Here is a 55,489-nt window from a genome sequence, read left to right on the forward strand (position 1 = left end):
CGCCGGGCTCTCAAACCGGCGGGCACCCGCACCTCCAGCCCCCAACCCATCGAGCAGCCCCGTACCAATCCCATGATCGGCCGGACAGGGCCTAGGCGAGGCCTCGGCCGCGCAGCGGGCGGACGTCACGCACACGTCCGATTGACGGGGGCCTTCTCCGGGAACCCGTCATCCGTGTCCCGCCGCATCGAAGACCTCGCCCCCGCCACCGACCTCCCGCCCGCCGGAGACCTCGTGCCCATCGAGGACCTCGCGCTCATCGGCGACCACCAGACGGCCGCCCTCGTCGGCAGGGACGGCTCCATCGGATGGCTCTGCCTGCCCCGCTTCGACTCGGCCGCCTGCTTCGCCGCGCTGCTCGGCGACGAGGAGAACGGCCACTGGCGCCTGGCGCCCGCAGGCGCGGGCCCCTGCACCCGCCGCGCCTACCGCCCCGACTCCCTGGTCCTCGACTCGGAGTGGGACACCGATGACGGCTCCGTGCGCGTCACGGACTTCATGCCGCAGCGCGACCGGGCCCCAGACGTCATCCGCATCGTCGAGGGCCTCAAGGGGCGCGTCACCCTGCGCAGCACCCTCCGGCTCAGGTTCGACTACGGCTCGGTCGTGCCCTGGATGCGCCAGCAGGACGGCCACCGCGTCGCCGTGGCGGGCCCCGACTCCGTGTGGCTGCGCAGCGAGCCCGCCGTGCACACCTGGGGCCACGACTTCGGCACGCACTCCGAGTTCACCGTCGAGGAGGGCGAGAAGGTCGCGTTCGTCCTCACCTGGCACCCCTCGCACGAACCGCGCCCCGCGCTCGTCGACCCGTACGAATCGCTGCGCCACAGCCTGGCGGACTGGCGCGCCTGGACGGCACGCTGCCACTACGAAGGGCCGCACCGCGACGCGGTCGTCCGCTCCCTGATCACCCTCAAGGCCCTCACGTACGCCCCGACGGGCGGCATCGTCGCCGCCCCCACCACCTCGCTGCCCGAGGAGCCCGGCGGGGTGCGCAACTGGGACTACCGCTACTGCTGGCTGCGCGACTCCACCCTCACCCTCGGCGCGCTGCTCTCGGCCGGGTTCTCGGAGGAGGCCGAGGCGTGGCGCGACTGGCTGCTGCGCGCGGTCGCGGGCAACCCGGCGGACCTGCAGATCGTGTACGGCCTCTCCGGAGAGCGCCGACTGCCCGAGTACGAGGTTCCGTGGCTGTCCGGGCACGCGGACTCCGCCCCGGTGCGCATCGGCAACGAAGCGGTCGAACAGCTGCAGCTCGACGTGTACGGCGAGGTCGTCGACTCACTCGCCCTCGCCGACCGTTCGGGCCTCGCCACGCCGCCGCACGCCTGGCACCTGCAGCTGTCCCTGCTCGAATTCCTGCACCAGAAGTGGCGGGAGCCCGACCAGGGCCTGTGGGAGGTGCGCGGCCCGCGCAGGCACTTCGTGTACTCCAAGGTGATGGTCTGGGTCGCTGCCGACCGCACGGTGCGCGCCCTGGAGCAGAACCCGAAGCTGCCCGGCGACGCCGAGCGGTGGCGGAAGCTGCGGGACGAGGTGCACCGCGAGGTCTGCGAGCGCGGCTACGACCCGGAGCGCAACACGTTCACGCAGTCCTACGGCTCCACCGAACTGGACGCCTCGCTGCTGCTCATACCGCGTGTGGGGTTCCTGCCGCCCGACGACCCGCGCGTCATCGGCACCATCGACGCGGTCCATGCCGAGCTCGGCCACGAGGGACTCCTGCGCCGCTACAGCGCCGACCAGACGGCCATCGACGGCCTGCCGGGCCAGGAGGGCGTCTTCGTCGTCTGTTCGTTCTGGCTGGCGGACGCGCTGCACATGACCGGCCGCACCAAGGAGGCGCGTGAGCTGTTCGAGCGCCTGCTCGCGCTCCGCAACGACGTGGGGCTGCTCGCGGAGGAGTACGACCCCTCCTCCCGCCGTCAGCTCGGCAACTTCCCGCAGGCATTCAGCCACATCGGCCTGGTGAATACCGCCCTCGCGCTCTTCGGGGCGGACGCGGGAGGATAGGGCCATGGATCTTGGACTGAAAGACCGTGTCTACGTAGTCACCGGCGCCACCCGCGGCCTCGGCAACGCCACCGCCCGCGAGCTGGTCGCGGACGGGGCGAAGGTCGTGCTCACGGGCCGTCAGCAGAAGACGGTGGACGAGGCGGCCGCCGAGCTGGGCCCGAACGCGGTGGGCGTCGCCGCGGACAACGCCGACCCGGCCGCCGCGGCCGCGCTCGTCGCCGCGGCCCGCGAGCACTTCGGCCGCTTCGACGGCGTACTGATCAGCGTCGGCGGGCCCGCACCGGGCTTCGTCGCGGACAACACCGACGAGCAGTGGCAGGCGGCGTTCGAGTCGGTCTTCCTCGGCGCGGTGCGGCTCGCCAGGGCCGCGGCCGCGGAGCTCGGCGAGGGAGGCGTCATCGGCTTCGTGCTCTCCGGGTCGGTGTACGAGCCGATCGCGGGCCTGACGATCTCGAACGGCCTGCGGCCGGGGCTCGCCGGGTTCGCCAAGTCCCTCGCGGACGAGCTCGGCCCGCGCGGCATCCGCGTGGTCGGCGTGCTCCCCGGCCGGATCGGCACCGACCGCATGCGCCAGCTGGACGGCCTCTCCCCCGACCCCGAGGCCACCCGCGCCGCGAACGAGGCGGGCATCCCCCTGCGCCGCTACGGCACGCCGCAGGAATTCGGCCGCACCGCGGCGTTCCTGCTGTCGCCCGCGGCGTCGTACCTGACGGGGATCATGGTCCCGGTGGACGGCGGCTCACGCGCCGGGTTCTGAGACATGCTCTGACGGCGAGAGCCTCAGCTCACCCGTTCCGCGCGGTGCTTGGCGGCCCGCAGGCGGACCGTGGCCGGGAGTGAGGCCAGGCCCGCCGAGTCGCGGGCCCGGCCGAGCGTGTCGGCGGAGAGCAGGTGCAGCGCTTCGGACGGCGTGGCGTGCGGGGCCAGGACGAGTTCCACGCGCGCCTGCGGGGTGCTGCGCCGACCGGTCAGCACGACCTGGGCGCGCTCGACGCCGTCCAGCGTCTCGGCCTCCTTGGCCAGTACGTTCTCCATCGCCCGGCCGCGCAGCAGCGCACCCTCGCCGTCCCCGGCCTCCACCAGGACCTCCGCGAGGCGGCGCCTGCGCAGCTGGGCGGAGAGCGACCACAGCGCGAGCAGCACGCACACCGCGAGGGCGGCGATGACCGTGGGCCAGAACCATCCGTCGCCCCGCCACCGCGCCCGGTCGGCCGCGCTGACCAGCACGTCGTGCCGACCGTCGTGGATCCACCAGGAGGGCGGGGACGCGCCGAGCCCGACGGCGAGCACGGAGCCGCCGAGGACGAGCAGGACAAGCCCGACGAGGGCCAGGACCACGCGGTTGACCGTGCGCAGCACGCCGCTCACCCCTTCCTGCCGGGCCGGGCCACCCGGACGGAGAGTCCGGGGGCGCGGGCGAGTCCGAGGTCGCGGATGCCGTCGGCCAGTGTCGCGTCCAGGTCGGCTCGTACGTCGTCGAGTTCACGGAAGTGGGAGACCGCGCGCACGTCCACCTTGGAGCGCTTCATCCGGACCCGCACGGACTGCACGCCGGGCACGTCCATGGCCCGGTCGCGGAGCACCATGGCGGCGGCCCCGCGGTACAGCCCCGCGCGCACGTCGGAGTGGGTGCGGCGCATCGGCAGGATGCCGCGCTGACCAGGGCTCGCGGCGAGCACGATGAGCCAGATCCCGAGGACGGCGGCGACCGCGGCCCCGGCGAGCACGGCCGTGTCGTCGAGGGGGCGGCTGCCGAGCTGCCGGGCCAGTTCGCGTCGCCAGTGCATCGCGGGATGGTCGGCCCGGACGGCGACGACGTCGTAGAGGAGCAGCCCGGCGGCGCCGAGGACCACCAGGGCGATGAGGGCCGCGGGCACCCGGCGGGGCGCCCAGAACCGGGCGGCCTTCTCTTCGTCGTCGGAGAGCGTGGGCAGCGGATCGTAGGCCGCCGCGGAGGCCGACTGGCCGAACTCGCCATCGGACTGCTCGATGACCGGCAGCGGCTGGGTGCCGCCACCCCCTCGGGGTTCACTCATCGTGTCCTCCCCTGTGCCGCGGCGCGCACCTGCGCGGAGTACAGCCGCTCCACCTGAACGGCCACCTCGGGTACGTCCATCCCCGCCAACGCCTCTACCCGCTCGGTGACGTGGCGACGCACCGCGCCGCACTGCCCGCCGATGTCGCAGGGGTAGTCCAGCTCCAGGCTGACCCGGATGCGGGCCGATTCACGGTGGACGGAGACCGTGGCGCGCGGCGGCGAGCCGTCCGCCGGAACCGCGTCCACCGCCTCGCGCGCCGCCCGTGCGGCGATCTTCGCGACGACCCGGTCGGCGATCCGGGTCGCGCCGCGCTCCCGGGGCGCGACCTGTGCCGCCACCGCTCACCGCCGCCGGTCGCCGCGGCTGCGGAAGAAGTCGCCGGGCTCCAGGTCCCCCTCGAGGAACCTCCCGGCGACGAAGCCGATGGCGCCCAGGGCGGCCACCAGCAGGAACGCCCCGAACCCGCCGAAGTATCCGGCGAAGCCGAGTGCCATTCCGGCGACCATGCCGATCACGGCCATACTCATCGTGCGCTCCCTACTGAAGGCGTCCCTGCGGCTCGTCGTCTTCCTCGTCGGGCAGCTTCACATCGCTCACCGCGATGTTGACCTCGACGACCTCGAGCCCGGTCATGCGCTCGACGGCCGTGATCACGTTCTCCCGCACGTCCTGTGTGACGTCCGCGATCGAGACGCCGTACTCGACGACGATCTCCAGGTCGAGGGCGGTCTGCACCTCGCCGACCTCGGCCTTCACACCGCGGGACACGGACTTCGAGCCGCCGGGCACCCGGTCGCGCACGGCGCCGAAAGTGCGTGCGAGGCCGCCGCCCATCGCGTGCACGCCTTCGACGTCACGCGCGGCGAGGCCCGCGATCTTCTCGACGACGCCGTCCGCGATGGTGGTGCGGCCCCGGCTGCCGGGATCACCGCCGCCCCTGCCGGGCGCGGGCCTCGCCGCGTTCTCGTCCGGGGAGTCCTTCTCCAGCGTCTGAGACGCCTTGCGCTGTCCGGTGTCGGTCATGGCCGTGCCGTCCCTTTCGAAAGGGGAACTGCCCCGTGGGGAATCTGATCCGTCGAGTGGGGCTGCTTCTCGGCCCACAGTAAGCGCGGCCCCACGCCCGCGCGCCCCGGATGCGGCAGGCTTGAGCCATGACGGGCGAGGGTTGGACGCAAGCGGTACGCCGACAGCTGGGGCTCGGCCGGGTGCTGCCGCTTGGCGGCGCCGCGGACGGCGCGTGGGTGACGGAATCGGCGGTGGACGGCGCGTTGCGCCGGATGGCTGAGCGGGTGCCCGGTGTGCGTCTCGGCACGGTCCGCCTCGCGCTGGCCGCTCCGGATGCGGCGGCCGTCGCGGCCGTGCCGTCACCGCCGAGCGCGCTGCCGCCCGGGCCGCTGCGGATCACCGCGGAGTTCGCGGCCGTCGGGGGCGAGCCGCTGCCCGCGGCGGCGGACCGGCTGCGCGCCGCGCTGTCGGAGGCGGCGGACGGGCTCGGCCTGGTGACGGACGGGGTGGATCTGAAGGTGACGGCCCTGCTCGACACGGCCGAGGAAGGCGACGTAGCCGTAGCAGGCCACGCGGGCGGCAATAGCGATAGCGCCGGTGACGGTACGCCGGACGGCGACGGCGACGAGGCGCGTGCCGAGCGGGCCGCCCTCTCGGTGCCCGGGGTGGCCCGGCTGACCGGCGTGCTCGGCCGGGCCGTGCACATCGAGGAGCGCCCGGCGACGGGCGCGCTGCCGCGCCGCCACGCGCGCGTGGAGCTCGCGACGGACCACGGGCACCGCGCACTGGACGTGGCGCTCGCGGTCCGCGCGGCGGTCGGTGCGGCCCTGCCCGATCACCCGTCGGTGGCCGTGCTCGTCACCGAGGTGCGGTAGCGGACCTGCGGCAGGGCGTCAGTCGCCCAGGCCCGCGAGGTCGCGCAGCCGACGTCCCTGTGCGGCGCGCTCGGCGACGCGCTGCTCCTCGTAGGAACGGCCCGCGGCGCCCTGCAGCAGCGCCTTGGTCTCGATGACGGCGTCCCGGGGCGCGGCGACGAGCGCGGCGGCCAGGTCCTTGGCGGCAGCGTCGAGTTGGTCGGCGGGCACGACGAGGTTGGCGAGGCCCACCCGCTCGGCCTCGTCCGCGTGGACGAAGCGCCCGGTGGCGCAGATCTCCAGCGCGCGGGCATAGCCGACAAGCCCCACCAGCGGGTGCGTGCCGGTGAGGTCGGGGACCAGGCCCAGGCTGGTCTCGCGCATGGCGAACTGCACGTCGTCCGCCGCGATCCGCAGATCACAGGCGAGCGCGAGCTGGAAGCCGGCGCCGATGGCGTGGCCCTGGACGGCGGCGATGGACACGATGTCGCTGCGCCGCCACCAGGTGAACGCTTCTTGGTACTCGGTGATCGTGGCGTCGAGAAGACCGTCCTCACCGCGTGCCAGATCGATGAAGGACGGTTCGCCGTCGAAGCCCTCGGGCGTGAACGCCTGCCGGTCCAGGCCCGCGGAGAAGGACTTGCCCTCTCCGCGCAGCACCACGACTCGGACGTTGCCCGGCAACAGCTGACCGGCCTCGACCAACGCCCTCCACAGCGCGGGAGATTGGGCGTTGCGCTTGGCCGGATTGGTCAGCGTCACCGTGGCGACGGCCTCGTCGATGGTGAGGCGTACGCCGTCCTTGTCGAGAACCGGTGCGAGCTCGCTGTCGGACGAAGCCATGGGGTGCCTCCGATGGGGTGCGGTCGGACCGGACGCTGGGAGCGCCCGTAAGTGACTGCACAGTAACCACCCGGCCAGTCAGCCGACCGACCGGGTGGTCACCATCGGACCATGGGACAGCGTGCCGCCTGCCGTCAGCCGGCGGCGGCCTTCTTGCCTCGCGTCGCCCCGCCGCGTCCCCGCAGCGTGACGCCGGATTCGCTGAGCATGCGGTGCACAAAGCCGTACGAGCGGCCGGTCTCCTCGGCCAACGCCCGGATGCTCGCACCGCCGTCGTACTTCTTCTTCAGGTCTGCCGCGAGCTTGTCGCGCGCGGCGCCGGTTACCCGGCTGCCCTTCTTCAGAGTCTCGGCCACCCGTGCCTCCTCATGGGAAGTGCGCTCTGGACTTCTCATGATCACCCCTCCCGGGCTTCCTGGCCACCCATTCGACAAGGTCCGTACGGCGCGCTTCGCCTCTTCGGGGGCGTCTACCACGATCGGAATTAACGATTCCGCGCGTCGATCCAGCTGAAGCGGAACGGGCGATGCAGCGAATCTCCAGGTCAGCGCCGTATCGGGCGACGAGGCACCCGTTGTCGCAGCTCGGCGCCAAAATCCGTGTATGACACACCTCGGTACGAGGAGAGCTCACACAGATGAGGGATCACGGATCGGCCGAATGATCCATACGCAGTGGATCAGTCATTCGATCAAGCGAGGTGGACGCCGTGGCACGGCGCTCAGGCGAGCGCGACCAGATCCGCGTAGTCCTGGCCCCACAGGTCCTCGACGCCGTCCGGCAGCAGGATGATGCGCTCCGGCTGGAGCGCCTCGACGGCGCCCTCGTCGTGCGTGACGAGGACGACGGCTCCCTTGTAGGTGCGCAGCGCGCCGAGGATCTCCTCGCGGCTCGCCGGGTCGAGGTTGTTGGTGGGCTCGTCCAGGAGGAGGACGTTGGCCGAGGAGACGACCAGGGTCGCGAGCGCGAGCCGGGTCTTCTCACCGCCGGAGAGCACTCCCGCGGGCTTGTCGACGTCGTCTCCGGAGAAGAGGAACGAGCCGAGCGTCTTGCGCACCTCGACGAGGTCGAGGTCGGGGGCGGCCGAGCGCATGTTCTCCAGGACCGTGCGCTCGGGGTCGAGCGTCTCGTGCTCCTGCGCGTAGTAGCCCAGCTTGAGGCCGTGGCCCTCGATGACCTGGCCGGTGTCGGGCTTCTCGGCGCCGCCCAGGAGCCGCAGCAGCGTGGTCTTGCCCGCGCCGTTGAGGCCGAGGATGACGACGCGCGAGCCCTTGTCGATGGCGAGGTCGACGTCGGTGAAGATCTCCAGCGAGCCGTACGACTTCGACAGGCCCTCGGCCATCAGCGGCGTCTTGCCGCACGGCGAGGGCTCGGGGAAGCGGAGCTTGGCGACCTTGTCGTTCTGGCGCACCGCCTCCAGGCCCGCGAGGAGCTTGTCGGCCCGCTTGGCCATGTTCTGCGCGGCGACGGTCTTGGTGGCCTTGGCGCGCATCTTGTCGGCCTGCGAGTGCAGCGTCGCGGCCTTCTTCTCGGCGTTCTGACGCTCCCGCTTGCGGCGCTTCTCGTCGGACTCGCGCTGCTGCTGGTAGAGCTTCCAGCCCATGTTGTAGACGTCGATCTGCGCGCGGTTGGCGTCCAGGTAGAAGACCTTGTTCACGACCGTCTCGACGAGGTCGACGTCGTGGGAGATCACGATGAAGCCGCCGCGGTACGTCTTCAGGTAGTCCCGGAGCCAGACGATCGAGTCGGCGTCCAGGTGGTTGGTCGGCTCGTCCAGGAGGAGCGTGTCGGCGTCCGAGAAGAGGATGCGGGCCAGCTCGATGCGGCGGCGCTGACCACCGGAGAGCGTGTGCAGGGGCTGGCCGAGCACGCGGTCGGGGAGGTTGAGCGCGGCGGCGATGGTGGCGGCCTCGGCCTCGGCGGCGTACCCGCCCTTGGTGAGGAACTCCGTCTCCTGGCGCTCGTACTGCTTGAGGGCCTTCTCGCGGGTGGCGCCCGAGCCGCTCGCGATGCGCTGCTCGTTATCGCGCATCTTGCGGATCAGTACGTCGAGGCCGCGCGCGGAGAGGATGCGGTTGCGGGCCAGCACCTCGAGGTCGCCGGTGCGCGGGTCCTGCGGGAGGTAGCCGACCTCTCCGGAGCGGGAGATCGTGCCGCCCGCGGGGATGCCTTCACCCGCCAGGCACTTGGTGAGGGTGGTCTTGCCCGCGCCGTTGCGGCCGACGAGGCCGATGCGGTCGCCCTTCGCGATGCGGAAGGTGGCGTTCTCGATGAGGATGCGGGCGCCGGCGCGCAGCTCGATGCCGGAAGCGGTGATCACGGAGTTCTCCAGAAACAGAGTGGACGGCGAGAGGGACGACTGAGGTGCTCAGGACCGGTGTCTATGCCGTCCAACTGAGGAGAGGTGCTGCCATGGCAGCCATTCTAACGGGCCGCCGCAACTACTTTTCCGGGCCGCGGCCGCCGCCGGGGCCCCGCTCCAGGTCCCCGTTGCCCAGCGGAGTGCGGCCCGGAACGATTCTGCCGTAGTCGTCCACCGCGACGACCTGCGCGGTCCAGGCCGCGGCCGGGCCCGCGCAGGGCTGGGCGACCAGGAGCGCCCCGTCGCGGCGGACCGAGCGTGCCGGTGCGAAGGCACAGCCGGTCCTGGCGGGCAGCACCCAGCGCAGGTCGCCGTCCGCGGTGCGGTAGGCGGCGATGCGGTGCGGGGTGACGACGGCCAGCATTGCGGCGTCCGGGGTGAGCGGCTGCAGGACTCCGGCGCCGCCGTGGGCGTCCGGGGTGCGCAGCCAGTCGGCGCTCGCGGGGACGGCTCGGTGCCAGCGCACGGAGCCGCCGTCGCCGCGGGCCGTGTCGGTGACCAGGCCGTCGTTCCAGAGCGTGAAGGCGTGGCCCGGCGCGGGCAGGACAGCGACGGGGCGGTGTCCCGCGCGCGTGTAGGTCCAGCGGCGGCTGCCGCTCTCCTTGTCGTACGCCTCGACGGCCCGGCCCTTCGCGCGCAGCGCGGGGTCGCCGACGGGCAGGGCCCCATCCACGCCGTCCACGCGCGCGTGGACGGTGAGGCGGTCTCCGTAGGGGGCGGGCCGCGCGTGGTGGGCGGCGGCGACGAGCGGCAGGGCGAGCACGGCGAGGGCCACGGGCAGCGCGATGCGCGTGCCCCGACGGGCCGGGGCGCGGCCCGTCGCGTCGAGTGGCAGAGCGGACATGACGCCCCCTTCGGTACCACTGCCCATGGATCAGGCGCAGAGCGTAGCGGCGGGGGTCGGGGCGGCCGCCGTGCGGCGGGGCGACACGGCGCGGGGAGGGCTCCGCGTCCCCCGTTCGGACCTCCCTCCGGCGCCCGGCGGGGGCGGGCATACCAGGATGAAGTGGCCGGTAGTCCGGCGCGGGACGGCGTGGGTCGTCCCGGATGCCCGGCAGAGGGGTGCGCCCATGCAGTTCGACGACGACGCCGACCTGGACACCTCGGAGGTGCAGGATGTGCGCGGCAGTCGGATCCCCGGCGGCCGGGCGACGGTGGGCGGCGGCATCGCCGGTCTGATCGCCCTGTTCCTGGGGCTCTTCTTCGGCGTCGGCCCCGACCAGCTCGGCCTCTCCTCAGGCAACGAGGAGCCCGCGGCCACCTCCTCGTCCCTCGCGCAGGTGCAGCAGACCTGCCACAAGGGGCGGGACGCGAACAGCAAGGAGGACTGCCGCATCGTGGCGGTGGTCAACAGCGTCCAGGACTTCTGGCGCCCCGAGTTCCAGCGCAGACAGGGCACGTACTCCCCCGCGCAGACCATCCTGTTCAGCGGCCGGACGGGCACCGCCTGCGGCACCGCCACCTCGGCGGTGGGTCCCTTCTACTGCCCCGGCGACCGGCGGGTCTATCTGGACCTGGGCTTCTTCGACGACCTGCGGTCCAAGTTCGGCTCCAACGGCGGGCCCTTCGCGCAGGCCTACGTCGTGGCGCACGAGTACGGGCACCACGTGCAGAACCTGATGGGGACCCTGCAGCGCTCCCAGGACGGCCGCACGGGCCGTGACAGCAACGCCGTGAAGGTCGAGCTGCAGGCCGACTGCTATGCCGGGGTGTGGGCCCGGCACGCGACGCGCAGCCCGGACGACCGCACGGGCAGGACGCTGATCAGCAGCCTCGACGACAACGACATCCGCGACGGCCTGGACGCGGCGGCCGCGGTGGGGGACGACCGGATCCAGGAGAAGTTCCAGGGCCGGGTCACCCCGGAGTCCTGGACGCACGGCTCGGCCGAGCAGCGCCAGCAGTGGTTCTACGAGGGCTATCGCACCGGCGACATGGGCCGGTGCAACACCTTCCGCTGAGCTTGTCCTTCAGCCTCTGAGGCTCACTCGCCGCCGGTGTGGACCTGGAAGGCCGCCCGGCGCACGGCCTTGGCGAGCGCCGGGTCGGGGTGGGCCGCGGCGAGGGCGACCAGGACCTGCACGGTGCGGGGGTGCCCGACGCGACGCACCTCGTCGAGGAGGGCGGGCACGGTGGGCTGGACCGCCGACTCCAGGTGCCGGACGAGGAGTTCGGCCTCTCCGTGGTCGGCGACGGCCGCCGCGGTGTCGACCCACAGCCAGGTGGACTCCTCGCGGGTCAGCACGAGATGGACGTCCTCGGGGTCGGCGCCCTCCTGCTCGGCGAGCCACAGCAGCGCGTAGGGCCGTAGCGAGGGCTCCTCGACGACGGTCCTGACCTCCGGCTCGGCCGGGGCGCCGACGACGCGCAGGGCCTCGAAGGCGAGACCGCGCAGCAGGGCGTCCTCGCCCCGGGCGGCGGTGAGCAGGTCGGTGACGGCGCTGCCGACGGGGCGGGCGGCGAGCCAGGCGCGGTATTCGGCGCGGGCCGCGTTGGGGCGCAGGCGGGCGCAGCCGCGCAGCATGTCCTCCGCGGCCTGCTCGAAGTGCCCGGCGGGGCTCTGTGCGGCGACGCAGATCTGTTCCAGCTTGACCCAGACCGCCCAGCTGCCGAGCGGGGTGAGCGTGGCCTGCCCGTCGGCGCAGGTGAGCGCGCCGACGGCGGCGAGGCCGTGCAGGGCCCAGTCGAGGAGGGCGGGGAGCGGGGCGTCCTGCGGGACCTCGGCGGGGGCGGCCGGTTCGGGCTGGGGGCCGTGCGCGATCTCGCAGCGTTCGGTGCGCAGCTCCGTGACGCGCTGGTCAAGCAGGTCGAGGAGTTGCGGCACGGGGACGGGGCCCGCCGAGAGCTGCAACAAAGACAGGACCTGCGGCATGGCCTCGACGGTCTCCGCGACGGCCGCGGGGGCGAGGTCGTCCGGCGCCGGGTGCGCCAGCGACCAGGCGTCGAAGAGGGCGACCCAGCCGCGCAGCACGGCGGTGTCGTCACGGTCCCAGACCCGCAGCCGCCAGCCGGGGCGTGCGCTGTCGCCGTGCACCTCGATGAGGCCGGAGAGGCGGGCGGTGTCCCAGTCGGCACGGACCTGAGCGGGGGTCAGCCCCAGTTCCTCGGCGGCCCGTTCGGCGGTGGCGTCGGACAGGGTGCCCTTGCCGTCGGGCGTCGCGCCGGTGCCGCCGGGGCCCGGGCGGAGGGCCGCGTCGGCCCAGCGGGCGACCCGTGCGGCGGCGGCGAGAACGGCTCGTGCGCCCCGCGCGAGCTCCGCGGGAGCGGGTGTGCCCTCCGGCGGACGGGGCGCGGGACGGCGCGTGCGGCGGTTGCCCATCGCGCCGGGCGCGGCGGACAGGGGCCGTGCTGGGTCGCGCCGGGCCTCTCCTCGCTCTTCGGCCCTCTGGCGGGGCGCGCGGACAAGTCGGAGCCTGGAGTCGCGCGGGGTACGGGACGTCACAGGAGCAGTCTTCCTGTTGACGGTCCGAAAACCCAAACGGAATGGCGGCGCAGGCCTTCGGGGGCACTGCGCCGCGGGTGTGCGGGAGGGGTTTCGAACGGTCAGATCAGGGGGGTGAGGAAGCGCCGCAGCACCTCTTCGTAGCCCGCCGGGTCCGCGTTCCACATGGCGCCGTGGGGTGCGTTCGGAACGGGGTGCAAGGTGACGAGGTCCGGCCGCCGTTCGGCCATTTTGCGGGAGGGGCCCCAGGGCGCGACGGTGTCGTCGGGGCCGTGCACGACGAGGGTCGGCACCTTGAGCGCCTCGGGGCCCGCGGACGCCAGGATCCGGTCGCCGCGCAGACCGGTGCGGCCCTGCGCCGCACGGACCGCAAGCGGAAGGAGTGGTCCCGGGGTGCGGCGGGCCCCGGCGAGGGCCCGCAGGGTGGTCTCCCAGTTCAGCACAGGGGAGTCGAGGACGAGGCCGCTGATGCGGTCGCGGAGCGCCGAGTGCGCGGCGGCGTGCAGGCACATGGCGGCGCCGGTGGACCAGCCGTGCAGGACGACGCGCTCGGCGCCGTTGCGCACGGCGTAGCGGATGGCGGCGTCCAGGTCGCGCCACTCGGTCTCGCCGAGGTGGCCGAGGCCGTCCGGGGAGCGGGGCGCGCCCAGGTCGCCACGGTAGGCGAGGTCGAGGACGGGGACCCGCAGGCGGTGCAGGAAGTCCATGACGACCATGGGGTGCTCGCGGGTGGTGCCGAGGCCGTGCACCGTGATGACCCAGGTGTCCCGGGCGGCGGGCACGAACCAGGCGGGCAGGCCGCCGAGTTCGCCGGGGACGTCGACGTCGGCGTGGTCGAGGCCGAGCGCGGCGTGCGGGTCCCCGATGTGGACCTGGGGCGTGAGCCAGACGCGGGCGCCGGGTTCCAGGGTGCCGTGGGTGACGGCTTCGAGGCGGCGTACGACGGTGTCGGCCTCGTGCGGGGCGGACTCCAGGACGGGTCCGACGATCGCGTGGGTGCCGTTGCCGCTCAGGCCGTACGTGCCGGGGCGCAGGCTGGCCAGGGCGCGGGTCAGGCTGATCTGGCCCGCGGCCGTGGCGTGCACGGTGAGGCGGGGCTCGGTCGGCAGGGGGCGGCCCGCGGGCGCCTTGAGGGCGGCGTCGCTGGCGAAACGGCCCGCCGCGATGGCGGCCGCGGCCGTTCCCAGGGCGGCTGTTACTGCGGTGACGGCCGCTGCCGTCGCTTTGGCTGGGCGCACCGTCCCAGTGTCCGGGGCGGAGGGCTCCGGGGCCAGTGGGCGGTGGCTCCGGGGTGACCGGGGCGGCCCGGGCGCACCGCCCCGCGTCAGTCGGCGGGCTGGCCGTACCCCTTCAGCCGCTCCTCCGCTTCGCGCAGCTGGGAGGGGGACAGGAGGGTCGGGGCGTGGCCCGGGACTGCGGCGGCCGTGAGCCAGAGGCGGGACATCCATTCCAGTTGGGCCGTGCGGTCGTACGCCTGGGAGAGGTGGTCTCCGTAGGTGACCGTTCCGTGGTTCTGGAGGAGGCATCCCGTGCGGTCGCGCAGGGCGTGGAGCATGTGGTCGGCGAGCTCCTCGGTGCCGTAGAGCGCGTAGGGCGCGACGCGGGGCGGGCCGCCGAGGATGCCTGCCATGTAGTGGACCGCGGGGAGCTCGGAGACCAGCATCGAGACGGCCGTGGCGTGCACCGCGTGGGTGTGGACCACCGCGCCCGCATGGGTATTGCGGTAGATCGCGAGGTGCATGGGCAGTTCACTGGTGGGCGAGAGGCCGCCGAAGAGCTGTCGTCCTTCGAGATCGACGCCGACCGCGGCTTCGGGGTCCTCGGGACGCAGGCGGTCGTACGGCACTCCGCTCGGGGTGACCAGGACGGTGCCGCCGACCCGCACCGAGACGTTGCCCGAAGTGCCGACGACCAGGCCGTCGGTGACCGTCCTGCGGGCCGTGTCGACGAGCTCCTCCCAGGCCTTCGCGATGGCGTCCGCGTCTTCTCGGTCCCCGTGCTGCCGCTGCCGCTGCTCAGTCATGCGGTGATCCTGCCAGCCGGGCACCGGACGGCGGAGGGGGTGCGGAACGCAGGGTGATCAGTATCTCTTCAACAGGGTCCGCGGGCTGTTCGAAAAGGCGCGGGCGCGGGGTGGCCGCCGGATGGCGGAGCCCGACACTCCGCCCAGTTTGCGGGCCCCCCGCCGTCGCTCCTTACGATCGCTGTCGAGCACCGGGAACATACGAGGTGACGACCCTCCACTTCGGGTCACCGCACCGCCCGGCCAAGTTCACTTTCCGTTCACCCGGATTGCCTACGTTCAACATGCCACTGACGTCCAACAGAAGCCTGGGTAAATGGAACACATCACGCTTCTCCTCGGGATCGTGATCGTCACCGCTCTCGTGTTCGATTTCACGAACGGTTTCCACGACACTGCCAACGCGATGGCGACGACCATCTCGACCGGCGCTCTGAAGCCCAAGACGGCGGTGGCCATGTCCGCCGTGCTGAACCTCGTCGGTGCCTTCCTCTCGGTGGAAGTCGCCAAGACGATCTCCGGCGGCATCGTCAATGAGGACGGCCTCAAGACAGAGGTCATCTTCGCCGCGCTCGTCGGCGCGATTCTCTGGAATCTCCTGACCTGGCTGGTGGGCCTGCCCTCCAGCTCCTCCCACGCACTCTTCGGCGGCCTCATCGGCGCCGCGGTCATGTCGATGGGCTGGTCGTCGATCAACGGCGGCACCGTCGTCACCAAGATCCTGATCCCGGCCGTCGCGGCCCCGCTCGTGGCGGGCATCGCCGCGACGCTGGCCACGCGCCTGACGTACCGCATCGGCCGCAACACGGACCAGAAGTCCACCGCCAAGGGCTACCGCGCGGGTCAGATCGCCTCCGCCGGTCTCGTCTCGCTGGCCCACGGCACGAACGACGCGCAGAAGACCATGGGCATCATCACGCTCGCCCTCATCACGGGCGGCGTCCTGAACCCCGGTGCCAACCCCCCGATGTGGGTCATCGTGTCGGCCGGTATCGCCATCGCGCTCGGCACCTACCTCGGCGGCTGGCGCATCATCCGCACGATGGGCAAGGGCCTGACCGACCTCGCGCCGCAGCAGGGCTTCGCCGCCCAGACCAGCGCCGCGACGGCGATCCTCGCCTCCTCGCACATCGGCTTCTCGCTCTCCACCACCCAGGTCTGCTCCGGCGCCGTGATGGGCGCGGGCCTCGGCCGCAAGGGCGGCGTCGTCCGCTGGTCGACCGCGACCCGGATGTTCGTCGCGTGGGGCCTGACCCTGCCGGCCGCCGGTCTGGTCGGCGCGGGCGCCGAGTTCCTCACCAAGCAGGGCCCCTGGGGCATCGCGGTCACCGCCGCGCTGCTCGTCGGCGGCTCGGCCGTGATCTGGGTGCTCTCGCGGCGCAACGCCGTCGACCACACCAACGTCACCGACGACGAGATCCGCGCGGCCGACGACACCACGGGCGCCGAGCCCGCGGGCGTCGTGACCACCGCGATCGCCGCCGTCACGCCGCCCCCCACGGGCACCCTGGCCGCCTCGACCGTCGCGGACGAGTCCGTCAAGGCCGGAGTCACGGCCCCGACCACGACCACGACCGGCGCCATGGCGGACCCCGCCCGGCCCGCGACGGTGTAAGGACAGATCAGCATGAGCATCGACTGGGCAGCTCTCGGCTCCGTCTTCGGAGTCAGCCTCGCGGTGACGGTGGCCCTGGTGGGCCTGTTCACGCTCGGCATCGTCGGCCTCTCCCAGCAGGACAAGGCGGCCGCCTCCACGGGCGGCCAGGCGACCATGGCGCGCACCGGCGCGTACGCCTGCTTCGCGCTGTGCGCGGCGGCCGTGGCGTACGGGATCTATCTGATCGTCGCCTGACGGCAGCGTTCCCGGGTGGGGCGCGGAGCGTATGGAACGCTCCGCGCCCCACCCGTGTGTGAGGACCCCCGTGTGGGCCCCAACACACTCTCCCGCCGCAGGTCAACGGCGAGTTGACGGGCGTTCGGGGACCGTGGTGGACTGCCGGGGCCAACTACGGCGGCAGAAGAGGAAGCCGGTGCGAATCCGGCGCGGTCCCGCCACTGTCACCGGGGAGAACCCTCCCCGTGAGCCAGGAACTCTCGCCACCGATCACGTCGAACCAGGGCGCGGACACCCTGAGTGAGGACATATCGCCATGCGCGGCCGCCCGGTGCCGGTTCCCTCCCTGAGTACGAGTCCTCTCCTCAGCACGACGGCGGGCTGAGCCCATGAGTGCCGATCGCGACTTCGCGTACGGCGCCGCCACCGGATTCCTCGGTGACCTGCTGCTCGGCGATCCCCGCCGGGGCCACCCGGTCGCCGCGTTCGGGCGGGCGGCGGGCGCCGTCGAGCGGGTGCTGTGGCGGGACCACCGCGGGTGGGGCGCGCTGCACATCCTGGTCTGCGCCGGGGGCGCGGCGGGTGCCGCCGCGCTCGCCGCTTCTCTCGTACGCCGCTCCCCCGCCACATCCGTCGCGCTGACCGCCGCCGCGACCTGGGCCGTGCTCGGCGGGACCTCGCTCGGGCGCGAGGCGCGGGCCGTCGGCGGGGCGCTGGAGGCCGGTGACATCGAGGTCGCCAGGGAGCGGCTGCCCCATCTGTGCGGGCGGGACCCGCAGGCGCTGGACGCCGACGGAATCGCGCGGGCCGTCGTGGAGTCCGTCGCGGAGAACACCTCCGACGCCGTGGTGGGAGCGCTCGTGTGGGGCGCCGTCGGCGGGGTGCCGGGACTCGTCGCCTTCCGTGCCGTGAACACCCTCGACGCGATGGTCGGGCACAAGTCCGCGCGCTACCGGCGCTACGGATGGGCCTCGGCGCGGCTCGACGACGTCTTCGGCTGGCCCGGGGCGCGGCTCACCGCCGCGCTGGCCGTGCTCGCGGGGGACTCGCCCTCGGGGGCGGTGCGGGCATGGCGTTCCGATGCCGCGAAACACCCGAGCCCCAACGCGGGGCCCGTCGAAGCCGCCTTCGCGGGGGCTTTGGGCGTACGCCTCGGGGGGACCCTCTCGTACGCGGGACGGGTCGAGCACCGGCCCGTGCTCAACGCGGACGGGCACGACGTGCGCGTGGCGGACATCGAGCGGGCGGTGAAGCTCTCCCGGCGCGTGGGCCTGCTGGCCCTCGGCGTCGCGGCCGCCGCCCGGCTGACGTCCGGCAGGTCCAGCAGATCCAGTAAGTCAGGGAGAGCCTCGTGAGCGGTGGACTGCTCGTCGCCGGAACCACCTCCGACGCCGGGAAGAGCGTCGTCACCGCGGGCATCTGCCGGTGGCTGACCCGCAAGGGCGTCTCCGTCGCGCCCTTCAAGGCGCAGAACATGTCCCTCAACTCCTTCGTCACCCGCGAAGGCGCCGAGATCGGGCGGGCGCAGGCCATGCAGGCACAGGCCGCCCGCGTCGAGCCGACCGCGCTGATGAACCCCGTACTGCTCAAGCCGGGCGGCGACCGCTCCAGTCAGGTCGTCCTGATGGGCAAGCCGGTCGGCGAGATGAGCGCGCGCGGCTACCACGGAGGGCGCCAGGCGGCGCTGCTCGACACCGTCGTGGGCTGCCTGGAGGAGCTCCGGTCCACCTACGACGCCGTGATCTGCGAGGGCGCGGGCAGCCCCGCCGAGATCAACCTGCGGCGCACCGACATCGTGAACATGGGCATAGCGCGCGCCGCCCGCTTCCCCGTCCTGGTGGTCGGGGACATCGACCGGGGCGGTGTGTTCGCGTCGTTCTTCGGGACGACGGCGCTGCTCGGTGCCGAGGACCAGGAGCTGGTCGCCGGGTACCTGGTGAACAAGTTCCGGGGCGACGTCTCGCTGCTCGAACCCGGCCTCGACATGCTGCTCGGTCTCACCGGGCGGCGCACGTACGGCGTACTGCCGTTCCAGCACGGGCTCGGCATCGACGAGGAGGACGGCCTGCGGGTTTCCCTGCGGGGCGCCGTCCGGGAGTCCGTGGTGGCCCCGCCGGTCGGTGAGGACGTGCTGCGGGTCGCCGTCTGCGCCGTGCCGCTGATGTCCAACTTCACGGACGTGGACGCGCTGGCCGCGGAGCCCGGCGTCGTCGTGCGGTTCGTGGACCGCGCCGAGGAGCTCGTCGACGCCGACCTGGTCGTGGTGCCGGGCACCCGCGGCACCGTGCGCGCCCTGCGGTGGCTGCGCGAGCGCGGCCTCGCGGACGCCCTCGCGCGTCGCGCCGCCGAGGGACGGCCCGTGCTCGGCATCTGCGGCGGCTTCCAGGTCCTCGGCGAGCACATCGAGGACGACGTCGAGTCGCGGGCCGGGTCCGTCGACGGGCTCGGGCTGCTGCCGGTGCGGGTGCGGTTCGCCCGCGAGAAGACCCTCGCCCGGCCGGTGGGCGAGGCCCTCGGCGAGCCCGTCGAGGGGTACGAGATCCACCACGGCGTGGCCGAAGTGACGGGCGGCGAGCCCTTCCTCGACGGCTGCCGGGTCGGCGAGGTGTGGGGCACGCACTGGCACGGGTCGCTGGAGAGCGACGCGTTCCGGCGCCGGTTCCTCACCGAGGTCGCCCGCGCGGCCGGACGCCGCTTCGTGCCCGCCCCCGACACCAGCTTCGGCACGCTCCGCGAGGAGCAGCTCGACCTGCTCGGTGACCTGATCGAAGAACACGCGGACACGGACGCGCTGCTGGACCTGATCGAAAAGGGCCCCCCGACCGGCCTGCCGTTCATCGCCCCCGGAGCGCCCTCGTGAGCGCCGCCATGCACCACCGCACCAAGGAGGCTCTGTGAGTACCCCGTATCCGTTCACCGCCCTCGTCGGGCAGGACGACCTGCGGCTCGCGCTCTTGCTGAACGCCGTATCGCCCGCCGTGGGCGGCGTGCTCGTACGGGGGGAGAAGGGCACCGCCAAGTCCACCGCCGTGCGCGCGCTCTCCGCGCTGCTCCCCGAGGTGCCGGTCGTCGCCGGGTGCCGCTTCTCGTGCGACCCGGCGGCCGCCGACCCGAACTGCCCCGACGGCCCGCACGAGTCGGGCGGCGCCACCGCGCGCCCGGCGCGCATGGTCGAGCTGCCGGTCGGCGCCTCCGAGGACCGGCTCGTCGGAGCCCTCGACATCGAGCGGGCCCTCGCGGAGGGCGTGAAGGCCTTCGAGCCCGGACTGCTCGCCGACGCGCACCGCGGCATCCTGTACGTGGACGAGGTCAACCTGCTCCACGACCACCTGGTCGACCTGCTCCTTGACGCCGCCGCGATGGGCGCCTCGTACGTGGAGCGCGAAGGCGTGTCCGTCCGGCATGCGGCGCGCTTCCTGCTCGTCGGCACCATGAACCCCGAAGAGGGCGAGCTGCGGCCGCAGTTGCTCGACCGGTTCGGTCTCACCGTCGAGGTGGCCGCGTCCCGGGAGACCGACCAGCGCGTCGAGGTCGTACGGCGACGGCTCGCGTACGACGACGACCCCGAGGGCTTCGCGGGGCGCTGGGACGAGGACGAGTCGGCGCTGCGCGCACAGGTCGCGGCGGCCCGCGCGCTGCTCCCCCAAGTCGTCCTCGGCGACGCGGCGTTGCGGCAGATCGCGGCGACCTGTGCGGCCTTCGAGGTCGACGGGATGCGCGCGGACATCGTGATGGCACGCACGGCGACGGCGCTTGCCGCGTGGGCGGGCCGCACCGACGTACAGAGCGAGGACGTGCGCCAGGCCGCGCTGCTCGCGCTGCCGCACCGCAGGCGCCGCAACCCCTTCGACGCGCCCGGCCTCGACGAGGACAAGCTGGACGAGGCGCTGGAGGACGCGCGCGAGGACGAGGAGCCCGAGCCGCCCGAGGGGGACGACGACCCCGACGGCGGCGGTCCTGACGGCGGCCCCGGCGGCGGGCAGCCCCCGGCCGACGGCCCCGACTCCCCCGAACTGCCGTCCCAGAACCAGGGCCAGGACACCACGGACACCACGGACACCCCGGCCACCCCGGACACCGACCAGGCACCGGCCCCCGAGGAGCCCGCCCCGACGTCCGGCGCCCCCTCCGGCTCCGGCGAGCAGCAGGCCGTACGCGCCACGGAGCCGTTCCGCACGAAGATGCTGAGCGTGCCCGGCATCGGCGAGGGCGCGGCGGGGCGGCGCTCGCGGGCCCGCACCGAGCACGGCCGCACGACGGGTTCGCGCCGCCCCCGGGGCGCCCTGACCAAGCTGCACCTGGCGGCGACGGTGCAGGCAGCCGCCCCGCACCAGAAGGCGCGCGGGCGTTCCGGCGCCGGTCTCGTCGTACGCCGTGACGATCTGCGGCAGGCGACGCGGGAGGGCCGCGAGGGCAACCTCGTGCTGTTCGTCGTGGACGCCTCCGGGTCGATGGCGGCGCGGCAGCGGATGAGCGCCGTCAAGGGCGCGGTGCTCTCCCTCCTCCTCGACGCCTACCAGCGGCGCGACAAGGTGGGGCTCGTGACGTTCCGCGGCACGGAGGCGCAGGTGGCACTGCCGCCGACGTCGTCGGTGGACGCGGCCGCGGCCCGCCTCGAATCGCTGCCGACCGGCGGCCGCACGCCGCTGGCCGCGGGCCTGCTGAAGGCGCACGACGTGCTGCGCGTGGAGCGGCTGCGGGACGCCGCGCGGCGTCCGCTGGTGGTCGTGGTGACGGACGGGCGGGCGACCGGGGGCGTGGAGCCGGTGGCCCGCGCGGGCCGGGCGGCCCGGCTGTTCGCGGCCGAAGGCGTCGCCTCGGTCGTCGTGGACTGCGAGTCGGGTTACGTACGGCTCGGCCTGGCCGGACAGCTGGCGGGCGAGCTCGGCGGGACGGTCGTGACCCTCGACGAGCTGCGGGCGGACTCGATCGCCGGCCTCGTGAAGGACGTACAGGGAATGAACTCGCCTTCGAGGAGGGCCGCTTAATGCCGCAGGGACAGCCGAGCGTCGTACCGGACGACGGGCTCACGACGCGCCAGCGCCGCAACCGTCCGCTCGTCTTCGTCCACACGGGCGTCGGCAAGGGCAAGTCGACCGCCGCGTTCGGGCTCGCGCTGCGGGCCTGGAATCAGGGGTGGCCGATCGGCGTCTTCCAGTTCGTGAAGTCGGCGAAGTGGAAGGTCGGCGAGGAGAACGCGCTGAAGGTCCTCGGCGCCACCGGTGAGGGCGGCACGGTCGCCTGGCACAAGATGGGCGAGGGCTGGTCGTGGATCCAGCGCGCCCCCGCCGAGGGCGAGTTGACCAACGAGGACAAGGCCCGTGAGGGCTGGGAGCAGGTCAAGCGGGACCTCGCGGAGGAGACGTACAAGCTCTACGTCCTCGACGAGTTCGCCTACCCGATGCACTGGGGCTGGATCGACACCGACGAGGTCGTCGAGGTGCTGCGCAACCGCCCCGGCACCCAGCACGTCGTCATCACCGGCCGCAACGCGCCCCAGAAGCTGATCGACTACGCGGACCTGGTGACCGACATGTCGAAGATCAAGCACCCGATGGACGCGGGCCAGAAGGGCCAGAGGGGCATCGAGTGGTAGCTCGTCTCGTCATCGCGGCGCCGTCGTCGGGCAGTGGCAAGACGACCGTCGCGACGGGCCTGATGGCCGCCTTCGCGGCGGCCGGGCTCGCCGTCTCCCCGCACAAGGTCGGGCCGGACTACATCGACCCGGGCTACCACGCGCTCGCGACCGGCCGCCCCGGCCGCAACCTCGACGCGTACCTGTGCGGCCCCGATCTGGTGGCGCCGCTGTTCGCGCACGGCGCGGCGGGCTGCGACCTCGCCGTGGTCGAGGGCGTGATGGGGATGTACGACGGGGCGGCGGGGCAGGGTGAGCTGGCCTCCACGGCCCATGTCGCGAAGCTGCTGCGGGCGCCGGTCGTGCTGGTCGTCGACGCGTCGTCGCAGTCGCGGTCGGTGGCGGCGCTGGTGCACGGCTTCGCGTCCTGGGACCCGGAGGTGCGGGTCGCGGGCGTCATCCTCAACAAGGTCGGCTCCGACCGGCACGAGGCGCTGCTGCGCGAGGCGCTCGACGAGTCCGGGGTACCGGTGCTCGGGGCGCTGCGCCGCGCTCCTCAAGTACAGGCGCCCTCACGGCACTTGGGCCTCGTCCCGGTCGCCGAGCGGCAGGCCGATGCGGTCGGGTCGGTGGCGTCGCTGACCGAGCGGGTGCGGGAGGGCTGCGACCTGGAGGGGCTGCTGGCCCTCGCCCGCAGCGCGCCGCCCCTGCAGCACGGGGCGTGGGACCCGCGCACGGGGCTCGGCGCGGCACCAAAAGAACCGACGAGGCCCGTCGTCGCGGTGGCAGGCGGCGCCGCGTTCACCTTCTCCTACGCCGAGCATGCCGAGCTGCTCACCGCCGCCGGGGCCGACGTGGTCACCTTCGACCCCCTGCACGACGAGCAACTGCCCGACGGTACGGCCGGGTTGGTCATCGGCGGCGGGTTCCCCGAGGTGTACGCGCCCGAGCTGTCCGCCAACGAGCAGCTGCGCAAGGCCGTGGCGGAGCTGGCGCTCTCCGGTGCGCCCGTGGCCGCGGAGTGCGCGGGCCTGCTCTACCTCTCCCGCGAGCTGGACGGGAAGCCGATGTGCGGGGTGCTCGACGCGAAGGCCCGGATGGCGGAGCGGCTGACGCTCGGCTACCGGGAGGCCGTGGCCGTCTCGGACAGCGTGCTCGCGGCGAACGGCACGCGGATGCGGGGCCACGAGTTCCACCGCACGGTCGTCGAGCCGGGCGCGGGCCCCGTCCCCGCCTGGGGCCTGCACCGGCCCGAGCGGCGCGTCGAAGGCTTCGTACAGGGAAATGTGCACGCCAGCTATCTGCACACGCACTGGGCGGCGGAGCCGGGCGTCGCGCGCCGTTTCGTCGGGAGATGCGCCGCCCCGTGAACCGGCCGCCGTCGCGCTCAGCCCGCGATGCCCACCACCAGCCAGATGAAGGCCGCGCCCGCCACCGTGCACAGCAGGGTCGAGCGGGCCGGATGGTCGTGGTGGGCCTCGGGCAGGATCTCGGCCGCCGCGAGATACAGCAGCGCGCCGCCGAAGAAGCCCAGATAGCTGCCGAGCAGTTGCTCCGGAATGGTGAAGAGCAGGGTCGAAGCGGCGCCCACCACGGGGGCCGCCGCGTCCGCGAACAGCATCGCGAGCGCCTTGCGGCGGGCGTTCCCGTACAGGCTGGTGATCGTGTACGTGTTGAAGCCGTCCGCGAAGTCGTGGGCGACGACGGCCAGCGCCACGGCCGTGCCCATGCCGCCGCCCACCTGGAAGGCGGCGCCGATCGCGACGCCGTCCATCACGCTGTGCCCGACCATCGCGGCGGCGGCGGTGAGCCCCACCTCGGGCACCCGGCCGCCCTCGTGCTCATCGGCGCCGTGCGCGGCCCGGCGGCCCGCGAGGAGGCGTTCCACCAGATGGGCGACGAGGAAGCCCGCCACGAACAGGAGCAGGGCCGCCGGTACGCCGAAGACGGGCTCGCCCGCGGCGTCCAGCGCCTCCGGCAGCAGGTCGAGGCCGACGACCCCGAGCATCAGCCCGCCCGCGAGCCCCAGGACGAGGTGGCGCCGGTCGGTGACCCGCTGGGCCGTCCAGCCGCCCACCAGGGTCATGAGGAAGGCGCCGAGCGCCACGAACACCGCCATGGCCCCTTGCTAGCCGATTGACCCCCTGCTCCGCACATCCATCACCCCACCCCACACGAAAGGACCTCTCCCATGGCCGTGGCCGATGCCGGTGCCTACGCCGGAAAGGTGCCGTCCGCCGAGGACGCCGTACTCGTCGTCGGCGTCGGCGCCTGCGAGGACGCCCCGGTGGAGGAGGTGCTCGGCCTCGTCCGGGACACGGTCCGGGAGGCGGGCCTCTCCGAGGGGGCGGTCGCCGAGCTGGCGACGGTCGACGTGAAAGGGACGGAGCCGGGGATCGTCGGGGCGGCGGCGCGGCTCGGGGTGCCGCTGGTGACGTACTCGGCGCGGGAGCTGGCGGATGTGAGGGTGCCGAACCCGTCCGCGCGGTCCCGTGCGGCGGTGGGCACGCCGTCCGTGGCGGAGGCGGCGGCGCTGCGAGGCGGCGGTGAACTCATCGCCCCCAAGCGGAAGTCGACACCGGTGGGCCGCCCGCCGATGGCGACGTGCGCGATAGCGGCCCGCCCTCGGGCCGCGGCGGCCCGTTTCGACCTACGTCACCACGGCGACGCGGAGGTACGGGACGACGGCGCCGGCCTCACCGACCTGGCGGTCAACGTACGTGCCGACACTCCCCCGGCCTGGCTCAAGGAGCTGATCGCCGCGTCCCTGGACGACTTGGCGGCGTACCCGGACGGCCGGGCGGCGCGCGAGGCGGTGGCGGCACGTCACGCCCTGACGCCGGACCGCGTCCTGCTCACGGCGGGCGCGGCGGAGGCATTCGTCCTCCTCGCCCGCGCCCTGAAGGTCCGTCACCCCTACGTCGTCCATCCCCAGTTCACCGAACCGGAGGCGGCGCTGCGGGATGCGGGGCACGAGGTGGGCCGGGTCCTACTACGCGAGGAGGACGGCTTCCGGCTCGCCCCGTCCGCGGTCCCGGAGGAGGCGGACCTGGTGGTGGTCGGCAACCCCACCAACCCCACGTCGGTCCTCCACCCGGCCGAATCGATAGCCCAACTTGCCCGCCCCGGCCGCACTTTGGTGGTCGACGAGGCCTTCATGGACGCGGTACCGGGCGAGCGGGAGGCCTTGGCGGGCCGCACGGACGTCCCCGGCCTGGTGGTCCTGCGCAGCCTCACCAAGACGTGGGGCCTGGCGGGCCTGCGGATCGGCTACGCCCTCGCCGCCCCCGACACGATCTCCGCCCTCACCCAGGCGCAGCCGCTGTGGCCGGTTTCGACACCGGCGCTCGTGGCCGCGCGGGCGTGCGTGGGGCCGCGGGCGCTGGCGGAGGCGGGCCATGCGGCGCACCGGGTCGCGGCGGACCGCGCCCATCTCCTCGCCGGGCTCGCGGAGTTGGCCCCCGCGGGGGTCCGCGCGATGGAACCCGCGGAGGGGCCCTTCCTTCTTGTACGGGTCCCGGGGGCGGCCTCGGTGCGCGAGCGGCTTCGGGGGCGGGGGTTTGCTGTGCGGCGCGGCGATACGTTTCCTGGCCTGGGGCCTGACTGGATCCGCCTCGCCGTCCGGGACCGCGCCACGTCGTCCGCCTTCCTCGCGGCGCTGGCGTCGGTGCTGCGGGCGTAGGCACTTGCCGGGTGCCCGGCGCCGTCCGGCGCAGGCAGGAGCCTCAAGCCCGCCGCTCCGCGGCGGATGCTTCCCACCCACCCACCCGTTTACCCCGCAACGTCCAGCGGGGTAGGGACCGGGGCTACCCCACCGTGGCCAGGGCGGGGGCGGGTGGGCGGGAGACCCCCATAGCCGTCAGCAAAACCAGCAGCCCGGGGGGGGGCTCCCCCAACGGGACGGGGCGCGGGTGGGTGGATGGGGCCCCTCGGCCGTCAGCAAAACCAGCAGCCCGGGGGAACCACCCCCACCGGGCCGCAGGCGCCAGCGAGACGGGAGGGGCCGTGGGGGTATGTGCGCACGGAGCACCGAGCGCACCCTGGCGGTCAGGTGGTCTTCAGGCGGGGCGTAGGGATAGCGAGTACGTACATACCCCCACGGCCCCGCACCCACCGACGAACCCCAGGCGCACCGAGCCCCACCGGCCCGCAGCCGCAAGGACCCCGCCCCCCAACCGACGAACCCCAAGCGACCCGCGCCCCGCCCGCACTAACCCCGGTTACGCCGCGCCATCGCCACCGCTCCTCCCCCGGCCACCAGCAGCACCACCGCCCCGCCCGCCACATACGGCGTCATCGCGCTGCCCCCCGTCTCCGCGAGGTTCGCCTCCGTCTTCGGTTGGACGGGCTTCCCAGGCTTGCCCTGGGGCTTTTCGCCGGGGTCCTTCGGCGGGGTCGCCCCCACCGGCGTCTCGCACCCCGCCCCGGCCAGCGTCACCGTGCCCGTGACCTCCGCGACGTTCAGCTTCAGCGGGTTCACGGACACCGTGAGCTCCAGCGCGGACGCCGCCGCCGTACGCGACGTCGTGTGCGTCTTCGACAGGGCGAGGGTCACCTCGCCGACCCCCGGCACCTGCACCTCCGTCGTCCCCTTGGCCGTCAGCGTGACCTTCTTGCCGAGCACGGTCACCGCGCCCAGGAGATTCGATTCGGCAACCGGCCGCTTCCCCGCCGCGCACACCGCCTTGGAGGTGACCTGCTCGACCTCGACGAGGGACAGCAAGGGCAGCCCCGGCACATGCATCTTGGCGCGCGCGATGTTGCTGTAACCCTCCGCCGTACCACCCCGGACCGTGGCCTTCGCCGTGGCGACGTCCGCGCGGAGCACACTGAAGGGCCGCCCGCCGTCGACCCCGTCCAGCCGCGCGGTCAACGCGGTCTTCTCGGCGCTGGCAGGAGCCTGCACCTCGTTCAGGGCGACCTTGAGCGGGACGTTCACGGTCTTGTTGAGCAGGGAAACGTTCAGCCCGGTGCGCAGCACGACGGCGTCGGCCCGCCCGCCCCGGTGGCTGTCGCCGCCCGTGGCCTGCGCGGCCCCCGCACCGGCGAGCGCCGCGGGCCCGGCGGCGAGGGCGGTGGCGACGGCGACGACGGAGAGGCGACGGACGGGCGCACGGAATGTATTGCTGTTCAAGGTGGTGGAACCCCCACGGGAGACATGGGCCACCGGCCACGCACGCCACATGGGGACATGGGGACATCACGTGCGCACCGACGGCGTCGCCCCTCATCGACGAGGGACGACGCGGGAATCTTTACGCACACAGAGTGAACGGGCAGCAACCTGGCGTCAGTTCACTCCAACGGGACGTTTCCGTCACTTCATTCGAATCCCACGGCACAGACGTTCCCAGACGGCCCCTCAGCACCACCCCAGCACCACCCCAACACAGCGCCACACAACACCACGGCCGAGAGCAACGAGCCGCACCACCCCCACGTCACGCCCAGGTCAACCCACCACAAGCCCGTTCAGCACCACCCTCCGCGGCGCCCCCAACACCCGCACGTCGTCCCTCGGATCCGCCTCGTACACCACGAGGTCCGCGGGCGCGCCCTCCGTGAGGCCGGGGCGGCCAAGCCACTCCCGGGCGCCCCACGTGGTCGCCGAGAGCGCGTCCACCGCGGGGATGCCCGCGCGGGTGAGCTCGACGATCTCCGCCGCGACCAGACCGTGCGGCAGCGAGCCACCCGCGTCGGTGCCCGCGTAGACGGGAACGCCCGCGTCGTACGCGGCCCGCACCGTGTCGTAGCGGCGCGCGTGGAGCCTGCGCATGTGGTCCGACCAGCGGGGGAACTTGCTCTCGCCGCCCGCGGCCAGGTCCGGGAACGTGGCGATGTTGACGAGGGTCGGGACGATGGCGACGCCGCGCTCCGCGAAGAGCGGGATCGTGTCCTCCGTGAGGCCCGTCGCGTGCTCGATGCAGTCGATGCCCGCCTCGACCAGATCGCGCAGCGAGTCCTCGGCGAAGCAGTGGGCAGTGACGCGGGCCCCCAGCCGGTGCGCCTCCGCGATGGCCGCCCGCACCGCGTCGCTGGGCCAGCACGCCGTCAGGTCGCCCACCTCGCGGTCGATCCAGTCGCCGACGAGCTTGACCCAGCCGTCGCCGCGTTGCGCCTCCTGGGCGACGTACGCCACGAGTTCCTCGGGCTCGATCTCGTGGGCGTAGTTGCGGATGTAGCGGCGCGTGCGCGCGATGTGGCGGCCCGCGCGGATGATCTTCGGGAGGTCGTCGCGGTCGTCGGTCCAGCGGGTGTCCGAGGGGGAACCCGCGTCGCGCAGGAGGAGGGCGCCGATCTCGCGGTCGGTGAGCGCCTGCTTCTCCGCGGTGTCGGAGTCGACGGGACCATGCGCGTCGAGGCCGACGTGGCAGTGCGCGTCGACCAGGCCGGGCAGCGTCCAGCCCTCGACCGTGCGGACGTCGCCCGCCGCAGTTCCGACGGGCCGCTCGAAGGTCACTCTCCCCCCGACCACCCACAGCTCGTCGCGTACGTCCTCGGGCCCGACGAGCACCCGCCCCTTCACGTGCAGCACCGCGTGATCGCTCATGGGCAGCAGCTTAGGAGGCACTCGGAACGCCCGGTACGTGGCCGGTCGGTACGCTCAGTACCGCAGCCCGAACGAACTCGTGAGCGAAGTGAGCAGTGACGTGAGCAGTACTGTGACGCACCCCTTTCTGGACCTGGCGCCGCTGAGCGCCCAGCACTTCGCCGCCATCGAGGCGCGGGTGGCCGGGCTGCTCGACACCGAGCAGGACGTCGTGATCATGCAGGGCGAGGCGCTGCTGCCCCTGGAAGGGTGCATCCGGGGCGCGGCGCAGCCCGGCACGACCGCGCTGAACGTGATCACCGGTCCGTACGGCCAGACCTTCGGCAACTGGCTGCGCGACTGCGGGGCGACCGTCATCGATCTCGCCGTGCCGTTCCACACCGCCGTCACGGCCGACCAGGTGCGCGAGGCGTTCGCCGAGCACCCGGAGATCGACTTCGTCTCGCTGGTGCACGCGGAGGCCGCGACCGGCAACACCAACCCCGTCGCGGAGATCGGTGCGGTCGTGCGCGAGCACGGCGCGCTGTTCATGCTGGACGCGGTCGCCTCGGTGGCCGCCGAGCCGCTGCTGCCGGACGCGTGGGGCGTGGACCTGTGCGTGATCGGCGCGCAGAAGGCGATGGGCGGGCCCGCGGGCGTCTCCGCGGTGTCGGTGAGCGAGCGGGCCTGGCAGCGCATCGCCGCCAATCCGCAGGCGCCGCGCCGCTCCTACCTCTCCCTCCTGGACTGGAAGGAGCGCTGGATCGACGGCGGCAGGAAGGCGCTGCTGCACGCGCCCGCCCAGCTGGAGATGCTGGCGCTCGAAGCGTGCGTGGAGCGGATCGACACGGAGGGCCTGGACGCCCTGATGGCGCGGCACGCCACCGCCGCCGCGGCCACCCGCGCCGGCGCGCTCGCGCTGGGCGGCGGCCTGGCGCCGTACGTGCACGAGGCGGTGGACGCGGCGCCGGTCGCCACCACCCTGCGGACGCCCGAGGGTGTCGACGCCTCCGCGCTGGTCGCCAAGGCGCTCGCCGCCGACCCGGTGCTTCCGCTGGTCGCCGGGGGCGGGGCGCTCGCCCAGGAGATGATCAGGGTCAACCACTACGGGCCCGACGCGACCAGGGGCGTCGTGCACGCCTCCCTCGCCGCGCTGGGCGCCGCGATGGGCGAGGCGGGCCTCACGGTGGACCTGGAGGGGGCCCGGCGCGCGGTGACGGACGTCTTCGCCTCCGGCGGCACCACCGGATCTACCGGATCCTGATTCCACGCCTCCGCTCCTTTGCGGGAGTTTGAATTCCCGCGCACGTTCTCACTAATTATTTATAAACTGCGAAGCACAGCTTCCCGTATTCTTCTGCCCGCTTTCCCGGGACCTAAACGCTAAGATTTCGACAGCATCAAACGCCGCAATTCGGACGCACCCCAAATGGACTACGCCTATGTGACGCACTCCACAGTGCGTCCGTTTTGTGCGTTTAATTCGGGTCAAACCATCCCAAAAAGACGAGATCTCATGCGGGCGCGCGCCCACGCCTGATAACACAAAAGACGCCCTCGCGTAACCCCTCCCCCCGATGCAATCCAAGAAATAGCTCGGTAAATTCAATCTGCATGACCGCTGCACAAGCCGATCTACCGACCGACCTGCAAGCGAAATTCCAAAAAATGCCGGAAGGGCTGCAACTCGACAGTCCCGATGTCGCCGACGGCGCCGCGATCTGGCGGATCGCCCGCGACTCGAAGGTCCTCGACCTCAACTCGTCCTACAGCTACCTGCTGTGGTGCCGTGACTTCGCGGCCACGTCCGTCGTGGCCCGGGACGCCGACGGGGAGACGGTCGGGTTCATCACCGGCTACATCCGGCCCGAGCACCCCGACGTCCTGATGGTCTGGCAGGTGGCCGTGGACCACGGCCAGCGCGGCCGGGGCCTGGCGGGCGCGCTGCTCGACGGGCTGACCTCGAAGGTCGCCGCCGGCCGGACGCTGAGCAGCATCGAGACGACGATCGCGCCCTCGAACACCGCGTCCGAGCGGCTCTTCCTCTCCTACGCGCGTCGACACGGCGCGTCGGTGGAGCGGAAGGTCCTGTTCGACGCCGGGATATTCCCCGACGACGGCCACGAGCCCGAGGTGCTGTACCGCATCGGTCCACTCGACCTCTGATCCACCTTCGCTCCCCCCAGAACCGCCTGAACCACCAGAACCACTCGCAACTCCCCCCACCTCCCACGCCTTTCCATCTCCCAGGAGATCTGCTGTGACCATCACCCAGCCCGACCTGAGCGTCTTCGAGACCCTGGAGTCGGAGGTGCGCAGCTACTGCCGCGGTTGGCCTACGGTCTTCGACCGCGCGCAGGGCAGCCGCATGTACGACGAGGACGGCCACGAGTACCTCGACTTCTTCGCCGGAGCCGGTTCGCTCAACTACGGCCACAACAACCCGGTCCTGAAACGCGCCCTGATCGACTACATCGAGCGGGACGGCGTCACGCACGGTCTCGACATGTCGACGACCGCGAAGCGTGCCTTCCTTGAGACCTTCCAGAACGTCATCCTGCGGCCGCGCGACCTGCCGTACAAGGTCATGTTCCCGGGCCCGACGGGCACCAACGCCGTGGAGTCGGCGCTGAAGCTGGCCCGCAAGGTCAAGGGCCGCGAGTCGATCGTGTCGTTCACGAACGCCTTCCACGGCATGTCGCTCGGCTCGCTCGCCGTGACCGGCAACGCGTTCAAGCGGGCGGGCGCGGGCATCCCCCTCGTCCACGGCACCCCGATGCCGTTCGACAACTACCTCGACGGCCGGACCCCCGACTTCATCTGGTTCGAGCGCCTCCTGGAGGACTCCGGCTCGGGCCTGAACACCCCCGCCGCCGTGATCGTCGAGACGGTCCAGGGCGAGGGCGGCATCAACGTGGCCCGCGCCGAGTGGCTTCGCAAGCTCGCCGACGTGTGCCAGCGTTGGGACATGCTGCTCATCGTCGATGACATCCAGATGGGCTGCGGCCGCACCGGCGCCTTCTTCTCCTTCGAGGAGGCGGGCATCACGCCGGACATCGTGACGGTGTCGAAGTCCATCAGCGGCTACGGCATGCCCATGTCGCTCTGCCTGTTCAAGCCGGAGCTCGACGTCTGGGAGCCGGGCGAGCACAACGGCACGTTCCGCGGCAACAACCCCGCGTTCGTGACGGCCGCCGCCGCCCTGGAGACCTACTGGACCGACGGCCCGGCCATGGAGAAGCAGACCCGCGCCCGCGGCGAGCAGATCGAGCAGGCGCTGACCTCGATCGTCGAGGAGAACCGCCCGGCCATCAAGGAGTGGCGCGGCCGCGGCATGGTCTGGGGCGTCGAGTTCCACGACAAGGACCGCGCGAGCGCCGTGGCGAAGCGGGCCTTCGAACTGGGCCTGCTGATCGAGACCTCCGGCCCCGAGGGCGAGGTCGTCAAGCTCCTTCCGGCGCTGACGATCACCCCCGACGAGCTGGACGAGGGGCTGCGCACGCTGGCCCGCGCGGTACGCGAGTCCGCCTGACCGAGCGTTCTACCGAGCCCCGGCACCGTAAGAGAAAAGGAACCAACTCACCGTGATCGTCCGTTCGTTCAAGGACATTGAAGGCACCGACCGGCATGTGAAGGCCGCATCGGGCACCTGGGAGAGCAAGCGCATCGTCCTCGCCAAGGAGCGGGTGGGCTTCTCCGTCCACGAGACCATCCTGTACGCGGGCACGGAGACTTCGATGTGGTACGCGAACCACATCGAGGCCGTCGTCTGCACCAAGGGTGAGGCGGAGCTGACCGACGACACGACCGGCGAGAAGTACACGATCACGCCGGGCACCATGTACCTGCTCGACGGGCACGAGAAGCACACGATGCGGATCAAGGAGGACTTCCACTGCATCTGTGTCTTCAACCCGCCCGTCACGGGTCGTGAGGACCACGACGAGAACGGCGTGTACCCGCTGCTCACGGAGCCGGAAGCGGGCTGACCCCACCTACATCCCGAACAGGGCCGTACGAGAGGAGAGGCAGGCAACACCATGACCACCGCACCCGAACGCACCAGTGACCTGTACCCGACCCGAGGCGCCGAAGAGGTGCTGATCGAGCGCAAGGACCCCGTCGTGTGGTCCGAGCCGGGTGCAGCGGGGCCGATCACGGCCGGGGATCTGGCCGGGTTCGAGCGGGACGGTTTCCTGGCGATCGACCAGTTGATCACACCGGACGAAGTGAGCGTGTACCGCGCCGAGCTGGAGCGGCTGATCAACGATCCGGCGATGCGCGAGAACGATCGCTCCATCGTCGAGCCGCGTTCCCAGGAGATCCGGTCGATCTTCGAGGTGCACAGGATCAGTGAGCTCTTCGGCAGGCTGGCGGCGGACCCGCGCGTCGTCGGCAGGGCCCGGCAGATCCTCGGCTCGGACGTGTACGTCCACCAGTCGCGGATCAACGTGAAGCCGGGCTTCGGCGCCACGGGGTTCTACTGGCACTCGGACTTCGAGACCTGGCACGCGGAGGACGGTCTGGCGAACATGCGGACCGTCTCCGTGTCCATCGCGCTGACGAAGAACCACGACACCAACGGCGGTCTCATGATCATGCCGGGGTCGCACAAGACGTTCCTCGGCTGTGCGGGCGCCACGCCGAAGGACAACTACAAGCGGTCGCTGCAGATGCAGGACGCGGGCATCCCGTCGGACGAGACGCTCACGCACCTCGCGTCCGACCACGGCATCCGCCTCTTCACGGGCGAGGCCGGCTCGGCGACGTGGTTCGACTGCAACGCCATGCACGGCTCGGGGGACAACATCACCCCGTACCCGCGCAGCAACGTCTTCATCGTGTTCAACAGCGTGGAGAACACGGCGGTGGAGCCGTTCTCGGCGCCGGTGCGCCGGCCCGACTACATCGGTGCGCGGGACTTCACCCCGGTGCAGTGACGTAGCGCGTGCACGAGTTCGGCCCGACTCCCCTGGGGGAGTCGGGCCGTTCGCCGTGGGTCACGGCGCGGGGGTCACAGCGCGAGGTAGTCCGTGTAGCCCTTCTCGGTGCCGCCGTAGTAGGTCGCCCGGTCCGGGGTGTTGTACGGGCCCCCGGCCTTCAGCCGGGCCGGCAGGTCGGGGTTGGCGAGGAACAGGGCGCCGAACGTGACGAGGTCCGCGGTGCCGTCCTCGACCAGGGCCAGCGCGTCGGGGCCGGTGGGGCCTTCACTGTGCGGGTTCAGGAGGAACGTGCCGCCGAATTCCTGGCGCAGCCGCACGGAGAGCTCGCGGACGTCGCCCACCTCCATGACGTGCAGATACGCGAGGTCGAGCGCGGCCAGCTCCTTGGCGAGCGCGGTGTAGGTCGGCTCCGGGTCGGGCTCGGAGATGCTGTTGGCGGAGTTGCCGGGCGAGATGCGGAAGCCCGTGCGGGAGGCGCCGATCTCCTCGGCGACGGCCGCGGCCACCTCGACGGCGAAGCGGATGCGGTTCTCGGCCGGGCCGCCCCACTCGTCGGTGCGGTGGTTGGAGCCGGGCGCGAGGAACTGGTGGATCAGATAGCCGTTGGCGCCGTGCAGTTCGACGCCGTCGAAGCCCGCCTCGACGGCGTTGCGGGCGGCGGTGGCGAAGTCGTCGATGGTGGCGCGGATCTCGGCGTCGGTCAGCTCGCGCGGGGTGACGAAGTCCTTGGGGCCCTCGGCGGTGTAGACCTGCCCGTCCGCCGCTACGGGCGAGGGGGCGACGTTGATCAGTCCGTCGGGCAGCAGGACGGGGTGGCCGACGCGGCCCGCGTGCATGAGCTGGGCGAAGATCGTGCCGCCCGCCGCGTGGACGGCGTCGGTGACCTTGCGCCAGGCGATGATCTGCTCGGCGCTGTGCAGGCCCGGCGTGTCCGGATATCCCTGGCCGACCACGGAAGGCTGGATACCCTCGGTGACGATCAGCCCGGCGGAAGCGCGCTGGGCGTAGTACGCCGCCGTCAGATCGGTGGCCACACCGCCCTCACCGGCGCGGCTTCGGGTCATGGGGGCCATGGCGATGCGGTTGCCGAGCTGGATGCCGGACAGGTCGATCGGGTCGAACGCGGTGGTCATCAGAACTCCCGGACTGGAATATGTGGTCGGCCAATCATTCGCGCCGAGAGCCACTGTAACCCATTCATTGGCCGACCAAGGTAAACTTCTCGTAGATCTGGTCAGCGACCGCGGGACACGACCGCAGGACAACAGGAGCGCGCGATGAAGGCCGACACCGTCCAGGCACCCCCGGCCGACCCCGTCTGTACGCCCGGGGCGTCCGGTGTCTCCGACGCGGGACCCGTGAGTCTCGCCGTCAGCCGGGTGGCCCGGCTGCACCGCATCGCCGCGGGCAAGGTGCTGAAGGGGCTCGGCCTCTACCCCGGCCAGGAGTTCGTGATGATGCACCTGTGGGAGGCGGGCGCGGTGCGGCAGTCCGAGCTGATCAAGGCAGTCGACCTCGACCCCTCGACGGTCACGAAGATGCTGCAGCGCCTGGAGCAGGCCGGACACGTGCGGCGCCGCCCCGACCCGGCCGACCGCCGCGCCGTCCTGGTCGAGGCCAGCGCGGCGAGCTGCGGGCTGCTCGCACAGGTGGAGCGCGCCTGGGGCGAGCTGGAGGGGCACACGCTTGCGGGGCTGGACGAAACGGAACGCGCGGACCTCGCGCGGCTGCTCGCGAAGGTCGAGACGAACCTCTGCAAGCAGACGGAGGACTGCCCCGAGCGCAAGGGGCGGCCCTGAGCGGCAACTCCTGGCTACAGCCAGGACAGTGAGGCCGCCCGGGTCAGGACCCCGCGGGCCGCGGATTCGTCGCCCGTCATGCCACGCGGCACCCGCTCCGGAGTGCGGCGGCCGCCCACCAGCAGGCAGAAGTCGACGGGGTCCAGCACGAGCTCGGCCCGCACCGGGTCGTCCGCGCTGCCAAGGACCCACTCCGTCTGCCCGCCCTCCCCTGCGACGGTGAGCGCGACGGGCGGTGCCTGGGGGCCGAGGGCCGGGCCGAGGATGCGGACGGCGAACCTGACGAGCTGCCACAGGTGCGGGGCGGGCGGCGGGGGCACCACCCGGTCGAGGGCGGCGCCGATGTCCTGGGCGTGCACCCAGGCCTCGAAGGCGCGGGCCAGGAAGTGGTCGGCGACGGGCAGCCGCACTCCGTTCAACAGCGTGCTGCGGGCGGCGAGTTCGGTGTCGTGGGCGGCCCGGGACGAGAGCAGCCCGGCGGCCTGGTTGCGCCACGTGGAGACGGTCTGGGCGGGCGTGCGGGACCGTTCGCGGCGGATCATCTCGCGGGTGCGCGCCTCCCAGGTGACCCGCCACGGCTCGGGTGCGCCGCCCGATGCCACCGGCGACCCGTCCGTCGCGGGGCCGCGCCCGTTCCGGCCCACGAGCCGGGCGAGTGGTTCGTCCGCGGCGACCAGATGGGCGACCGTGTCGTGTACGTCCCAGCCGTGCACGACCGGCGTCGCCCAGAGCCCCGGCTCGTCCAACTCCGCGAGCAGCGCCCGGAGCCCGGCCACACCGGCGGCGTAGGGCGCGGCATGCGGGGCGGTGCGCAGGGCGGGGGCGCGGCTGCGCAGGGCCAGGGAGAGCCCGTACGCGCCGGAGGTCTCGTCCGGTGCCGGACCGGGCGGGGCGGGGCCGTCCAGGTGCCGCACGGTGGCCCGCAGCCGCACGGCCTCGGCGGCGCACTGCTCGCACTCCCCCAAGTGCCGTACGACCAGGGCCTCGTCACCCGGCATGAGGGCGTCGAGGGCCCAGGCGCCGAGCAGGTCGCGTACCGCTTCGTGAGAGCTGGTCATGGGTGCTCACCTCGCAAGGGTGGTTCCGCGAGGGTCTCGGCCAGCGTGCGCAGGGCCGTTCTCAGGCGGGTCTTCGCGGTGCCTTCGGGGATGCCGAGTTCGACGGCGGCCTGCCGGTAGGTGCGGCCCGCGAAGTAGGCGAGGTGCACCACCTGTTGCTGGGGCAGCGGGAGCCGGGCGAGGGCGGAGTGCAGGAGCAGGGAGCGTTCCTGTTCCAGGACCGCCTCGTCCGGGGAGGGGCCCGACGCGTGGACGGCCCGCAGGGACGCCTCGTCGGCGTGGGCGGCCTTGCGGTGCCGCTCCTCGCCGCGCACCCAGTCCACGGCGCGCCGGTGGGCGAGCATGGAGAGCCAGCCGCGCAGGCTGCCGCGGCGCGCGTCGAACGCGTAGGGCCTGGACCACAAGTGGGCGAAGACCTCCTGGGCCACGTCCTCGGCGGCGGTGTGGTTGCGGGTGACGCGGGTGGCGACGCGGTGCACGAGCACGCCGTACGCGGCGTAGACCTCGGCGAGCGCCGCCTCCTCGCCGTAGACGAGCCGCCGGTGCAGCTCGGCGTCGACGGGCTTCCTTCCGGTGCCGGACGGCAGGTCCGACGTGCCCGGCCTCTCGGCGGACGGCTCCACCGGCACCACCACCTCGCGCGGCCGCATCGTCCTGCCAAGCCTGACTGCCCAAGGCCCGCCGCGCCAGGCCTCAGCCCGACAGCACGTCCAGGAGACGGTCCACATCCGCCTCGGTGTTGTACAGGTGGAACGCAGCCCTCAGGTGTCCCGCCCGTGCCGAGGTCAGAATGCCCGCCCGGGCCAACTCGGGCGCCCGGTCGCCGAGTCCGGGCACGGAGACGATGGGCGCGGCGCCCGGCACTGGGGGGTGGCCCAGTGCGGCGAGTCCCGCGCGGTAGCGGGCGGCGAGCGCCGTGCCGTGGGCGTGGATCGCGTCGACGCCCGTCTCCTCGATCAGGGAGAGGGCCGCGGCGGCCCCGTGGTAGGCGAGGAAGGCGGGTGGCTCGTCGAACCGGCGGGCGCCGGGGGCGAGTTCGGTGAGCGGGCCGTAGGTCGAGTTCCAGGTGTCGGCTGCGGCGAGCCAGCCGCCGTGCAGCGGGACCAGGGAATCCTGGGCGTCCTCGCGGACCGTCAGGAAGGACACCCCGCGCGGGCAGAGCAGCCATTTGAAGGCGCCGGTGAGGGTGTAGTCGTACGCGTCCGCGTCGAGCGGCAGCCAGCCCGCCGACTGCGTCGTGTCGAGGAGGGTGCGGGCGCCGTGGGCGGCGGCCGCCGCGCGGACGGCCGGGAGATCGACGGCACGGCCGTCGGCCGACTGGACGGACGAGAAGGAGACGAGGGCCGTCGTGGGTGTGACCGCCGCGGCGAGCGCGTCCAGCGGCGCGTACCGCATCTTGAGGTCGCCGCGCAGCACGAAGGGGTTCACGATCGACGCGAACTCGTCCTCGGGCGTGAGGACTTCGGCGCCCGGCGGCAGGGAGGCGGCGATCAGTCCGGCGTGCACCGCGACCGAACCGCCGGTCGCCACGCGGCTCTCCGCCACTCCGACGAGCCGGGCGAAGGCCGCCCGCGCCTCGTCCACCACTTCGAAGTCGCCCGCGCCGCCCGGCCGCCCTTCGCCGCCCTCGGCCGCGAGCGTGCGGACCGCGTCGATGGCCCGGCGCGGCAGCAGACCGCAGCTGGCGGTGTTCAGATACGTCGATGTGGGAGCGAATTCGGTGCCGTTGTTGATCCCCATGGACTCCATGGGGATCAACCTATGCGGCGTTTCAGGACTGCGGAACCGCGCATCCGTCGGGCCCGCACGCATCGCCGTCGTCGGCCGACGCCAGCGTGGTGAGCGGCGCGTGCTCGCCCCAGGCCTGCGTCAGGGCCTGGGTGAAGACCTCGGCGGGCTGGGCGCCCGAGATGCCGTACTTGCGGTCGAGGACGAAGAACGGCACGCCGTTCGCGCCGAGCTCGGCGGCCTCGCGCTCGTCGGCGCGGACGTCGGCCGCGTACCGCTCGGGGTCGGCGAGGACGGCCCGCACCTCGTCCCCGTCCAGGCCCGCCTCGACGGCGAGCTCCACGACGCGTGCCTCGTCCGCGAAGACGGACCGCTCCTCGGCGAAGTTCGCGCGGTAGAGCAGGCCGATCAGCTCGTCCTGCCTGCCCTGCTCACGGGCGAAGTGCAGCAGGCGGTGCATGTCGAAGGTGTTGCCGTGGTCGCGGCCCTCTGTGCGGTATTCGAGGCCCTCGGCGGCGGCGTTCTCGCCGAGCCGCTGCTCGCCCTCGCGGGCCTGCTCCTCGCTCATGCCGTACTTCTGCATGAGCATCGGCAGGACGAGGCCGGTGTCGCCCTTGGCGCGGCCCGGGTCCAGCTCGAAGGAGCGGTGCACGACCTCGACGCCGTCACGGTGCGGGAAGGCGGCCAGGGCCTTCTCGAAGCGGGCCTTGCCCACGTAGCACCAGGGGCAGGCGATGTCGCTCCAGATCTCGACGCGCATGTGTGTGGCTCTCTTCAGGTCGTACGTCAGGTCGGTGCGGAGGTGACCTCCGCATCACGCCTCAACGTACGGGCAAAGCACCGCATTCCCCGGTTCCAGGGCGCCGCGGCCGAGGTCGGTCGGTTCGTACTCGACGCGGGGCGGGGCCTCGGCGTGCACCGTGCGGGTCACGAGGCCGTGGTCCTCCAGGCGGCGCAGGGTACGAGCCGCGTGCCCTGTCCGCGACCGGCGCCCGCGTCTCGCTGTAGGGCCCAGGGCCTACGAGCCGTCCCGCAGCCCCTTCGGCCAGTTGGGACGGAACTCGATGTGGTCGTACGTCACCACGCAGCCCTCGCCGACGGGCGACTGCGCCATGAAGCCGACCAGTGCGGCGCCCGCCGACTCCTCGTCGCCGAGCGAGAAGATCCGCACGAACGTCCACCGCTCGCCGTCCGTCGACGCGTGGAACGCGAACGCCGACCCCGTACGGCTGATGCGCAGCCAGGCGCTGCTGCCGTCCACCACGAAGGCGTTGGCGTCGTCGGAGTGGCCGCGGGTGACGACCGTGCAGATCGTGGGCTCGTCCGGGGAACGCTCCAGACAGAGCTTGGCCCACTCCCGCTCGCCCACGTGCAGGTACAGCACGCCCGCGTCGAAGGCGGCGGCGAAGCCGACCGTGACGCGGGCGATCAGCTGGAAGTCGCCCTCGGGCGCGCCGAGCAGCCGGGGCGCGTCGGAGGCGGGCTCCGGCACGGCACCCGTCGGCGGCACGAAGCGGTCCTGGCGGGGGCCCGCCCAGCCGGTGAGCACGCCGTCCTCGTGGGACCAGTGGCCGTCGGGGCCGTAGGTGCGCAGCGGGTAGGGCAGTTCGGGGATCGTGACGTCCATGGGGTCAGTGTTGCAGGCGCCCGTCGTAACGCCGGGGCAGTTCCAGCGGGTTGGCGTCGCGCAGCTCCGGCGGGAGCAGCGCCTCGGGGGTGTTCTGGTACGCGACGGGGCGCAGCCAGCGCTCGACGGCCGTGCCGCCCACGGACGTCGAGGTCGACGTGGTCGCGGGGTAGGGGCCGCCGTGGTGCTGGGCGGGGGCGACGGCGACGCCCGTGGGCCAGCCGTCGACGAGGACGCGTCCGGCGAGCGGGGTGAGCTCGGCGAGCAGCTCGGCGCCCCGGCCGCTCTCCCCCGCCGCCTCGTCCGACGACAGCTGGACGGTGGCGGTGAGGTTGCCGGGCAGGCGCGAGAGGACGGCGGTGATCTCCGCGTCGTCGGCGTAGCGCGCGACGACGGTGACCGGGCCGAAGCACTCCTCCAGGAGCAGGTCGTGCGCCCCCTCGGCGGCCAGGCGCGCGGCCGGGACGGTGAGGAAGCCCGCGCTGACGGTGTGCTCGCCGCCCGCGCCGGGGGTCACCGGTGCGTCCACGTCGGGGAGCCCGGCGCGCTCGCGCACCCCGGCGACGAAGTTGTCCCGCATCCGGTGGTCGAGGAGCACCCCGGACTCGGTGTTGCTGACCGCCTCGGTCAGGGACTTCACGAGCCGGTCGCCGCCCGCGCCCTCGGGGGCGAGGACCAGGCCCGGCTTGACGCAGAACTGGCCGACGCCGAGCGTCATCGAGCCCGCGAGCCCGGTGCCGATCTGCTCGCCGCGCTCGGCGGCCGCCGCCTCGGTGACGACGACGGGGTTGAGGGAGCCGAGCTCGCCGTGGAAGGGGATCGGCACGGGGCGGGCGGCCGCCGCGTCGAAGAGGGCGCGCCCGCCGCGGATGGAGCCGGTGAAACCGGCGCCGGAGACCAGCGGGTGCCTGACGAGCTCGACGCCCGCGTCGAAGCCGTGCACGAGGCCGAGGACGCCCTCGGGGATGCCGTGCCGGGCCGCTGCCCTGCGCAGCACGGAGGCGACCAGCTCGGAGGTGGCCGGGTGGTCGGGGTGGGCCTTGACCACGACGGGGCAGCCCGCGGCGAGCGCGCTGGCGGTGTCGCCGCCGGGCACGGAGAAGGCGAAGGGGAAGTTGGACGCGGAGTAGACCGCGACGACGCCGAGGGGGATCTTGTAGCGGCGCAGGTCGGGGACGGGCGGGGTCGCCGAGGCGTCGGGGTGGTCGATGACGATGCCGAGGAAGGCGCCCTCGTCGACGATGTCCGCGAAGGAGCGCAACTGATAGCAGGTGCGGGCGAGTTCGCCGGTGAGCCGGACGGGGCCGAGCGCGGTCTCCGCGTCGGCGGCCTCCACCAGGTGGTCCTTCGCCTCTTCGAGGAGGTCCGCCGCGGTGCGCAGGAAGGCGGCGCGGACCGTGCGGTCGCCGAGCGCGGCCGCGGCGTCCGCGGCGGCGCGGACCGCGAGGTCGACCTCTTCGGCGGTGGCTTCCACCGCGACCTGCTCGCGCTGCTTCCCGGTTCGGGGGTCGACACTCCAGACTGGTGCTGCTGCCACCGCGGATTCCCTTTCCAGAGGTATGCCACTCACCAGGGCTGTTCGATATGCTGAACGCTGTCCTCGCTGGTGAATAGCGGAGACTTCGGAGACTATTTCTCGGCGTTCTAAGGGGTCAAGGGCGATGTCGGCTGGCGAGACCGGAGGCGGTGCGCAGGTCAAGTCCGCGGTGCGGACGGTGGAATTGCTCGAGTACTTCGCGGGCCGTCCCGGAATGCACTCCCTGGCCGCGGTCCAGGAGGCCGTCGGCTACCCCAAGTCGAGCCTCTACATGCTGCTCCGCACCCTGGTCGAGCTCGGCTGGGTGGAGACGGACGCGACCGGCACGCGGTACGGGATCGGGGTGCGCGCCCTGCTCGTCGGCACGTCGTACATCGACGGCGACGAGGTCGTGGCCGCCGCGCGCCCGACCCTCGACCGGCTCTCCGACGACACCACGGAGACCATCCACCTGGCCCGGCTCGACGGCACGAACGTCGTCTACCTGGCCACCCGCCAGTCGCAGCACTACCTGCGCCCCTTCACGCGCGTGGGCCGCCGCCTGCCCGCGCACTCCACGTCGCTCGGCAAGGCGCTGCTCGCCACCCACACCGACGAGCAGGTCCGCAAGCTGCTCCCGGAGACGCTGCCCGCGCTCACCGAGCACACCATCACCGACCGCGAGAAGCTCATCGAGGAGCTGCACGCGGTGCGCGAGCAGGGCTTCGCGGTGGACCGCGAGGAGAACACGCTCGGCCTGCGCTGCTTCGGCGTGGCCATCCCCTACCGCACGCCCGCGCGGGACGCGATCAGCTGCTCGGTGCCGGTGGCGCGGCTCACGCCCGCGCACGAACAGATGGTGAAGGACGCGCTCTTCGACGCGCGCGACCGGCTGACGCTGGCAACTCGTAGGCTCTGAGCCATGGATGTCAGCCTGCGCGAAGTCCACGACAGCGATCTGCCCGTCTTCTTCCGGCAGATGAACGATCCCGAGTCGAGCCACATGGCCGCCTTCACCCCCGAGGATCCGGCCGACCACGACGCCTTCGCGGCGCACTGGACGAAGATGCGGGCCTCCGCCGACGTCGCCATCCGCACGGTCCTCGCGGACGGCGACGTGGTGGGGAACGCGGGGGTGTACGGGGCGCCGGGCGAGCGTGAGGTCACGTACTGGATCGACCGTGCGTACTGGGGCCGCGGCCTCGCCACGGCGGCGCTGCGCGGCCTCCTGGAGCTGGAGCCGGAACGGCCGATCTACGCCCGCGCGGCGGCGGACAACGCGGCCTCGATCCGGGTGCTGGAGAAGTGCGGCTTCCGGATCTCCACGAAGGACCGTGGCTATGCCCCGGCCCGCGGAGCGGAGATCGACGAGGTCGTCCTCGTCCTGCACGGCAGCTGAACTCCACCGCGCGACGGAGACGGATCGTCGCGACGCAGGACGTGGCGCGGGGAGGCACGGCGGGAGCGTTGGGACATGCCCCAAACACGTCCCCCCTCCCCCACGGCTCCCGCCTCCGCCGACCTCAACCCCGCCGCCCTCTCCGTCTCCGCCTCCCCCTCCGCGACGCCCGCGCCCGCCGCCCCCCGCGCCCCTCGGCCGCCCCGGCCGCGTGCTGCGCTTCGTGTCCGTGACCGCCTGTGTCCCGTACCTCGCCCTCAAGGTCGTCTGGATCTCCGGCAGCCGTCTCGGGATCCCCGACGGCAGCCTGCACCTGCTGTGGGCGTGCGGCTCCACCACCGGTCTCGCCCCGTCCCGGGCCCGGGACCACACGCAGGACGCCCGGATCCTGGAGGCCCCCAGCGCGCTCTACCCCGGCCTCGCCGTCACCGGCGCCCTGCTGCTCGCCTTCCGATGGGGCCGCGCCCTGCCCGTCGGCGTGCCGCTCGCGCTGGGCTGGCTCGGCTCCGGCGCGGTGGCCTGCTGGGGAGGCTGGCTGCTCCTCGGCTCGCTCACGGCCATCGGCGACGCCATGAACCGGCCCACCGGCGCGATGCTCCTGACCTACGCTGTGCAGATGATCATCGGGGCGATCGTCGCCGTCCTCGGAACGCGCTTCCTGCGGCAGCGGGCGGAGTCCACCGCGTGAAGGAACTCGCCACCGCCCTGTTCGGACGCCGGACGCGCCGCCGCTGGATCCATCTGATCCTCGGCGGCGCCCTCGCCATGCCGTACGTCTTCGTGGGTTCCGTCGTCGTCGGGCCGCTCTTCGGCGACAGCACCTTCCTCGGCTCGATCGGCGCCCAGCTCAGCGCGTTCGCGGTCGGGCTGCCGCTCGCCGCGGTCACCGCACTGTTCCCGCTGACCCGGCCGATGTCGGCCGCCGCCGTGCGGGCGCTGTGCGCGGTGCCGGACGAGTCGCTCGCCGAGGGGCCCGCGCGGACCCGGGCGGCGCGCGGCCGCACCGTCGCGTGGTTCACGCTCCACCTCGGCCTCGGCGGGGTCATCAGCGGCATGTCGCTCGCGCTGCCGCCGTTCGCGGTCTTTCTGATCGCGCTGCCGTTCGTCCCCGCGCTGCGGGACACGAGCGACGGGGCGCCCGCGTTCTTCGACGCGCCCTGGTGGCTCGTCCTCTCCCCCGCCGTCGGCCTCGCCGCCCTGGTGGCGCTCGCGGCGTGCGCGGCCGCGGCCGGTGGGCTCCTCGCGCGCTGGGCGCCCGACCTGCTCGGGCCGACGCCCGCCGACCGGCTCGCGGCCGCCGAGCAGCGCGCCGCCGACCTCGCCGTGCGCAACCGCCTCGCGCGCGAACTGCACGACTCGGTCGGCCACGCCCTGAGCGCCGTCACCCTCCAGGCGAGCGCGGCCCGCCGGGTCCTCGACCACGACCTGGAGTTCGTGCGCGAGGCGCTGGCCGCCATCGAGGACACCACGCGCCGCACGGTGGGCGAGCTCGACGCCGTGCTCGGCGTGCTGCGGGAGACCGGTGACGGCGCGGCCCGTCCGACGGCTCCCGCGCCCACGCTCGCCGCCGACCTCGAAGGGCTGCTGCGCCGCACCCGGGCGGGCGGCCTGCGCGTGACGGCCACGGTCGACATGGACCCCGACGCGCTGCCCCCGCTGGTCTCCCGCGAGGCCTACCGCATCGTCCAGGAGGCCCTGAGCAACGCGCTGCGGCACGGCGGCGACACCGCCCCCGTCACCCTGCGCATCGCCCTGGACGGCCCCGGCCTGGCCGTCACGGCCGAGAACCCGCTGCCGTCCCGCTCCGCCGCCGCCCGGCCCGGCGGCGGCCACGGCCTGCGCGGCATCGCCGACCGCGCCCGGCTCCTCGGCGGCACGGCCGACGCGGGCCCCCGCGACGGGATGTGGCGACTGGACGTACGACTTCCTCTGAAGGGACAGCAATGACGGCGAACGACATCAGGGTCGTCCTCGCGGACGACGAGCGCATGGTGCGCACCGCGCTGCGCGCGATCCTCTCGGCCGAGCCCGGCATCGAGGTGGCGGGCGAGGCGGCGACGGGCGCCGAGGCGGTCTCCGTCGTGCGGGAGCTGAAGCCGGACGTGGTCCTGATGGACGTCCGCATGCCGGAGATCGACGGCATCCGCGCCACCGAGCAGATCCTGCAGACGATGCAGGAACCGCCGCGCGTCGTCGTGGTGACGACCTTCGAGAACGACGCGTACGTGTACGAGGCGCTGCGCGCGGGAGCCGCCGGGTTCCTCCTCAAGCGGGCGGACGCGGACGAGCTCGTCCAGGCGGTCCGGCTCGTCGCGCGCAGCGACTCGCTGCTCTTCCCGGCGGCGGTCCGGTCGCTGGCCGCCGAGTACGGCCGCGCCGAGCCCGCGCCGCCCGCCTGGGTGGCACGGCTCACCAGCCGCGAGAGCGAGGTGCTGCGGCTGATGGCGGCGGGCCTGACCAATGCGGAGATCGCAGGGCGGATGGGCGTCGGCGCGGCGACGGTGAAGACGCACGTGGCGTCCGTCCTCGCCAAGACGGGCGCGCGGGACCGCACGCAGGCCGTGATCGCGGCGTACGAGGCGGGCTTCATGAAGGCGGGCTGAGCCCGCCGCCCATGAGGAGCCCATGAGGACTTGATGAGAAAACGGTCCCAAGCACGCCAGAAGGGAACGAAACCCTTCCCTCCGCTCGTCTTCCCACGGGATGAACAAGACGATCAGGCACGCCTCGGTCTTCGCGCTGGTGCTCGTGCTCGCCCTGCTGGTGCGGGCGACATGGGTGCAGTTCCACGACTCGAAGGCTCTCGCGGACGACAAGCTGAACCGGCGGAACGCGATATCGCAGTACGCGAACCCGCTGGGCGACATCATCGTGGGCGGTGAGGCCATCACCGGCTCCGAGCGGACGACGGGCGGAGACCTCGCGTACAAACGCACGTACAAGAACGGCGACCTCTACTCGCCCATCACGGGCTACAGCTCCCAGGTCTACGGCGCCACCCAGCTCGAAGGCATCTACAAGGACCTGCTGGACGGCACCGACAACCGGCTGAAGAACCCGCTGGACGCCCTCACGAACAAGCGGGCCGACCCCGGTGACGTGATCACGACGATCGACCCCGCGGTGCAGAAGGCCGGGTACAAGGCGCTGGGCGACACCAAGGGCGCGGCGGTGGCCCTCGATCCCAAGACCGGCAGGATCCTCGGCATGGTCTCGACCCCGTCGTACGACCCGTCGAAGATCAGCGGCTCCACGGACTCCGAGGCGTGGCAGAAGCTGACCACCGACAAGGAGAAGCCGATGGTCAACCGCGCCATGCGGCAGCCGCTCCCGCCCGGCTCGACCTTCAAGCTGGTCGTCGCGGCGGCGGCCCTGGAGGACGGGCTCTACGGCTCGGTGGACGCCAGGACGAGCAGCCCGAACCCGTACACGCTGCCCGGCACGCGGACGGTCCTCAAGAACGAGAACCAGTCGGCTCCCTGCGAGAACGCGAACATCCGCACGGCCCTGCAGTACTCCTGCAACAACGTCTTCGCGAAGATGGCCGTCGACCTGGGCCAGGACAAGGTCAAGGCGATGGCGGACAAGATGGGCTTCAACACCGACAAGCTCGACGTGCCGGTACGCGCGGGCAAGAGCGTCTACCCGTCCGACATGGACAAGGCGCAGACGGCGCTGAGCGGCATCGGCCAGTTCGACGTGACGGCGACGCCGCTGCAGATGTCGATGGTCTCCGCGGCCATCGCCAACGGCGGCGTGCTGGCCAAGCCGCACATGGTGTCGCAGATCAGCGACTCGGGTGGCGACGTCCTGGAGAAGTACGACGACGGCGACTCCCAGCGCGTGATGGACGAGTCGGCCGCCGAGGGCCTGCAGTCCGCGATGCAGACGGTCGTCGAGAAGGGCACCGGCACGAACGCGAAGATCAGCGGCGCGACGGTGGGCGGCAAGACCGGTACGGCACAGCACGGCGAGAACAACAGCAAGACGCCGTACGCCTGGTTCACGTCGTACGCCAAGGGCAGCGACGGCAAGCAGGTGGCGGTCGCGGTGATGATCGAGTCGTCGAGCGCGGCGCGCGACGAGGTCAGCGGCAACGGCCTGGCGGCGCCGATCGCGAGGGCGATGATGGCGGCGGCGCTGAAGTCCTGAGCCCTGCCGCCGGTCCTGACACGCGTGCCTGACGTCCCCGAGGCGCCGCCCCACCCGCCCCCCGCGGGTCAGGGGCGGCGCCCGCGCCACATCTGCAGGGCCCACACCACGGCGGCGACCGCTCCCGCCCCGGCGAACAGCCCCACCACGAACCCGGCCCCGGAGCTCGCATCGCCGTCGTCCACGGCCACCGAGACGCCCGCCACGACCGCCGCGAGGGCGAGCACGGCGAGCAGCGCGTAGAACTTCCGGCTGAAGAAGCCGGACCGCTCCGGCACCGGCGGCGGCGACTCCACGCGGGCCGCGGGCCCGAGGCTCGCCGCCCGCGGCCGCTTGAACCAGGCGTAGATCACCCAGGTCCCGCAGGCCTCCCAGCCGTCGGGCGCGAGCCGCTCGTCGAGCCCCTCGCGCCCCCGCGTGACCAGCTCGCGCCGGTACTCCCAGCGCTGCGGCTGCGCTACGTCCCGGTGGCTGACGAAGCGGCCGAGGGCGTCGACGCGCTCCACCTCCCAGCCCTCGTCGCCGAAGCGGTTCAGGAGTTCCTCGTCGAGGTAGATGTCGGCGGTCCAGCGCCAGGTCTCCACCGCATCGACCGGCGCCTCGCCCGCCGCCCGCGGTGCCCGCTCCCCCGTGGCGGGCACCAGCTGGGCGGCGAACTCCTCGGCGGGCCCGAACTCGGCCTCCGCGTCTTTCGCCCCGGACTCCTCCAGATGGGCGGCGAGGTCGGTGACGGTCGCCTCGACGCGGTCGGCGGGCAGGCCGTGCGCCTGCAGCCGCTCGGCGAGATCGATGAGGTAGCCGTCCCGCTCGTACTCGTACTGCGCGTCGGTGGCAGATATCGGGTTCATCGTGGTTCCACTCCCGCCCTCGCGAGGACTTCGCGTACGGATCCGTTGAAGGCGAGCCACAGCCCGCCCTGTTCGCCGAGGGTCTCCCGCCCGGCGTCGGTGAGCCGGTAGTAGCGCCGCCCCGGCCCCTTCTCGGTGGCGCGGAACTCCGCGGCGACCAGGCCCGCCTCCTCAAGGCGGTTGAGGACGGGATAGAGCGTGCCGCCCTTGATCTGGCCGAAGCCCGCGGCACCGAGCAGCTTGGCGATCTCGTAGCCGTAGCTCTCGCCGTCGGTGAGACTGGCGAGCACGAGCAGGTCGAGGACGCCCTTGAACCAGCTGGCGCGGCGGTCTGTCGTCACTTCAGGTCTGCCTTTCAGGCGGCGGGCAACGCGGCGCGCACCTTCTCCGGTGCGGGCAGCGTCAGATCGCGCACGGAGAGGATGACGTGCACGGCGACGGGGAGCAGGAGGCTGCCCGTGGCGAGGTAGAGGGCGGTGAGCATCGCGCCGAAGAGCGCGAAGACGAGGACGCCCTTGCGGCCCTGGTAGAGACCGGCGACCGCGTAGACGAGGACCGAAAGGGCCGCCGCCGCATAGAGGTCGAGGCCGAGCGCGCCGACGCCGAAGGCGATGAGGAGGCCGCGGTAGACCAGTTCGGCGCAGAGGCCGTCGGTCACGGCGACGGCGATCGCGAGCCTGCGCTCCTCGGCGGTGCGCGGCAGCATCGCCTCGATGGCGGCGAGCCCCGGCACGTTCTTGCCCTGCCTGGCGAGGTCGTGGAAGTTCCGTCCGGAGGCCACGGCGATCGCGGTGGCGAGGAGGATCCCGGTCACGACGTACCCGGGCCGCTCGGGCGCCGTGAGGCCGAAGTCGGCGGCGTCCGTGCCGGGCGAGAGCAGCAGGGCCGCGGCGGCGAACGCGGCGAAGGCCCACCAGAGGGCGAGGACGAGGCCGAAGTAGCGGACCAGGGCGCGGGGTTCGGTGTCCCTGCGGCGGGCCAGCGAGCCGTACATCCGGCGTCCGGCCCACGGCTCGCCGACGAGCAAGTAGACGGCGAGCGTGGCCGCGACGGCCGTCGATGCGGCCGAGAAGTCCGGCGAAATGGTCATGTAAGTCCCCCAACCCTGAGCGTCTGAGCTACCTAGACCGTATGGCGACCTAGTCAGGATTGCAACCTATCTCGCTGTGTCGACTTCCCGGCCGCGGCGGCGACTGAGCCCCTAGCCCACGAAGTACGTCGGGTTGGGGAGCTTGTACGTCTTGTCCGCGTAGTCGCCCGCGAGGTCGGAGACCTGGTCGCCGAAGCTGCCGACGATGTTGTAGCCGGTCGACTCGATGTGCTTGCGCGTGCCTTCCTTGAACTGGACGGTGTCGCACTTCCAGGCGTCCGGCGTGGCGCAGTGGCTGAGGTAGGCCGGGGGGTTCGCCTTGTTCTTGGTGAACACGTGCGTGCGGTCGAGCGACGTCTCGTAGCCCGCCTTGGCGAGGTTGGTGACCGCGCCCTCGCGCTGCGACTCGGCCAGGCCCGTGAGGAAGAAGACCTCGACGCCCTGGCTCTTCGCGTACTTCACCAGCTCGGGCATGCCGAACACGGCGGGGCGCTTGGCCGCCTTGACGTACGCGTCCCAGCTGTCGTTGTTGTACGTGAAGTTGGTGGACTTCTCGTAGTCGAAGCTGAGCAGTGCGGTGTCGTCGACGTCGAGGACGATCGCGGGCTTCTTGCCGTGCGCGCCCTGGCCGCCGTGACCGCCGTGACCGCCGTGACCGCCGTGGCCGCCGTGGCCCTGATGAGCCTTGCGCGCGGCCTTTTTGATGTCCTTCTTCGCCTTGGCCTGGATGCGGGCCAGGTCCTTGGCGTACGGGCTGTCGGGCGAGGACTTCCAGACGCCGTCGGCGCCCTTGGTCGCGCCGTAGTACTCGTCGATCTCCCCGACGAGGAGGCCTATGTTGTGGGGCTCCTTGGTGGGTCGCGGCCGGGCCTGGTCGGCGGTGGCGGCGCCGGAGGCGTAGAGGGCGGCGCCGGCGACGGTGCAGGCAGTGGCCAGGCCGGCCACGCGTAGGGACTTGCGCATGTGTTGCGTCTCCGCATCAGGGTTCGGGCAGGTCAAGGTCTGTCTACGCGCATCGACCCGGCCATGGGGAGACCATGGACCGACCCTTTACCTGATCCATACCTGGGCCCGCCCTGCCCCGGGGGCCCCACCCGGCCCTGGCTTCACGCCTGACTCAGGCCCGCGCCCCCCCAGCCGGGATCCCGCCCGCTCAGCCCGATCACCCTGTCCAGCAGGGACGCGTCATCGGGCACCGGCACCGGCGTCCCGAACAGCCCGCCTTCACTCCCGTCTTCGCTGCTCTCAGCCGGTGCGAGCAGCGCCTGGGCCGCCCCCAGGCTCGCCTCGTCGGGGGCGTACTCCTGGCCGGTGGCGCGCGCCAGGTCCCAGCCGTGCACGACGAGTTCGTCGATGGCGACGAGTCCCGCGACCTCGCCGGGCAGGTCGAGACCGCCCGCACGCGTCATGCCCTGCCAGGCCTCGGGGTCGCGCCAAGCACGGGCAAGCCCCGCGAGCGCCTGGGCCAGTTCGGGCCGCCAGCCCGGGGCGACATCAGGCAGGGAGCTCCCGGGGGCCGTGTCCAGCGCGGGGCCGAACTCCTTGCGGGCGGCCCCCTGGAAGGCATGGGAGAGCCCGATCATGTGGCCGAGGAGGTGGCGCACCGCGTAGTCGGGGCAGGGGGTGGGCGCCGAGAGCTGTTCGTCGGTGACGCGTTCGGCGATCCGGGCCACGAGGCGGGCCTGCGGCCCCAGGTCGAGCATGTCGGTCATGAGAGGTCCTTCTGAGTCGGCGAAGTCGGTACGTCTCCCCTTGTAGACCCGCCGCGCGCCGTGAAGTCATCGCCACCCTTAGGGAAGCCGCCCGATACCCCCGCAGGGGCCTTAGGAACCAGCATCACCAGGCATGACAACGACGATCGGACGCGTCCTGCGGGACCGCAACGCGGGTCTGTACCTGAGTGCCGTGGTGGTCTCCGGGTTCGGGACCTCCGCGCTGTGGCTGGCCTCCGGGATCTGGGTGAAGGAGCTGACGGGCTCGGACGGGCTCGCCGCGCTCTGCCAGTTGGCGATGTGGGCGCCCACCCTGGCGGGCCCGCTGCTCGGCACGCTCGCCGACCGCACGCGCCGCAAGCCGCTCCTGGTGGCCGCGAACCTGGCGCTCGGCGCGCTGCTGCTCTCCCTGTTCGCGGTCGACGGCCAGGACCGCCTGTGGATCCTCTTCGCGGTCCTCCTGGTGTACGGGACGTGCGGCGTCGTCACCGACGCGGCGGAGGCGGCCCTGGCCGCGACAGCCGTCGACAAGGACCTCCTTGGCGACTTCAACGGCCTGCGGATGTCCGCGAACGAGGGCATGAAGCTGGTGGCGCCGCTCGCCGGGGCGGGCCTGTTCGCCGCGTACGGAGGCGCCCGGGTGGCCCTCCTGGACGCGGTGACGTTCGTGCTCGCGGCGGGCATGTTCGCGCTGCTGCGGGTGCGGGAGAGCGCGCCGGTGCCCGACCGCACGCCCCTGCGGGCGCGGACGGCGCAGGGGGTACGGCACCTGTGGGGGCACGATCGGCTGCGGCCCCTCGTGGTGGCGGGCGGTCTGACGATGCTGACCTCGGGCATCAGCGGCGCGCTGGTCTACGCGGTCGTCGAGGGCCTGGGCCGCTCCCCCTCGTACACGGGCGTCCTGTACGTCGTGCAGGGCGCGGGGTCCGTCGCGGTGGGCGTGGCGTCGGGGGCGCTGATGCGGCGGTTCGGGGCGTGGCGGTTCGGCGGCGCGGGCATCGCCCTGACGGGCCTCTCAGCGGCGCTCACCGCGGTCCCGAGCGACGCCGCGGTCCTCGCGGGCACCCTCACGAACGGCGTCGGACTGCCCTGCATACTGATCGCGGGCCTGACGGCGGTGCAGCGCGAGACGCCGGACGCGCTCCTCGGCCGGGTGGCGGCCACCGCGAGCACTCTGATGTTCGCGCCGACCGCGGTCGGCATCGCGGCGGGCGCGGCGCTCGTGGAGAGCACCGACTTCCGCATCCTGCTCCCGGTCCTCGCGGGGGCGCGCCTGCTGATCGCCGCGCCCCTGCTGAGGCCCCGGGCGCGGGTTACTTCACGTCGGCCCAGCGCTTGATGGTCGCGACCGCCTTCTTCTGTTCGGCCGCGGGCAGCCCGGCGATCGACGCGCCGTGGTTGGCGCCGGGCACCACGTAGCGGTACGAGTCGTGGCGGCTGGGGGTGAACTTCTCGGCGCTCCACGGGTCGTTCTCGCCGTAGACGAACATCATGCGCTGGCCGCGCTTGTGCACCCAGCGGTCGACGTCGGCGATGGTGTGGTTGTTGTACGTGCCGCGCATGGCGGCGGGCAGCACCGAGTTCGGCTGGTAGATGCCGGGGTGGTGGCGGACGCCGTCGAGGTGCTTGAACTTCAGGTCCGCCCAGCCGAGCTGGGTGGCCGCCTGGCGGTAGTAGGGGCCCGTGCCGTTGGTGCCGAGCTCCTGGTCGCGGTAGACGCTGAAGCCGTGGTCCTTCGACCACTTCCAGAGCTCGTCGTCGCCGGTCTTCTTCGCGTCGGGGACGGTGGCGCAGTCGGCTTCGGAGCCGCTCTGCCAGAAGTTCCACACCTGGTCGAGGGCCGCGAACTCGTAGGCGCGGTCCGTGGTGCCGAGGGTCTGGTCGAAGGTGTACCCCTCGGCCGCCGCCTCCTTCTCGAACCTGGGCAGCAGGGTGTCGCGCCGTACGAGCATCTCGCGCTGCACGGCGTTCAGCGCGGCCCGGCACTCCTTGGTGCCGACGGTCTTGAAGAAGCGCTCGTAACCGCTGTCGTCGCGGTTGTTCGCGTCGTTGGGCGCGACGAACGCGACGACCGCGTCGAGGTCCTCGGGGTAGAACCGCTCGTGGTACGTCGCGGTCATGCCGCCCTTGCTGGCGCCGGTGCCCAGCCACTTGCCCTTCTCGATCCCGCGCAGGGCCCGGGTGAGGCGGTGCTCGTCGGCCGCCTCCTGCTCGACGGTCATCTTCGACCAGTCGTCGCCCGCGGCGCCCTTGGGCCGCGACTCGGCGAAGTAGCGGTGCTCGACGCTGACCTGGTTGGCGTCGATCAGCTTGGTGAGGGCGGTGGTGCCGCCTGGGAGGGTGTAGCCGCCGGTGTAGAGGACGGTCGGCTTGTCCGTGGCCTTGTGCCAGAGGGTGGCGCGCTGCGTGAAGGTGGCGCCGTGCGGCTTGCGGTGGTCGACGGGCTGTTCGTACGTCAGCGTGTAGAGGGGGTGGCCCTCCTTCTCCGCGACGGAGACCACCGTCATGCCCGGTATTCGCTCCAGGCGGTCACGGACGTCGGAACCGGCGGCTTCCTGTCCGGCGGCCGCCCGGGCGGCGGCGGGCACCGCGCCGCCGAGCACCGCCGTGCCCGCCATCACTCCTGCGCAGACCAGCGCGGATATCCCCTTGTTGCGCACCTTTTCCCCCTCTGTCCCCTGATACAGGAGTGATGGTTGTGGTGCGCGGATCGTATCGGTGATCACTCCGTGTGCGACAGGGCCTCCGTGACGAGGGCCAGGTCGGCGTCGGAGGCCAATCCGGCGTGGTAGAGACGCAGTTCGGTGGCGCCGAGCTCCGCGGCGCGTGCCGCGTCGGCGGCGAGGGTGGCGGGGCTGCCGCCCATGCCGCTCACCACGGTGAGGTTGGCGGCGAGGACCGCTCGCTCTCCGGCCCGCGCGGCGAACGGCTCAAGCAGGTGGGCGCCGCCCGTGCAGGGCACGACCACGCCGTCGGCCACGGAGAGGATGTGCGCGGGGTCGACGCCCGCGTTCGCACCGCAGTGGTAGGGCACCGGATCGGCGTGGAGCAGCACCTGGAACCCGGCGGGGGCCGCCGCGCGGACGGCGCCGACGACGGTCTCCTGGAGGGTGCGTGCGGTTTCCTCGCGCCACGCGCGCGTGGCCGCCGCCCGGTCCTCGCCGATGAGCTTCTCGACGGCCTGCCATCCTTCGGCGTCCTCGCCGCCTCGCCAGACGGGCTCCAGGGCGCGGCGGACGGCGTCCGCCAGCTCGTCGGGGTCGAGGTCGAGTCCTGCGTACCCCGCACGGCAGGAGGGGCAGAAGCAGAGCGACATCAGGTACTGCCCGGCCTCGCCGAGGGGGACGCCCGCGATCTTGTCGTGGGCGTGCAGGTGCGCGAGGCCGTACCAGCCGCAGGACTCCAGCTCGGTGCCGCGCGTGCCGGTCCCCGGGCGTACGGCCGCCTCCGCCGCCAGGTCGGCCAGGTACGCGCGCGTGGCGGGCTGTGCGATGCAGGGCGCCCAGGGGTAGCGGTCTCCGTAGGCATTGACCACCGAGGTCGCCGGGTGGTCGTCGCCCAGGCGGGAGTTGTGGGCGAGGACGACCCAGCTGTGCACGTCGAGCCCGGCGTCGCGCAGGGCTTGCGCCGCCTCTCCGTAGGCATCGCCCTGTGCCCAGTCCCCCGCCGCGTACGGCCGCAGCTCGCGCCCCTGCCAGTGGCCGCCCGGGGGGTAGAGCACGGCGGCGTGCGCGGCGGTGACGATGCGGTGGCGCGGGTGCCGCGGGGTCAGCGCGCGCGTGGAGTGGTAGGCGGCGGCGAGGGTGACCTGGCGGACGCCGAGGCGGGCCAGGCGCTCGGGGGCCTCGGGGTCTCCGACGACGTCCCACGGGTAGAGGAACGCGGCGGCCTTCATGGGGAAAGCGGAGGCCTTCATACGGTGCCCTTCGCGTCCCCGAGCAGCGCACGGCCCTGTTCCACGAGTTCGGCCAGCCGCTTGACGTGCTCGTCGGCGGGCTCGTGCAGCGGCGGCCGCACGGGGCCGACGTCCAGGCCGCCGAGCCGCACGCCCGCCTTGACGAGGGAGACCGCGTAACCGCGGCCGAGGGCGCGCAGCTCCACGAAGGGCCGGTAGAAGCCGTCGACGAGGCGGTTCACGACGTCGTCCCCCTCCGGCGTACCGGCGTTGAACGCGCGGTGGAAGGCGAGTGCGATGTCCGGCGCGAAGCAGAAGACGGCCGAGGAGTAGAGGGTCACGCCGATGCCGCGGTAGGCGAGGCCGGTCAGCTCGGCGGTCGGCAGGCCGTTGAAGTACAGGAAGTCGCCCGGCACTTCGCTGCGCACGGCGCTGACCGTGCGCTGCATCAGGTCCATGTCGCCGAGGCCGTCCTTGAAGCCGATGACGCCGTCCGCGCGGGCGAGTGCGACGACCGACTCCGGGGTGAGGACGGCGTTGTCGCGCTGGTAGACGATGACGTCCAGGGAGGTGGCCGCGGCCAGTTCCGTGTAGTGCCGGATGAGCCCCTCCTGCTCGGCGACGACGAGATAGGGGGGCATGGCCAGCAGCCCGTCGGCGCCCGCCTCCTCGGCGAGGCGCGCGTACCGCACGGCGAGCGCGGTGCCGTATCCGGCGCCCGCGACCACCGGCACCCGCCCCGCGGTCTCCTCGACCGCGGCGGCGACGCACTCCTGGAACTCCTCGGGGGTCAGGGCGTGGAACTCGCCCGTGCCGCAGCAGGCGAACACGGCCGCCGCACCGGCCTCGATGCCGTCGCGCACATGGGCGCGGAAGGTGTCCAGGTCGAGAGCGCCGTCGGGCCCGTACGCGGTGACCGGAAAGAACAGCGGCCCGCTGGGGACGCGGAGTCGGGAAGCGAGGGGGGCTGACGTCACGGGCTCTCCCTAGGCGTGCATGCGATGCGTATGTGCGAGGCGTGCATGTTTCTGATTCATGTCCATATCCCTGAACGCGACCACGCTAAGGCGCCCCCTTGGGCCCGGTCAAGCGGATGAACTCCCCACCCACGAGCGGATTTACCTCCTCCGCAGCGCACTTGACAGCCCACTTGACGGAGCGCGACCGAGATCCTTAGCTTGTCTACGGATGTGAACTCTG

General features: G+C 72.8%; 56 protein-coding genes and 1 riboswitch. Of the genes, 25 read left to right on the forward strand and 31 right to left on the reverse strand.

The features are described 5' to 3' along the window. Positions 1–234: 234 nt before the first annotated feature. Positions 235–2,013 (forward strand): glycoside hydrolase family 15 protein, encoded by a 1,779-nt coding sequence (locus AC068B_RS36405; protein WP_478675881.1) that lies wholly within the window; start codon positions 235–237, stop codon positions 2,011–2,013. Between the two features lie 4 nt (positions 2,014–2,017). Then, a complete protein-coding gene (locus AC068B_RS36410) occupies positions 2,018–2,773 on the forward strand; it encodes an SDR family oxidoreductase (protein ID WP_478675779.1) in 756 nt (251 codons plus the stop codon). Positions 2,774–2,796: 23 nt separating this feature from the next. Here AC068B_RS36410 and amaP read toward each other — a convergent pair whose 3' ends face one another. The 5 genes from amaP to AC068B_RS36435 are packed head-to-tail and all read right to left on the reverse strand — an operon-like array spanning position 2,797 to position 5,078. Further along, positions 2,797–3,384, reverse strand: coding sequence for an alkaline shock response membrane anchor protein AmaP (gene amaP, locus AC068B_RS36415; protein ID WP_478675780.1), 588 nt, complete (start codon positions 3,382–3,384; stop codon positions 2,797–2,799). After that, a complete protein-coding gene (locus AC068B_RS36420; RefSeq protein WP_478675781.1) occupies positions 3,381–4,052 on the reverse strand; it encodes a DUF6286 domain-containing protein in 672 nt (223 codons plus the stop codon). Before AC068B_RS36420 ends, amaP begins: the two co-directional genes overlap by 4 nt. Next, entirely contained in the window at positions 4,049–4,393 is a 345-nt protein-coding gene (locus tag AC068B_RS36425) for an Asp23/Gls24 family envelope stress response protein (RefSeq protein ID WP_478675782.1), read from the reverse strand. The genes AC068B_RS36420 and AC068B_RS36425 overlap by 4 nt, the downstream gene beginning before the upstream one ends. Positions 4,394–4,396: 3 nt before the next feature. Next, positions 4,397–4,582 (reverse strand): hypothetical protein, encoded by a 186-nt coding sequence (locus AC068B_RS36430; RefSeq protein ID WP_356264457.1) that lies wholly within the window; start codon positions 4,580–4,582, stop codon positions 4,397–4,399. 10 nt (positions 4,583–4,592) lie between these two features. Next, positions 4,593–5,078, reverse strand: coding sequence for an Asp23/Gls24 family envelope stress response protein (locus tag AC068B_RS36435; RefSeq protein WP_478675783.1), 486 nt, complete (start codon positions 5,076–5,078; stop codon positions 4,593–4,595). 128 nt (positions 5,079–5,206) lie between these two features. Here AC068B_RS36435 and AC068B_RS36440 point away from each other — a divergent pair, with 128 nt between their 5' ends. Then, a complete protein-coding gene (locus AC068B_RS36440) occupies positions 5,207–5,935 on the forward strand; it encodes a nucleopolyhedrovirus P10 family protein (RefSeq protein WP_478675784.1) in 729 nt (242 codons plus the stop codon). Positions 5,936–5,953: 18 nt separating this feature from the next. Here the strand turns inward: AC068B_RS36440 and AC068B_RS36445 are convergent, their stop codons facing one another. The 4 genes from AC068B_RS36445 to AC068B_RS36460 all read right to left on the reverse strand — a co-directional run bounded on the left by AC068B_RS36445 (position 5,954) and on the right by AC068B_RS36460 (position 9,963). Continuing rightward, positions 5,954–6,757 (reverse strand): enoyl-CoA hydratase/isomerase family protein, encoded by an 804-nt coding sequence (locus AC068B_RS36445; RefSeq protein WP_478675785.1) that lies wholly within the window; start codon positions 6,755–6,757, stop codon positions 5,954–5,956. A 134-nt stretch (positions 6,758–6,891) separates the two neighbouring features. Next, positions 6,892–7,113: a helix-turn-helix domain-containing protein gene (locus tag AC068B_RS36450; protein WP_055550175.1), complete on the reverse strand. Its 222-nt coding sequence runs from the start codon at positions 7,111–7,113 to the stop codon at positions 6,892–6,894. A 365-nt stretch (positions 7,114–7,478) separates the two neighbouring features. Continuing rightward, positions 7,479–9,077: an ABC-F family ATP-binding cassette domain-containing protein gene (locus AC068B_RS36455; RefSeq protein ID WP_478675786.1), complete on the reverse strand. Its 1,599-nt coding sequence runs from the start codon at positions 9,075–9,077 to the stop codon at positions 7,479–7,481. Positions 9,078–9,198: 121 nt separating this feature from the next. Then, positions 9,199–9,963 (reverse strand): hypothetical protein, encoded by a 765-nt coding sequence (locus tag AC068B_RS36460; protein WP_478675787.1) that lies wholly within the window; start codon positions 9,961–9,963, stop codon positions 9,199–9,201. Positions 9,964–10,189: 226 nt separating this feature from the next. Here AC068B_RS36460 and ypfJ point away from each other — a divergent pair, with 226 nt between their 5' ends. After that, entirely contained in the window at positions 10,190–11,080 is an 891-nt protein-coding gene (gene ypfJ, locus AC068B_RS36465) for a KPN_02809 family neutral zinc metallopeptidase (protein WP_478675788.1), read from the forward strand. A 23-nt stretch (positions 11,081–11,103) separates the two neighbouring features. Here the strand turns inward: ypfJ and AC068B_RS36470 are convergent, their stop codons facing one another. From AC068B_RS36470 to AC068B_RS36480, 3 genes are all read right to left on the reverse strand, one after another. Then, the gene (locus AC068B_RS36470) at positions 11,104–12,561 is read right to left on the reverse strand and encodes a hypothetical protein (protein WP_478675789.1); all 1,458 of its coding nucleotides are present in this window, start codon (positions 12,559–12,561) and stop codon (positions 11,104–11,106) included. Between the two features lie 101 nt (positions 12,562–12,662). Then, a complete protein-coding gene (locus AC068B_RS36475; protein WP_478675790.1) occupies positions 12,663–13,799 on the reverse strand; it encodes an alpha/beta hydrolase family protein in 1,137 nt (378 codons plus the stop codon). An 86-nt stretch (positions 13,800–13,885) separates the two neighbouring features. Continuing rightward, positions 13,886–14,584 carry a class II aldolase/adducin family protein gene (locus AC068B_RS36480; protein WP_478675791.1) on the reverse strand — a complete coding sequence of 233 codons (699 nt, stop codon included), beginning with the start codon at positions 14,582–14,584 and terminating at the stop codon, positions 13,886–13,888. A gap of 316 nt (positions 14,585–14,900) precedes the next feature. On the opposite strand from AC068B_RS36480, the gene AC068B_RS36485 reads away from it, so the two are divergent. From AC068B_RS36485 to AC068B_RS36515, 7 genes are all read left to right on the forward strand, one after another. Further along, the gene (locus tag AC068B_RS36485) at positions 14,901–16,199 is read left to right on the forward strand and encodes an inorganic phosphate transporter (protein WP_478675792.1); all 1,299 of its coding nucleotides are present in this window, start codon (positions 14,901–14,903) and stop codon (positions 16,197–16,199) included. A 12-nt stretch (positions 16,200–16,211) separates the two neighbouring features. Continuing rightward, complete coding sequence (locus AC068B_RS36490; RefSeq protein WP_055567334.1) at positions 16,212–16,436, forward strand: hypothetical protein; 225 nt, start codon at positions 16,212–16,214, stop codon at positions 16,434–16,436. 120 nt (positions 16,437–16,556) lie between these two features. Then, positions 16,557–16,697, forward strand: a riboswitch (cobalamin riboswitch). 110 nt (positions 16,698–16,807) lie between these two features. Further along, positions 16,808–17,773, forward strand: coding sequence for a cobalamin biosynthesis protein (locus AC068B_RS36495; RefSeq protein WP_478675793.1), 966 nt, complete (start codon positions 16,808–16,810; stop codon positions 17,771–17,773). Beyond that, positions 17,770–19,278 (forward strand): cobyric acid synthase, encoded by a 1,509-nt coding sequence (locus AC068B_RS36500; RefSeq protein WP_478675794.1) that lies wholly within the window; start codon positions 17,770–17,772, stop codon positions 19,276–19,278. The genes AC068B_RS36495 and AC068B_RS36500 overlap by 4 nt, the downstream gene beginning before the upstream one ends. A gap of 34 nt (positions 19,279–19,312) precedes the next feature. Beyond that, a complete protein-coding gene (locus AC068B_RS36505) occupies positions 19,313–21,406 on the forward strand; it encodes a putative cobaltochelatase (protein ID WP_478675795.1) in 2,094 nt (697 codons plus the stop codon). Next, the gene (gene cobO, locus AC068B_RS36510; protein WP_055569405.1) at positions 21,406–22,014 is read left to right on the forward strand and encodes a cob(I)yrinic acid a,c-diamide adenosyltransferase; all 609 of its coding nucleotides are present in this window, start codon (positions 21,406–21,408) and stop codon (positions 22,012–22,014) included. Before AC068B_RS36505 ends, cobO begins: the two co-directional genes overlap by 1 nt. Next, positions 22,008–23,363, forward strand: a complete 1,356-nt coding sequence (locus tag AC068B_RS36515) for a cobyrinate a,c-diamide synthase (RefSeq protein WP_478675796.1) — start codon at positions 22,008–22,010, stop codon at positions 23,361–23,363. Before cobO ends, AC068B_RS36515 begins: the two co-directional genes overlap by 7 nt. Positions 23,364–23,380: 17 nt before the next feature. On the opposite strand, the gene AC068B_RS36520 is transcribed toward AC068B_RS36515, so the two are convergent. Then, positions 23,381–24,112 carry a ZIP family metal transporter gene (locus AC068B_RS36520; RefSeq protein ID WP_478675797.1) on the reverse strand — a complete coding sequence of 244 codons (732 nt, stop codon included), beginning with the start codon at positions 24,110–24,112 and terminating at the stop codon, positions 23,381–23,383. A 72-nt stretch (positions 24,113–24,184) separates the two neighbouring features. On the opposite strand from AC068B_RS36520, the gene cobC reads away from it, so the two are divergent. Then, on the forward strand, positions 24,185–25,675 hold the full coding sequence (gene cobC, locus AC068B_RS36525) for an Rv2231c family pyridoxal phosphate-dependent protein CobC (protein WP_478675798.1): 1,491 nt from the start codon (positions 24,185–24,187) through the stop codon (positions 25,673–25,675). Positions 25,676–26,203: 528 nt separating this feature from the next. On the opposite strand, the gene AC068B_RS36530 is transcribed toward cobC, so the two are convergent. After that, positions 26,204–27,127 carry an SCO1860 family LAETG-anchored protein gene (locus AC068B_RS36530; protein ID WP_478675799.1) on the reverse strand — a complete coding sequence of 308 codons (924 nt, stop codon included), beginning with the start codon at positions 27,125–27,127 and terminating at the stop codon, positions 26,204–26,206. A gap of 318 nt (positions 27,128–27,445) precedes the next feature. Further along, the gene (locus tag AC068B_RS36535; RefSeq protein ID WP_478675800.1) at positions 27,446–28,543 is read right to left on the reverse strand and encodes an amidohydrolase family protein; all 1,098 of its coding nucleotides are present in this window, start codon (positions 28,541–28,543) and stop codon (positions 27,446–27,448) included. A gap of 112 nt (positions 28,544–28,655) precedes the next feature. Between AC068B_RS36535 and AC068B_RS36540 the strand changes: the two genes are divergently transcribed. From AC068B_RS36540 to thpD, 5 genes are all read left to right on the forward strand, one after another. Next, positions 28,656–29,786: a pyridoxal-phosphate-dependent aminotransferase family protein gene (locus AC068B_RS36540; protein ID WP_478675882.1), complete on the forward strand. Its 1,131-nt coding sequence runs from the start codon at positions 28,656–28,658 to the stop codon at positions 29,784–29,786. Positions 29,787–30,136: 350 nt separating this feature from the next. Beyond that, complete coding sequence (gene ectA, locus AC068B_RS36545; protein ID WP_356264402.1) at positions 30,137–30,688, forward strand: diaminobutyrate acetyltransferase; 552 nt, start codon at positions 30,137–30,139, stop codon at positions 30,686–30,688. A 94-nt stretch (positions 30,689–30,782) separates the two neighbouring features. Next, entirely contained in the window at positions 30,783–32,054 is a 1,272-nt protein-coding gene (gene ectB, locus AC068B_RS36550; protein ID WP_478675801.1) for a diaminobutyrate--2-oxoglutarate transaminase, read from the forward strand. 52 nt (positions 32,055–32,106) lie between these two features. After that, complete coding sequence (locus AC068B_RS36555; protein ID WP_055698017.1) at positions 32,107–32,511, forward strand: ectoine synthase; 405 nt, start codon at positions 32,107–32,109, stop codon at positions 32,509–32,511. A 51-nt stretch (positions 32,512–32,562) separates the two neighbouring features. Continuing rightward, positions 32,563–33,462: an ectoine hydroxylase gene (thpD, locus tag AC068B_RS36560; protein ID WP_478675802.1), complete on the forward strand. Its 900-nt coding sequence runs from the start codon at positions 32,563–32,565 to the stop codon at positions 33,460–33,462. Between the two features lie 74 nt (positions 33,463–33,536). Here the strand turns inward: thpD and AC068B_RS36565 are convergent, their stop codons facing one another. After that, positions 33,537–34,598 carry an alkene reductase gene (locus tag AC068B_RS36565; protein ID WP_478675803.1) on the reverse strand — a complete coding sequence of 354 codons (1,062 nt, stop codon included), beginning with the start codon at positions 34,596–34,598 and terminating at the stop codon, positions 33,537–33,539. A 144-nt stretch (positions 34,599–34,742) separates the two neighbouring features. Here AC068B_RS36565 and AC068B_RS36570 point away from each other — a divergent pair, with 144 nt between their 5' ends. After that, positions 34,743–35,264: a MarR family winged helix-turn-helix transcriptional regulator gene (locus AC068B_RS36570; RefSeq protein ID WP_478675804.1), complete on the forward strand. Its 522-nt coding sequence runs from the start codon at positions 34,743–34,745 to the stop codon at positions 35,262–35,264. A 14-nt stretch (positions 35,265–35,278) separates the two neighbouring features. Here the strand turns inward: AC068B_RS36570 and AC068B_RS36575 are convergent, their stop codons facing one another. The 7 genes from AC068B_RS36575 to AC068B_RS36605 are packed head-to-tail and all read right to left on the reverse strand — an operon-like array spanning position 35,279 to position 41,214. Continuing rightward, positions 35,279–36,322 carry a maleylpyruvate isomerase family mycothiol-dependent enzyme gene (locus AC068B_RS36575; protein ID WP_478675805.1) on the reverse strand — a complete coding sequence of 348 codons (1,044 nt, stop codon included), beginning with the start codon at positions 36,320–36,322 and terminating at the stop codon, positions 35,279–35,281. Next, positions 36,319–36,957, reverse strand: coding sequence for an RNA polymerase sigma factor (locus AC068B_RS36580; RefSeq protein ID WP_478675883.1), 639 nt, complete (start codon positions 36,955–36,957; stop codon positions 36,319–36,321). The genes AC068B_RS36575 and AC068B_RS36580 overlap by 4 nt, the downstream gene beginning before the upstream one ends. A gap of 58 nt (positions 36,958–37,015) precedes the next feature. After that, positions 37,016–38,071, reverse strand: coding sequence for an aminotransferase class V-fold PLP-dependent enzyme (locus AC068B_RS36585; RefSeq protein WP_478675806.1), 1,056 nt, complete (start codon positions 38,069–38,071; stop codon positions 37,016–37,018). Positions 38,072–38,093: 22 nt separating this feature from the next. After that, entirely contained in the window at positions 38,094–38,810 is a 717-nt protein-coding gene (locus tag AC068B_RS36590) for a DsbA family oxidoreductase (RefSeq protein ID WP_478675807.1), read from the reverse strand. A 54-nt stretch (positions 38,811–38,864) separates the two neighbouring features. Next, complete coding sequence (locus AC068B_RS36595) at positions 38,865–39,065, reverse strand: winged helix-turn-helix transcriptional regulator (RefSeq protein WP_478675884.1); 201 nt, start codon at positions 39,063–39,065, stop codon at positions 38,865–38,867. Positions 39,066–39,068: 3 nt separating this feature from the next. Further along, positions 39,069–39,677 (reverse strand): DUF1349 domain-containing protein, encoded by a 609-nt coding sequence (locus AC068B_RS36600; RefSeq protein ID WP_478675808.1) that lies wholly within the window; start codon positions 39,675–39,677, stop codon positions 39,069–39,071. 4 nt (positions 39,678–39,681) lie between these two features. Further along, positions 39,682–41,214, reverse strand: a complete 1,533-nt coding sequence (locus tag AC068B_RS36605; RefSeq protein WP_478675809.1) for an aldehyde dehydrogenase (NADP(+)) — start codon at positions 41,212–41,214, stop codon at positions 39,682–39,684. 124 nt (positions 41,215–41,338) lie between these two features. Here AC068B_RS36605 and AC068B_RS36610 point away from each other — a divergent pair, with 124 nt between their 5' ends. The 6 genes from AC068B_RS36610 (at position 41,339) to AC068B_RS36635 (ending at position 46,744) form a co-directional block, all read left to right on the forward strand. After that, positions 41,339–42,112 (forward strand): IclR family transcriptional regulator, encoded by a 774-nt coding sequence (locus AC068B_RS36610; RefSeq protein ID WP_361727178.1) that lies wholly within the window; start codon positions 41,339–41,341, stop codon positions 42,110–42,112. Positions 42,113–42,115: 3 nt separating this feature from the next. Beyond that, a complete protein-coding gene (locus tag AC068B_RS36615; protein ID WP_478675810.1) occupies positions 42,116–42,592 on the forward strand; it encodes a GNAT family N-acetyltransferase in 477 nt (158 codons plus the stop codon). Positions 42,593–42,815: 223 nt separating this feature from the next. Next, positions 42,816–43,280, forward strand: a complete 465-nt coding sequence (locus AC068B_RS36620; protein ID WP_478675811.1) for a hypothetical protein — start codon at positions 42,816–42,818, stop codon at positions 43,278–43,280. Further along, positions 43,277–44,539, forward strand: a complete 1,263-nt coding sequence (locus tag AC068B_RS36625) for a sensor histidine kinase (protein ID WP_478675812.1) — start codon at positions 43,277–43,279, stop codon at positions 44,537–44,539. The genes AC068B_RS36620 and AC068B_RS36625 overlap by 4 nt, the downstream gene beginning before the upstream one ends. Beyond that, positions 44,536–45,195: a response regulator transcription factor gene (locus AC068B_RS36630; RefSeq protein WP_478675813.1), complete on the forward strand. Its 660-nt coding sequence runs from the start codon at positions 44,536–44,538 to the stop codon at positions 45,193–45,195. Before AC068B_RS36625 ends, AC068B_RS36630 begins: the two co-directional genes overlap by 4 nt. A gap of 100 nt (positions 45,196–45,295) precedes the next feature. Then, the gene (locus tag AC068B_RS36635; RefSeq protein ID WP_478675814.1) at positions 45,296–46,744 is read left to right on the forward strand and encodes a peptidoglycan D,D-transpeptidase FtsI family protein; all 1,449 of its coding nucleotides are present in this window, start codon (positions 45,296–45,298) and stop codon (positions 46,742–46,744) included. A gap of 68 nt (positions 46,745–46,812) precedes the next feature. Here the strand turns inward: AC068B_RS36635 and AC068B_RS36640 are convergent, their stop codons facing one another. From AC068B_RS36640 to AC068B_RS36660, 5 genes are all read right to left on the reverse strand, one after another. Next, positions 46,813–47,592 carry a hypothetical protein gene (locus AC068B_RS36640; RefSeq protein ID WP_478675815.1) on the reverse strand — a complete coding sequence of 260 codons (780 nt, stop codon included), beginning with the start codon at positions 47,590–47,592 and terminating at the stop codon, positions 46,813–46,815. Further along, positions 47,589–47,933, reverse strand: coding sequence for a PadR family transcriptional regulator (locus tag AC068B_RS36645; protein ID WP_478675816.1), 345 nt, complete (start codon positions 47,931–47,933; stop codon positions 47,589–47,591). Before AC068B_RS36645 ends, AC068B_RS36640 begins: the two co-directional genes overlap by 4 nt. Positions 47,934–47,947: 14 nt before the next feature. Beyond that, a complete protein-coding gene (locus AC068B_RS36650; RefSeq protein WP_478675817.1) occupies positions 47,948–48,682 on the reverse strand; it encodes a CPBP family intramembrane glutamic endopeptidase in 735 nt (244 codons plus the stop codon). Between the two features lie 111 nt (positions 48,683–48,793). Beyond that, complete coding sequence (locus tag AC068B_RS36655) at positions 48,794–49,645, reverse strand: HAD family acid phosphatase (RefSeq protein WP_478675818.1); 852 nt, start codon at positions 49,643–49,645, stop codon at positions 48,794–48,796. Between the two features lie 143 nt (positions 49,646–49,788). Continuing rightward, on the reverse strand, positions 49,789–50,394 hold the full coding sequence (locus AC068B_RS36660) for a TIGR03086 family metal-binding protein (protein WP_478675819.1): 606 nt from the start codon (positions 50,392–50,394) through the stop codon (positions 49,789–49,791). A 133-nt stretch (positions 50,395–50,527) separates the two neighbouring features. Between AC068B_RS36660 and AC068B_RS36665 the strand changes: the two genes are divergently transcribed. Beyond that, positions 50,528–51,733 carry an MFS transporter gene (locus tag AC068B_RS36665; RefSeq protein WP_478675820.1) on the forward strand — a complete coding sequence of 402 codons (1,206 nt, stop codon included), beginning with the start codon at positions 50,528–50,530 and terminating at the stop codon, positions 51,731–51,733. Here the strand turns inward: AC068B_RS36665 and AC068B_RS36670 are convergent. The 3 genes from AC068B_RS36670 to AC068B_RS36680 form a co-directional block, all read right to left on the reverse strand. Next, on the reverse strand, positions 51,708–53,054 hold the full coding sequence (locus tag AC068B_RS36670; RefSeq protein ID WP_478675821.1) for a S28 family serine protease: 1,347 nt from the start codon (positions 53,052–53,054) through the stop codon (positions 51,708–51,710). The genes AC068B_RS36665 and AC068B_RS36670 overlap by 26 nt on opposite strands. Positions 53,055–53,116: 62 nt before the next feature. Continuing rightward, on the reverse strand, positions 53,117–54,289 hold the full coding sequence (locus AC068B_RS36675; protein ID WP_478675885.1) for a hypothetical protein: 1,173 nt from the start codon (positions 54,287–54,289) through the stop codon (positions 53,117–53,119). Positions 54,290–54,306: 17 nt separating this feature from the next. Further along, complete coding sequence (locus tag AC068B_RS36680) at positions 54,307–55,266, reverse strand: 5-dehydro-4-deoxyglucarate dehydratase (protein WP_478675822.1); 960 nt, start codon at positions 55,264–55,266, stop codon at positions 54,307–54,309. Positions 55,267–55,489: the final 223 nt, after the last annotated feature.

The sequence above is a fragment of the Streptomyces sp. NPDC042371 genome (assembly GCF_056437465.1).

What these genes read in the sequence shown, in the direction of transcription:
- AC068B_RS36410 (WP_478675779.1), top strand. Translation starts at nt 2,018, where the DNA reads ATGGATCTTGGACTGAAAGACCGTGTCTACGTAGTCACCGGCGCCACC.
- AC068B_RS36420 (WP_478675781.1), bottom strand. Translation starts at nt 4,052, where the DNA reads ATGAGTGAACCCCGAGGGGGTGGCGGCACCCAGCCGCTGCCGGTCATC.
- AC068B_RS36430 (WP_356264457.1), bottom strand. Translation starts at nt 4,582, where the DNA reads ATGAGTATGGCCGTGATCGGCATGGTCGCCGGAATGGCACTCGGCTTC.
- AC068B_RS36435 (WP_478675783.1), bottom strand. Translation starts at nt 5,078, where the DNA reads ATGACCGACACCGGACAGCGCAAGGCGTCTCAGACGCTGGAGAAGGAC.
- AC068B_RS36440 (WP_478675784.1), top strand. Translation starts at nt 5,207, where the DNA reads ATGACGGGCGAGGGTTGGACGCAAGCGGTACGCCGACAGCTGGGGCTC.
- AC068B_RS36445 (WP_478675785.1), bottom strand. Translation starts at nt 6,757, where the DNA reads ATGGCTTCGTCCGACAGCGAGCTCGCACCGGTTCTCGACAAGGACGGC.
- AC068B_RS36460 (WP_478675787.1), bottom strand. Translation starts at nt 9,963, where the DNA reads ATGTCCGCTCTGCCACTCGACGCGACGGGCCGCGCCCCGGCCCGTCGG.
- ypfJ (WP_478675788.1), top strand. Translation starts at nt 10,190, where the DNA reads ATGCAGTTCGACGACGACGCCGACCTGGACACCTCGGAGGTGCAGGAT.
- AC068B_RS36480 (WP_478675791.1), bottom strand. Translation starts at nt 14,584, where the DNA reads ATGACTGAGCAGCGGCAGCGGCAGCACGGGGACCGAGAAGACGCGGAC.
- AC068B_RS36485 (WP_478675792.1), top strand. Translation starts at nt 14,901, where the DNA reads ATGGAACACATCACGCTTCTCCTCGGGATCGTGATCGTCACCGCTCTC.
- AC068B_RS36490 (WP_055567334.1), top strand. Translation starts at nt 16,212, where the DNA reads ATGAGCATCGACTGGGCAGCTCTCGGCTCCGTCTTCGGAGTCAGCCTC.
- AC068B_RS36495 (WP_478675793.1), top strand. Translation starts at nt 16,808, where the DNA reads ATGAGTGCCGATCGCGACTTCGCGTACGGCGCCGCCACCGGATTCCTC.
- cobO (WP_055569405.1), top strand. Translation starts at nt 21,406, where the DNA reads ATGCCGCAGGGACAGCCGAGCGTCGTACCGGACGACGGGCTCACGACG.
- AC068B_RS36520 (WP_478675797.1), bottom strand. Translation starts at nt 24,112, where the DNA reads ATGGCGGTGTTCGTGGCGCTCGGCGCCTTCCTCATGACCCTGGTGGGC.
- cobC (WP_478675798.1), top strand. Translation starts at nt 24,185, where the DNA reads ATGGCCGTGGCCGATGCCGGTGCCTACGCCGGAAAGGTGCCGTCCGCC.
- AC068B_RS36535 (WP_478675800.1), bottom strand. Translation starts at nt 28,543, where the DNA reads ATGAGCGATCACGCGGTGCTGCACGTGAAGGGGCGGGTGCTCGTCGGG.
- ectA (WP_356264402.1), top strand. Translation starts at nt 30,137, where the DNA reads ATGACCGCTGCACAAGCCGATCTACCGACCGACCTGCAAGCGAAATTC.
- thpD (WP_478675802.1), top strand. Translation starts at nt 32,563, where the DNA reads ATGACCACCGCACCCGAACGCACCAGTGACCTGTACCCGACCCGAGGC.
- AC068B_RS36565 (WP_478675803.1), bottom strand. Translation starts at nt 34,598, where the DNA reads ATGACCACCGCGTTCGACCCGATCGACCTGTCCGGCATCCAGCTCGGC.
- AC068B_RS36570 (WP_478675804.1), top strand. Translation starts at nt 34,743, where the DNA reads ATGAAGGCCGACACCGTCCAGGCACCCCCGGCCGACCCCGTCTGTACG.
- AC068B_RS36575 (WP_478675805.1), bottom strand. Translation starts at nt 36,322, where the DNA reads ATGACCAGCTCTCACGAAGCGGTACGCGACCTGCTCGGCGCCTGGGCC.
- AC068B_RS36585 (WP_478675806.1), bottom strand. Translation starts at nt 38,071, where the DNA reads ATGGAGTCCATGGGGATCAACAACGGCACCGAATTCGCTCCCACATCG.
- AC068B_RS36590 (WP_478675807.1), bottom strand. Translation starts at nt 38,810, where the DNA reads ATGCGCGTCGAGATCTGGAGCGACATCGCCTGCCCCTGGTGCTACGTG.
- AC068B_RS36600 (WP_478675808.1), bottom strand. Translation starts at nt 39,677, where the DNA reads ATGGACGTCACGATCCCCGAACTGCCCTACCCGCTGCGCACCTACGGC.
- AC068B_RS36610 (WP_361727178.1), top strand. Translation starts at nt 41,339, where the DNA reads ATGTCGGCTGGCGAGACCGGAGGCGGTGCGCAGGTCAAGTCCGCGGTG.
- AC068B_RS36615 (WP_478675810.1), top strand. Translation starts at nt 42,116, where the DNA reads ATGGATGTCAGCCTGCGCGAAGTCCACGACAGCGATCTGCCCGTCTTC.
- AC068B_RS36630 (WP_478675813.1), top strand. Translation starts at nt 44,536, where the DNA reads ATGACGGCGAACGACATCAGGGTCGTCCTCGCGGACGACGAGCGCATG.
- AC068B_RS36635 (WP_478675814.1), top strand. Translation starts at nt 45,296, where the DNA reads ATGAACAAGACGATCAGGCACGCCTCGGTCTTCGCGCTGGTGCTCGTG.
- AC068B_RS36640 (WP_478675815.1), bottom strand. Translation starts at nt 47,592, where the DNA reads ATGAACCCGATATCTGCCACCGACGCGCAGTACGAGTACGAGCGGGAC.
- AC068B_RS36650 (WP_478675817.1), bottom strand. Translation starts at nt 48,682, where the DNA reads ATGACCATTTCGCCGGACTTCTCGGCCGCATCGACGGCCGTCGCGGCC.
- AC068B_RS36655 (WP_478675818.1), bottom strand. Translation starts at nt 49,645, where the DNA reads ATGCGCAAGTCCCTACGCGTGGCCGGCCTGGCCACTGCCTGCACCGTC.
- AC068B_RS36660 (WP_478675819.1), bottom strand. Translation starts at nt 50,394, where the DNA reads ATGACCGACATGCTCGACCTGGGGCCGCAGGCCCGCCTCGTGGCCCGG.
- AC068B_RS36665 (WP_478675820.1), top strand. Translation starts at nt 50,528, where the DNA reads ATGACAACGACGATCGGACGCGTCCTGCGGGACCGCAACGCGGGTCTG.
- AC068B_RS36675 (WP_478675885.1), bottom strand. Translation starts at nt 54,289, where the DNA reads ATGAAGGCCGCCGCGTTCCTCTACCCGTGGGACGTCGTCGGAGACCCC.